Annotated in this window: 52 protein-coding genes, 20 tRNA genes, 1 rRNA gene, 1 riboswitch and 1 other annotated feature (1 of these 75 running past the window's edge); of the genes, 14 read left to right on the top strand and 59 right to left on the bottom strand. The window is 44.1% G+C overall.

Annotation, left to right across the window (positions count from 1 at the left end):
• A protein-coding gene (locus CF394_RS12580; protein WP_094944052.1) for a transglycosylase domain-containing protein crosses the window boundary here: on the top strand, positions 1-728 show its end. It extends 2,209 nt beyond the left edge of the window; only the last 728 of its 2,937 coding nucleotides appear in the window; the start codon falls outside the window, past its left edge; it ends in the stop codon at positions 726-728.
• Positions 729-778: 50 nt separating this feature from the next.
• On the opposite strand, the gene acsA is transcribed toward CF394_RS12580, so the two are convergent.
• On the bottom strand, positions 779-2,497 hold the full coding sequence (acsA, locus tag CF394_RS12575) for an acetate--CoA ligase (protein ID WP_094944050.1): 1,719 nt from the start codon (positions 2,495-2,497) through the stop codon (positions 779-781).
• A 145-nt stretch (positions 2,498-2,642) separates the two neighbouring features.
• Here acsA and CF394_RS12570 point away from each other — a divergent pair, with 145 nt between their 5' ends.
• Genes CF394_RS12570 through CF394_RS12560 form a run of 3 tightly spaced genes read left to right on the top strand, consistent with a single transcriptional unit; the run spans position 2,643 to position 5,093 of the window.
• Positions 2,643-3,275, top strand: coding sequence for a GNAT family N-acetyltransferase (locus tag CF394_RS12570; protein ID WP_094944049.1), 633 nt, complete (start codon positions 2,643-2,645; stop codon positions 3,273-3,275).
• A 10-nt stretch (positions 3,276-3,285) separates the two neighbouring features.
• Positions 3,286-3,927, top strand: a complete 642-nt coding sequence (locus CF394_RS12565; protein ID WP_094944047.1) for an acetoin utilization AcuB family protein — start codon at positions 3,286-3,288, stop codon at positions 3,925-3,927.
• Positions 3,903-5,093 carry an acetoin utilization protein AcuC gene (locus CF394_RS12560; protein ID WP_094944046.1) on the top strand — a complete coding sequence of 397 codons (1,191 nt, stop codon included), beginning with the start codon at positions 3,903-3,905 and terminating at the stop codon, positions 5,091-5,093. The genes CF394_RS12565 and CF394_RS12560 overlap by 25 nt, the downstream gene beginning before the upstream one ends.
• Before the next feature lie 225 nt (positions 5,094-5,318).
• Here CF394_RS12560 and ccpA read toward each other — a convergent pair whose 3' ends face one another.
• The 12 genes from ccpA to CF394_RS12500 form a co-directional block, all read right to left on the bottom strand.
• A complete protein-coding gene (ccpA, locus tag CF394_RS12555; RefSeq protein WP_094944044.1) occupies positions 5,319-6,323 on the bottom strand; it encodes a catabolite control protein A in 1,005 nt (334 codons plus the stop codon).
• 930 nt (positions 6,324-7,253) lie between these two features.
• A complete protein-coding gene (locus CF394_RS12550; RefSeq protein WP_094944043.1) occupies positions 7,254-8,339 on the bottom strand; it encodes a bifunctional 3-deoxy-7-phosphoheptulonate synthase/chorismate mutase in 1,086 nt (361 codons plus the stop codon).
• Between the two features lie 172 nt (positions 8,340-8,511).
• Positions 8,512-9,072 (bottom strand): YtxH domain-containing protein, encoded by a 561-nt coding sequence (locus CF394_RS12545; RefSeq protein WP_094944041.1) that lies wholly within the window; start codon positions 9,070-9,072, stop codon positions 8,512-8,514.
• Positions 9,073-9,084: 12 nt separating this feature from the next.
• Complete coding sequence (locus tag CF394_RS12540; RefSeq protein ID WP_094944040.1) at positions 9,085-9,573, bottom strand: DUF948 domain-containing protein; 489 nt, start codon at positions 9,571-9,573, stop codon at positions 9,085-9,087.
• A gap of 170 nt (positions 9,574-9,743) precedes the next feature.
• Positions 9,744-11,039 carry a UDP-N-acetylmuramate--L-alanine ligase gene (gene murC / locus CF394_RS12535; protein WP_094944038.1) on the bottom strand — a complete coding sequence of 432 codons (1,296 nt, stop codon included), beginning with the start codon at positions 11,037-11,039 and terminating at the stop codon, positions 9,744-9,746.
• A gap of 13 nt (positions 11,040-11,052) precedes the next feature.
• Positions 11,053-13,287, bottom strand: coding sequence for a DNA translocase FtsK (locus CF394_RS12530; RefSeq protein ID WP_243370855.1), 2,235 nt, complete (start codon positions 13,285-13,287; stop codon positions 11,053-11,055).
• Positions 13,288-13,417: 130 nt separating this feature from the next.
• Positions 13,418-14,035 (bottom strand): YtpR family tRNA-binding protein, encoded by a 618-nt coding sequence (ytpR, locus tag CF394_RS12525; protein ID WP_094944035.1) that lies wholly within the window; start codon positions 14,033-14,035, stop codon positions 13,418-13,420.
• On the bottom strand, positions 14,036-14,845 hold the full coding sequence (locus CF394_RS12520; protein ID WP_094944033.1) for a DUF1444 domain-containing protein: 810 nt from the start codon (positions 14,843-14,845) through the stop codon (positions 14,036-14,038).
• Between the two features lie 37 nt (positions 14,846-14,882).
• The gene (locus CF394_RS12515) at positions 14,883-15,197 is read right to left on the bottom strand and encodes a thioredoxin family protein (RefSeq protein ID WP_094944031.1); all 315 of its coding nucleotides are present in this window, start codon (positions 15,195-15,197) and stop codon (positions 14,883-14,885) included.
• Positions 15,194-15,718, bottom strand: coding sequence for a hypothetical protein (locus CF394_RS12510; protein ID WP_094944029.1), 525 nt, complete (start codon positions 15,716-15,718; stop codon positions 15,194-15,196). The genes CF394_RS12515 and CF394_RS12510 overlap by 4 nt, the downstream gene beginning before the upstream one ends.
• A 60-nt stretch (positions 15,719-15,778) precedes the next feature.
• Positions 15,779-16,300 carry a DUF84 family protein gene (locus CF394_RS12505; protein WP_094944028.1) on the bottom strand — a complete coding sequence of 174 codons (522 nt, stop codon included), beginning with the start codon at positions 16,298-16,300 and terminating at the stop codon, positions 15,779-15,781.
• A 37-nt stretch (positions 16,301-16,337) separates the two neighbouring features.
• Positions 16,338-17,411, bottom strand: a complete 1,074-nt coding sequence (locus CF394_RS12500; RefSeq protein ID WP_094944026.1) for a M42 family metallopeptidase — start codon at positions 17,409-17,411, stop codon at positions 16,338-16,340.
• A gap of 171 nt (positions 17,412-17,582) precedes the next feature.
• Between CF394_RS12500 and CF394_RS12495 the strand changes: the two genes are divergently transcribed.
• Positions 17,583-17,903: a PepSY domain-containing protein gene (locus CF394_RS12495; RefSeq protein WP_094944024.1), complete on the top strand. Its 321-nt coding sequence runs from the start codon at positions 17,583-17,585 to the stop codon at positions 17,901-17,903.
• Positions 17,904-18,147: 244 nt separating this feature from the next.
• Here CF394_RS12495 and CF394_RS12490 read toward each other — a convergent pair whose 3' ends face one another.
• The 6 genes from CF394_RS12490 to pepV are packed head-to-tail and all read right to left on the bottom strand — an operon-like array spanning position 18,148 to position 23,364.
• Complete coding sequence (locus tag CF394_RS12490; protein ID WP_094944022.1) at positions 18,148-18,999, bottom strand: YtnP family quorum-quenching lactonase; 852 nt, start codon at positions 18,997-18,999, stop codon at positions 18,148-18,150.
• A 10-nt stretch (positions 19,000-19,009) separates the two neighbouring features.
• On the bottom strand, positions 19,010-19,651 hold the full coding sequence (trmB, locus tag CF394_RS12485) for a tRNA (guanosine(46)-N7)-methyltransferase TrmB (RefSeq protein WP_094944020.1): 642 nt from the start codon (positions 19,649-19,651) through the stop codon (positions 19,010-19,012).
• A gap of 14 nt (positions 19,652-19,665) precedes the next feature.
• Positions 19,666-20,580, bottom strand: coding sequence for a diacylglycerol/lipid kinase family protein (locus CF394_RS12480; RefSeq protein ID WP_094944019.1), 915 nt, complete (start codon positions 20,578-20,580; stop codon positions 19,666-19,668).
• Positions 20,577-21,122, bottom strand: coding sequence for an RNA 2',3'-cyclic phosphodiesterase (thpR, locus tag CF394_RS12475; protein WP_165767558.1), 546 nt, complete (start codon positions 21,120-21,122; stop codon positions 20,577-20,579). Before thpR ends, CF394_RS12480 begins: the two co-directional genes overlap by 4 nt.
• Positions 21,115-21,966, bottom strand: a complete 852-nt coding sequence (dat, locus tag CF394_RS12470; RefSeq protein ID WP_094944015.1) for a D-amino-acid transaminase — start codon at positions 21,964-21,966, stop codon at positions 21,115-21,117. The genes thpR and dat overlap by 8 nt, the downstream gene beginning before the upstream one ends.
• A gap of 3 nt (positions 21,967-21,969) precedes the next feature.
• On the bottom strand, positions 21,970-23,364 hold the full coding sequence (pepV, locus tag CF394_RS12465) for a dipeptidase PepV (RefSeq protein WP_094944014.1): 1,395 nt from the start codon (positions 23,362-23,364) through the stop codon (positions 21,970-21,972).
• Positions 23,365-23,593: 229 nt separating this feature from the next.
• On the opposite strand from pepV, the gene CF394_RS12460 reads away from it, so the two are divergent.
• Positions 23,594-23,815, top strand: a complete 222-nt coding sequence (locus CF394_RS12460; RefSeq protein ID WP_094944012.1) for a DeoR family transcriptional regulator — start codon at positions 23,594-23,596, stop codon at positions 23,813-23,815.
• Between the two features lie 50 nt (positions 23,816-23,865).
• Here the strand turns inward: CF394_RS12460 and CF394_RS12455 are convergent, their stop codons facing one another.
• Complete coding sequence (locus tag CF394_RS12455) at positions 23,866-24,576, bottom strand: pseudouridine synthase (RefSeq protein ID WP_094944010.1); 711 nt, start codon at positions 24,574-24,576, stop codon at positions 23,866-23,868.
• Positions 24,576-26,210, bottom strand: a complete 1,635-nt coding sequence (locus tag CF394_RS12450) for a putative polysaccharide biosynthesis protein (RefSeq protein ID WP_094944180.1) — start codon at positions 26,208-26,210, stop codon at positions 24,576-24,578. The genes CF394_RS12455 and CF394_RS12450 overlap by 1 nt, the downstream gene beginning before the upstream one ends.
• Before the next feature lie 101 nt (positions 26,211-26,311).
• Between CF394_RS12450 and CF394_RS12445 the strand changes: the two genes are divergently transcribed.
• The gene (locus tag CF394_RS12445) at positions 26,312-27,571 is read left to right on the top strand and encodes a BaiN/RdsA family NAD(P)/FAD-dependent oxidoreductase (RefSeq protein WP_094944009.1); all 1,260 of its coding nucleotides are present in this window, start codon (positions 26,312-26,314) and stop codon (positions 27,569-27,571) included.
• 451 nt (positions 27,572-28,022) lie between these two features.
• On the opposite strand, the gene leuS is transcribed toward CF394_RS12445, so the two are convergent.
• From leuS to CF394_RS12410, 7 genes are all read right to left on the bottom strand, one after another.
• A complete protein-coding gene (gene leuS, locus CF394_RS12440) occupies positions 28,023-30,437 on the bottom strand; it encodes a leucine--tRNA ligase (protein ID WP_094944008.1) in 2,415 nt (804 codons plus the stop codon).
• Positions 30,438-30,494: 57 nt separating this feature from the next.
• Positions 30,495-30,703, bottom strand: a binding site (T-box leader).
• Between the two features lie 53 nt (positions 30,704-30,756).
• Positions 30,757-31,524, bottom strand: a complete 768-nt coding sequence (locus CF394_RS12435) for a 3-hydroxybutyrate dehydrogenase (RefSeq protein WP_094944007.1) — start codon at positions 31,522-31,524, stop codon at positions 30,757-30,759.
• A gap of 53 nt (positions 31,525-31,577) precedes the next feature.
• On the bottom strand, positions 31,578-32,903 hold the full coding sequence (locus CF394_RS12430) for a GntP family permease (protein ID WP_207761728.1): 1,326 nt from the start codon (positions 32,901-32,903) through the stop codon (positions 31,578-31,580).
• A gap of 40 nt (positions 32,904-32,943) precedes the next feature.
• The gene (locus CF394_RS12425) at positions 32,944-33,603 is read right to left on the bottom strand and encodes a 3-oxoacid CoA-transferase subunit B (protein WP_094944004.1); all 660 of its coding nucleotides are present in this window, start codon (positions 33,601-33,603) and stop codon (positions 32,944-32,946) included.
• A gap of 17 nt (positions 33,604-33,620) precedes the next feature.
• Positions 33,621-34,310, bottom strand: coding sequence for a CoA transferase subunit A (locus CF394_RS12420; protein WP_094944003.1), 690 nt, complete (start codon positions 34,308-34,310; stop codon positions 33,621-33,623).
• Between the two features lie 225 nt (positions 34,311-34,535).
• Entirely contained in the window at positions 34,536-35,843 is a 1,308-nt protein-coding gene (locus CF394_RS12415) for a sigma-54 interaction domain-containing protein (RefSeq protein ID WP_094944002.1), read from the bottom strand.
• Entirely contained in the window at positions 35,840-37,012 is a 1,173-nt protein-coding gene (locus CF394_RS12410; RefSeq protein WP_094944000.1) for an MDR family MFS transporter, read from the bottom strand. Before CF394_RS12410 ends, CF394_RS12415 begins: the two co-directional genes overlap by 4 nt.
• A gap of 88 nt (positions 37,013-37,100) precedes the next feature.
• On the opposite strand from CF394_RS12410, the gene mnmM reads away from it, so the two are divergent.
• Positions 37,101-37,664: a tRNA 5-(aminomethyl)-2-thiouridylate-methyltransferase MnmM gene (mnmM, locus tag CF394_RS12405; RefSeq protein WP_094943998.1), complete on the top strand. Its 564-nt coding sequence runs from the start codon at positions 37,101-37,103 to the stop codon at positions 37,662-37,664.
• Positions 37,665-37,690: 26 nt separating this feature from the next.
• On the opposite strand, the gene CF394_RS12400 is transcribed toward mnmM, so the two are convergent.
• Together CF394_RS12400 and CF394_RS12395 are read right to left on the bottom strand one after the other, a co-directional pair.
• Positions 37,691-39,010, bottom strand: a complete 1,320-nt coding sequence (locus CF394_RS12400; RefSeq protein WP_094943996.1) for an NAD-dependent malic enzyme — start codon at positions 39,008-39,010, stop codon at positions 37,691-37,693.
• Positions 39,011-39,065: 55 nt separating this feature from the next.
• Positions 39,066-39,854: an alpha/beta fold hydrolase gene (locus tag CF394_RS12395; protein WP_165767557.1), complete on the bottom strand. Its 789-nt coding sequence runs from the start codon at positions 39,852-39,854 to the stop codon at positions 39,066-39,068.
• Positions 39,855-39,926: 72 nt separating this feature from the next.
• On the opposite strand from CF394_RS12395, the gene CF394_RS12390 reads away from it, so the two are divergent.
• Positions 39,927-40,448 carry a gamma carbonic anhydrase gene (locus tag CF394_RS12390; RefSeq protein WP_094943992.1) on the top strand — a complete coding sequence of 174 codons (522 nt, stop codon included), beginning with the start codon at positions 39,927-39,929 and terminating at the stop codon, positions 40,446-40,448.
• Positions 40,449-40,748: 300 nt separating this feature from the next.
• Here the strand turns inward: CF394_RS12390 and metK are convergent, their stop codons facing one another.
• Positions 40,749-41,945: a methionine adenosyltransferase gene (metK, locus tag CF394_RS12385; protein ID WP_094943990.1), complete on the bottom strand. Its 1,197-nt coding sequence runs from the start codon at positions 41,943-41,945 to the stop codon at positions 40,749-40,751.
• A 181-nt stretch (positions 41,946-42,126) separates the two neighbouring features.
• Positions 42,127-42,251: riboswitch (SAM riboswitch) on the bottom strand.
• Between the two features lie 190 nt (positions 42,252-42,441).
• Here metK and pckA point away from each other — a divergent pair.
• Complete coding sequence (pckA, locus tag CF394_RS12380; RefSeq protein ID WP_094943988.1) at positions 42,442-44,028, top strand: phosphoenolpyruvate carboxykinase (ATP); 1,587 nt, start codon at positions 42,442-42,444, stop codon at positions 44,026-44,028.
• Positions 44,029-44,197: 169 nt separating this feature from the next.
• Here pckA and CF394_RS12375 read toward each other — a convergent pair whose 3' ends face one another.
• On the bottom strand, positions 44,198-45,412 hold the full coding sequence (locus tag CF394_RS12375; RefSeq protein ID WP_094943986.1) for an NUDIX domain-containing protein: 1,215 nt from the start codon (positions 45,410-45,412) through the stop codon (positions 44,198-44,200).
• 72 nt (positions 45,413-45,484) lie between these two features.
• Positions 45,485-45,934, bottom strand: coding sequence for a Dps family protein (locus tag CF394_RS12370; protein WP_094943984.1), 450 nt, complete (start codon positions 45,932-45,934; stop codon positions 45,485-45,487).
• 78 nt (positions 45,935-46,012) lie between these two features.
• Here CF394_RS12370 and yidD point away from each other — a divergent pair, with 78 nt between their 5' ends.
• Together yidD and CF394_RS12360 are read left to right on the top strand one after the other, a co-directional pair.
• On the top strand, positions 46,013-46,243 hold the full coding sequence (yidD, locus tag CF394_RS12365) for a membrane protein insertion efficiency factor YidD (RefSeq protein ID WP_094943982.1): 231 nt from the start codon (positions 46,013-46,015) through the stop codon (positions 46,241-46,243).
• A gap of 92 nt (positions 46,244-46,335) precedes the next feature.
• Positions 46,336-47,331 (top strand): metal ABC transporter solute-binding protein, Zn/Mn family, encoded by a 996-nt coding sequence (locus tag CF394_RS12360; RefSeq protein WP_094943980.1) that lies wholly within the window; start codon positions 46,336-46,338, stop codon positions 47,329-47,331.
• A gap of 34 nt (positions 47,332-47,365) precedes the next feature.
• Here CF394_RS12360 and menE read toward each other — a convergent pair whose 3' ends face one another.
• The 5 genes from menE to CF394_RS12335 form a co-directional block, all read right to left on the bottom strand.
• Positions 47,366-48,772, bottom strand: coding sequence for an o-succinylbenzoate--CoA ligase (menE, locus tag CF394_RS12355; protein WP_094943978.1), 1,407 nt, complete (start codon positions 48,770-48,772; stop codon positions 47,366-47,368).
• Positions 48,773-48,834: 62 nt separating this feature from the next.
• Positions 48,835-49,653, bottom strand: a complete 819-nt coding sequence (gene menB / locus CF394_RS12350; RefSeq protein WP_094943976.1) for a 1,4-dihydroxy-2-naphthoyl-CoA synthase — start codon at positions 49,651-49,653, stop codon at positions 48,835-48,837.
• A gap of 1 nt (position 49,654) precedes the next feature.
• On the bottom strand, positions 49,655-50,446 hold the full coding sequence (gene menH / locus CF394_RS12345) for a 2-succinyl-6-hydroxy-2,4-cyclohexadiene-1-carboxylate synthase (RefSeq protein WP_165767556.1): 792 nt from the start codon (positions 50,444-50,446) through the stop codon (positions 49,655-49,657).
• Positions 50,436-52,148, bottom strand: coding sequence for a 2-succinyl-5-enolpyruvyl-6-hydroxy-3-cyclohexene-1-carboxylic-acid synthase (menD, locus tag CF394_RS12340; RefSeq protein ID WP_094943972.1), 1,713 nt, complete (start codon positions 52,146-52,148; stop codon positions 50,436-50,438). Before menD ends, menH begins: the two co-directional genes overlap by 11 nt.
• On the bottom strand, positions 52,138-53,499 hold the full coding sequence (locus CF394_RS12335; RefSeq protein WP_094943970.1) for an isochorismate synthase: 1,362 nt from the start codon (positions 53,497-53,499) through the stop codon (positions 52,138-52,140). Before CF394_RS12335 ends, menD begins: the two co-directional genes overlap by 11 nt.
• 197 nt (positions 53,500-53,696) lie before the next feature.
• Between CF394_RS12335 and CF394_RS12330 the strand changes: the two genes are divergently transcribed.
• Positions 53,697-54,038, top strand: a complete 342-nt coding sequence (locus tag CF394_RS12330) for a P-II family nitrogen regulator (protein WP_094943969.1) — start codon at positions 53,697-53,699, stop codon at positions 54,036-54,038.
• A 12-nt stretch (positions 54,039-54,050) separates the two neighbouring features.
• Entirely contained in the window at positions 54,051-55,325 is a 1,275-nt protein-coding gene (locus CF394_RS12325; protein WP_094943967.1) for an ammonium transporter, read from the top strand.
• A gap of 107 nt (positions 55,326-55,432) precedes the next feature.
• On the opposite strand, the gene CF394_RS12320 is transcribed toward CF394_RS12325, so the two are convergent.
• From CF394_RS12320 to rrf, 21 genes are all read right to left on the bottom strand, one after another.
• Positions 55,433-55,504, bottom strand: a tRNA-Glu gene (locus tag CF394_RS12320).
• 9 nt (positions 55,505-55,513) lie between these two features.
• Positions 55,514-55,604, bottom strand: a tRNA-Ser gene (locus CF394_RS12315).
• A gap of 5 nt (positions 55,605-55,609) precedes the next feature.
• Positions 55,610-55,685 (bottom strand) — tRNA-Asn (locus CF394_RS12310).
• Positions 55,686-55,692: 7 nt separating this feature from the next.
• A tRNA-Ile gene (locus CF394_RS12305) sits at positions 55,693-55,769 on the bottom strand.
• A gap of 3 nt (positions 55,770-55,772) precedes the next feature.
• Positions 55,773-55,846 (bottom strand) — tRNA-Gly (locus tag CF394_RS12300).
• Positions 55,847-55,849: 3 nt separating this feature from the next.
• Positions 55,850-55,925 (bottom strand) — tRNA-Phe (locus tag CF394_RS12295).
• A gap of 27 nt (positions 55,926-55,952) precedes the next feature.
• Positions 55,953-56,028, bottom strand: a tRNA-Asp gene (locus CF394_RS12290).
• A 2-nt stretch (positions 56,029-56,030) separates the two neighbouring features.
• A tRNA-Met gene (locus CF394_RS12285) sits at positions 56,031-56,107 on the bottom strand.
• A 29-nt stretch (positions 56,108-56,136) separates the two neighbouring features.
• Positions 56,137-56,229, bottom strand: a tRNA-Ser gene (locus tag CF394_RS12280).
• Between the two features lie 15 nt (positions 56,230-56,244).
• A tRNA-Ile gene (locus tag CF394_RS12275) sits at positions 56,245-56,321 on the bottom strand.
• Positions 56,322-56,327: 6 nt separating this feature from the next.
• Positions 56,328-56,401, bottom strand: a tRNA-Met gene (locus tag CF394_RS12270).
• 21 nt (positions 56,402-56,422) lie between these two features.
• Positions 56,423-56,498, bottom strand: a tRNA-Ala gene (locus CF394_RS12265).
• Positions 56,499-56,508: 10 nt separating this feature from the next.
• A tRNA-Pro gene (locus tag CF394_RS12260) sits at positions 56,509-56,585 on the bottom strand.
• A gap of 5 nt (positions 56,586-56,590) precedes the next feature.
• Positions 56,591-56,667 (bottom strand) — tRNA-Arg (locus CF394_RS12255).
• A 17-nt stretch (positions 56,668-56,684) separates the two neighbouring features.
• Positions 56,685-56,773 (bottom strand) — tRNA-Leu (locus tag CF394_RS12250).
• Positions 56,774-56,791: 18 nt separating this feature from the next.
• A tRNA-Gly gene (locus tag CF394_RS12245) sits at positions 56,792-56,866 on the bottom strand.
• 23 nt (positions 56,867-56,889) lie between these two features.
• Positions 56,890-56,974, bottom strand: a tRNA-Leu gene (locus CF394_RS12240).
• Positions 56,975-56,987: 13 nt separating this feature from the next.
• A tRNA-Lys gene (locus CF394_RS12235) sits at positions 56,988-57,063 on the bottom strand.
• 7 nt (positions 57,064-57,070) lie between these two features.
• Positions 57,071-57,146, bottom strand: a tRNA-Thr gene (locus CF394_RS12230).
• A gap of 19 nt (positions 57,147-57,165) precedes the next feature.
• Positions 57,166-57,241: transfer RNA gene (locus CF394_RS12225), tRNA-Val, on the bottom strand.
• 3 nt (positions 57,242-57,244) lie between these two features.
• Positions 57,245-57,360, bottom strand: a 5S ribosomal RNA gene (rrf, locus tag CF394_RS12220).
• Between the last annotated feature and the right edge of the window lie 311 nt (positions 57,361-57,671).

Below are 57,671 nucleotides of genomic sequence, written 5' to 3'. Positions count from 1 at the left end.
CACCGTCTACTGCTTGTTCGAATGCAGGTCTCGTAAAATCTGACTTGTTTAATGCAGCAACATTCTTGCCTACGAAACCAGATGATAGTTTAGTAAGCTCGTCTTATGTAACCATTAATGGCAATCGCTACCGCGCACTTGACTCAACACCTGCTGAATTTGTTGTTAAGGGTGGATTCGGAGTAAGTGAGTCGTTCATTGATCGCATGCTAGGTAACTTTGGCGGAAATGCAAGCAAACTGTTCCCAGAGAACTCCGGCTTTGCATCAAATGTAGTATCTGAAGATGTATTTAATGCAGATGGAGTGGCTCCTTCTGGAGTTTCTGCTGCAGTAGCAAACAGTGTTATGACGTGGACCAATTCAGGCTCAGCTGATGTCGTAGGGTATTATATTTACCAAGGTGATACACGAATTGCAGCCATCCCACAAGCTAGTGAAAATCGTTATGTACTAGGTGGTTATGGAAATTATTCTGTGCGTGCAGTAGACATTACTGGTAAGATATCTGCACCATCTAATGTGATCACACGAGAACGTCCTGAGCCGAAACCAGAACCAAAACCACCTGCTTCTGGCGGTGGCAATTCTGGAGGAAATAATTCTGGTGGTGGAGATGGCGGAGGAAATTCTGGCGGTGGTGACAACGGTGGCGGAGATGAAGAGCCAACGGATCCAGTTGAACCGACAGATCCTACAGATCCAGGCACCGATGACGGTGAAGAATAACCTATATAAAAAAACAGTACGCTGAGAAAATTCAGCGTACTGTTTTTTTATTAGTCTTCCATTGTTGATAAATCACCTGTCGGCAAGTTGAGTTCCCAAGCCTTCAGCACGCGACGCATGATCTTTCCGCTACGCGTCTTCGGAAGTTTTTCCTTAAATTCAATTTCTCGTGGAGCTGCATGAGCAGCCAGTCCTTTTTTCACAAATTGTTGAATTTCTGCAATCAATTCATCGGACTCCTCATAGCCATCATTTAAAGCAATGAACGCCTTAATAATTTCGCCCCGAACAGGGTCTGGCTTTCCAATGACTCCAGCTTCCATAACTGCTGGATGTTCAATCAGTTTGCTTTCTACTTCAAATGGTCCTACACGCTCTCCTGACGTCATGATGACGTCATCGACACGACCTTGGAACCAGAAATACCCGTCTTCATCCATGTAGGCTGAATCTCCTGAGAAATACCATTCGTCATTCATGAAGTATGACTCATACTTTTCTTTATTGTTCCATACCTCACGCATCATCGAAGGCCAGCCTTTTTTGATGGCCAAGTTGCCCATTGTGAGTGGTGGTACTTCTTTTCCTTCGTTATCGATGATAGCGGCATACACACCCGGAATCGGTTTCCCCATGGATCCTGGTTTGATTGCCATCGTCGGATAGTTACAGATCATCTGTCCACCTGTTTCTGTCATCCACCAAGTATCATGAATTCGCAGTCCAAAGACTTGCATTCCCCACTTCACGACTTCTGGATTCAATGGTTCCCCTACTGACAATAAATGACGAAGCGTCGATAAATTGTAGTCTTTGACCAGGTTGTCTCCAGCGCCCATCAACATTCGGAACGCTGTAGGAGCACTATACCAAACTGTCACTCCATAGTCTTCAATCGCCTTGTACCAAGCATCTGGTGAAAAACGGCCTCCTAAGATGAGTGAGGTAGTTCCTGTCAACCAAGGTCCGAACACACCATAAACTGTTCCCGTCACCCAGCCTGGATCCGCTGTACACCAATAGATGTCAGTATCTCGAATATCCATTACCCATTTCATCGTATGGTAATGTTGCACCATCGCACCATGGACATGAAGAATTCCTTTCGGTTTTCCAGTTGATCCTGAAGTGTAATGTAGGACCAGTCCGTCTTCCTTGTCTACCCAAACGGTTTCAAATGAGTCGCTAGCTTCTTTTAAGCCGGCCTCAAAATCCACGTATTTGTCGTCGTAATTGTCATATTCTCCAACCAAGAAAATAGTTTCAAGTTTTGGTAACTTGTCTACTGGAACTCGTGACAGCAATTCAGGAGTTGTCACAAGTACTTTTGCATCGCTGTCATCTAAACGATCATAGACTGCACCTTCCATGAAAGCTTCGAAAAGTGGCCCTACTATGACCCCCATCTTCAATGCCCCAAGTAGTGCAAAATAAAGTTCTGGAGAACGTGGCATGAAAATAAACATGCGGTCTCCTTTTTCAAGAGATGAATTTTTGGATAATGTATTTGCAGCACGATTGACGTTGCGCATCATCTCATAAAATGTATAGCTTTCTTTACGGGTCCCATCCTGATAGTAAAGAGCCACTTTGTTTTTGTTTTGGGAACGAGCGTGTCGATCGATTGCTTCGTGCACAATATTTAGTTTTCCTGTCTTGTGCCAATCGAAGACTTCCGATGCCTGATCCCACGCAAAGTCTTTTGAGAATCCCTCGTAATCGGAGAGATTGTAGTCTCCTTGGACTGCTGGTAGTGTTTCAAGTTTCATATCGTCACCCCTTCTATGTAAGTACCCCCTTATTTTACCTAAAGTTATTTCGTTTGTACAACTATTCTGAATGTTTCTTGAAAGCGCACACATTGTAAATACTTTACGGTATAATGAAAAAGAGTATAACAAAGGTGGTGTGCATGTGATTCACAAGAAGACTTACAATGCCATTGAAGTCAAAACTAAACACGGGACAGTCATTGTAGAAGGACCTGTACCTAGTGAAGAAATCGCCGCTCTTCAGTTTCATGAAGATTTAACCGCATTTCGAGTGCCTGAGCAGCAGCACAAAGCCATTATCGATATTGCCAAGTTACCTGAAGGGCGCTTAATTATTGCTCGCGAACAAACTACTATTGTAGGTTATGCGACATTCTTACATCCGGATCCTTTAGAGCGATGGTCTAAAGGCAATATGGAAAACTTGATTGAGTTAGGTGCTATTGAAGTCATTCCAAAGTACCGCGGTAGTGGTGTTGGAAAGAGCTTATTGAAAGTTTCGATGATGGATGATGCTATGAACGACTACATTGTCATAACGACCGAGTATTACTGGCACTGGGACTTAAAAGGAACCGGACTCAATGTATGGGAGTACCGCAAAGTGATGGAAAAAATGATGAATGCCGGCGGTCTCGAATATTTTGCGACAGACGACCCAGAAATTAGTTCCCATCCTGCCAATTGTTTAATGGCTCGTATCGGGACACGGGTCGATTCGGAATCCATTCAACAGTTTGATCAACTACGTTTCATGAACCGCTTTATGTATTAGGAGGGACCTCATGTTAATTGAAGAAATTATGAATCCAGACGTTGCCACCTTGTACCCTACCCAGACGTTACGGGAAGCAGCTGCTACACTTAGAGAAAAGAAGATTCGTCATATCGCCGTGATTAACGAACAGCGAAAAGTAGTTGGTGTCATCACCGATCGAGATATTAAACAAGCAACTCCGTCCAATTTACTTGAATCTGATGACTACAGCGTACTTGACACTCCTATCGAGCGAATCATGACAAAAAATCCGATTACGGGCCATCCCCTAGATTTCGTAGAAGAAACAGCTACTATCTTTTATGACAACCGAATCGGATGTTTACCCATTGTAAGCAAAGGAAAGCTGGTAGGGATGATCACAGAGTCGGACATGCTGTATAAATTCATTGAACTGACGGGAGTTACGCAACCTGGCTCACAGATTGAAATCCGGGTTCCTAATAAATCCGGTGTCTTGTACGAAGTCTCCAAAGTATTTTATCAACACAAAGTGAACGTCCTTTCTGTCCTCGTCTATCCAGACAAAAAAGACGAGACTTACAAAGTGTTGGTCATCCGTGTGAAAACGATTAATCCCCTAAAACTCGTTTCCGCACTTGAAAAAGAAGGGTTTGACGTCTTATGGCCAAGTCAGCCGACACTGTAACATGTGACTCTGTTTTTGTTTATTCTGAAGACCAATTGGGGTACCGGTTTTCCGAGACGCATCCATTTAACCAAAAACGACTTACGTTGACAGTCGACCTGCTCGAAAAAATGAATGCGCTTTCAAAAGAATGTGTGGTCTCGCCTCGCATAGCAACAGATGAAGAGCTCGAGCTTGCTCATGATCGGCGGTACATAGAAGCTGTTAAGAGAGCCTCTCTCCCCGACTGCAATCCGGATGACTTTGAAGCTTACGGAATCGGAACAGAAGACACTCCCCTATTCGCTGGCATGCACGAAGCTAGTGCGCGTTTAGTGGGCAGTACACTCGCTGCTGTGGATTATGTAATGGAAGGCAAGGCAAAACACGCGTTGAATCTTGGCGGTGGCTTGCATCACGGATTCAGAGGAAAAGCTTCGGGTTTTTGTGTTTACAATGATAGCTCTGTAGCTATTCGGTACATGCAGGAGAAATACAATGCTCGGGTCTTATATATCGATACAGACGCCCACCATGGCGATGGGGTACAGTGGTGTTTTTATGATGATCCAAATGTATGCACGATCTCAATCCACGAAACCGGTCGCTACCTCTTCCCTGGTACCGGTAATATAACCGAACGAGGTTCTGGTGAAGGATACGGGACATCATTTAACTTTCCTATCGATGCATTTACGGAAGATGAGTCGTTTTTAGAAATTTACCGAACGGCTTTTCGAGAAATCGTCGAGCATTTCAAGCCGGATGTCATTTTGACTCAAAACGGCGCAGATGCCCACTATTTTGATCCTCTTACACATTTGTATGGTTCTATGGAGATCTATAAAGAGATTCCAAAACTGGCTCACGAGCTCGCTCATGAGTACTGCGAAGGACGCTGGATTGCCGTTGGTGGCGGAGGGTATGACATTTGGCGAGTGGTGCCAAGAGCTTGGTCGTTAATTTGGCTCGAGATGACCAATCAACCACTCCCTCACGGCTCACTTCCTCAGGACTGGCTAGACCGGTGGAAAGAAGAAAGTCCCGTTCCACTCATTCCTACTTGGGAAGACCCACAACCGCTTTACGAAGCGATTCCTAGAAAAGCGGAGATCACAGATAAGAATCAACAGATGCTAGAAAAAGCGTTGTACATCATCCGAAACGAGCGAAAGCTTTCGACATAGAAAGAGGCTGGGACATAACTTATTTAATTATAAAAATGAAGTTAAAGGTTACAAAATTAAAAGTGTGTAGGGGTGACTCCAGCGGGATTACAAGCGGAAGCTGAGACCTTGGCTCAGCCCGCGCCCGCGGAACGCTTCCCCTACACACAATAGAACATACAAAAGGGAGTTTCTCATATAACGAGAAACTCCCTTTACTGGGATTTGTCCCAGCCTCTTTTTGTATTACTGCTGCTTAACAGATTGTCTTTCTTCTAAACGGTAAGGCAGGATAACGCTATTCTCTTCTACTTTTTCATTATTCATGAACTTCGTAAGTAGACGCATAGAGACCGCACCGATATCATAAAGTGGCATCGCAATACTCGTCAGCTGTGGACGCACCATACGTGTGAGCTTCGAATCTTCAAAACTGATGATTTCGATATCGCCTGGTACATCAAGGTTTGCATCTTTCGCTCCCTGCAAGATACCGATTGCAATCTCATCGTTTCCAGCAAAATAAGCTGTTGGTGGATTTTTCAGTCCTTGTAACTGGTTAAATGCTCGAATTCCTTCCTCGTATGTATTGTCGACTTCTACAATGAGGTCGGAGTCAACTTCTAAATTAGCAGCATCCAGCGCTTTCTCGTAACCTGTAAGTTTGTGCAGGCGATTAATTGAAGATTTGAGTGAGCCCGTCACATAAGCGATACGTTCATGTCCATTTTGGATCAAGCGCTCGACAGCTTGTATAGCGGCTTGATGGTACTCAATATTTACTGAAGGTGTGTCTGTAGCTTGATCTAGCGTTCCTGCAAGCACAATTGGAATGGAAGAGCGTTTCATTTCGTCTCGCAATCCATCAGACAATTGGTCACTCATCAATACAACCCCGTCTACTTGCTTGCTGAGAAGCGTGGAGAGTAACTGAGCTTCTTTTTGAGGTTGTTGATCAGAATTTGTGAGAATAATATTATAGCGGTACATCGTTGCGATATCTTCAATACCCCGAACTAATTCTGCGTAGAACACGTTAGAGATATCTGGAATAATAACTCCTACGGTTTTTGTCTTTTTACTAGCTAATCCTCTTGCTACAGCATTTGGTCGGTAATCAAGTCGTTCAATGACAGCCAGTACTTTCTGCCGTGTAGCTGGCTTTACATTTTGATTGCCGTTCACGACACGTGACACCGTTGCCATCGAGACATTGGCTTCTCTGGCTACATCATAAATGGTTACAGTCATGTGGATTCTCCCCTTCAACTCGTACTATTTTACTTAGTATACAATACTTTTGAACGGAAAACGTTAAAAATCATGTCATTTTATGAAAGGAAATCATTGTAACTTTTAGATGTGGAGAACGCCGCTTAAGAAATCTTGTGAAAATTGGGCGTGTCCGTAGAGGCGCATTTTGCCTCTATGGATGCGAACAATTTTTACGGGGATTTCTGGCGTTCGCAACTCGATTACGTTAGATGTCTAGAAAGCCGCTTTAATGCTAAAATCGTGCCTGACTTGGGGCTGTTTCCAAAAGGGCCGCGCCGAATCTTCCCAATCGCATCACGGGTGAAGCGACACGAGTGATATCCGGCATCGACCTGATCCTTCAGGAAACAGCCCCAAGATCTATGGCACGCTTATACGCTTCTTGCAATTCGAAACCTGTTATGTGATCTGATGCTAGATATTTTTGAACCTGAGATGCCACTTTCCCAGGGTATCAAGAGGTTCTCGGAGACCCCGCAGGAGTAAAGCGAAGCTTTGTTCACGACGAGGAGGCTTCGAGGTTCTCCCCTTGGAAAGGGGCTTCTCAGGTGAAACTAGCTACACTAAGATAGGATTCTGATGGCCGCTCCCACAGATAAGCGTCTCTTTTCAAAGCACTCTCAGCAAAAAGGCTTCTCAGATGAAGTTCGCAACTCGATTACGTTTAGATGTGAAACGCGTTCGCTCAGAAATGCTTTAGTCGGGTGATTATTACATTAAATGCTCTCATTATGACATTAGTTGCTTCCACTCCAACATTAATTCACTCCACTATGACATTAGCGGTTCCCATTATTACATTCCTCGTTTTATGGAAACCAATACTCGCTTCTTCAAGGAGCCCACCAGTTGCCAACTACCTTTCTAGAAAAATCTACTAAAAAAACACCCCGAAGGGTGCTGTGATTAAGCATGGATTTCGTGAGATTTCATAAACGTTTGAATCGAATCGTAGAACTCGTCGAATTGCTTTAAGTTCATTTGTTGTGCTTGGTCAGAAAGTGCCACAGCTGGATCCGGGTGGACCTCTGCCATAACTCCGTCAGCGCCAATTGCTAACGCTGCTTTAGCTGCAGGTAACAAGATGTCACGACGTCCTGTGGAATGCGTTACATCGACGAATACAGGTAAATGTGTCTCTTGTTTCAAGATTGGTACAGCTGAAATATCTAAAGTATTACGAGTTGCTCTTTCGTAAGTACGGATTCCACGCTCACAAAGAATGATTTGATTATTACCTTGTGACATGATGTACTCGGCTGCATGAATAAATTCATCAAGAGTCGCAGCAATACCGCGTTTTAATAATACCGGCTTGTCTACTGAACCGACAGCTTTTAATAATTCGAAGTTTTGCATATTGCGAGCACCGACTTGAATTACATCGATGTGGTCAAGTGCTTCATCTAAGTGACCCGGAGTCACGATTTCGGATACAACTCCTAAACCAAACTCATCAGAGATTTGCTTTAAGATTTTCAAACCATCTAACCCAAGACCTTGGAAGTCGTATGGCGATGTACGCGGTTTATAAGCGCCACCTCGAATGAGTTTCAAACCTTTAGCTTGAATCGCAGCTGCGACTTCTGCAACTTGTGTGTAGGACTCAACAGCACAAGGACCAAATACGAAAGAAGGTTTCCCTTGTCCGATAGGTTCTCCATTTACTGTTACAATAGTATTTTCAGGTTTCTTCTTACGAGAAACAAGAAGTGCTTTCTTCTGGTCATCCACTTGAAGTTCAAGTGCTGTTTTAAAGATTTCTTTAAAAATATGTTCAACCGTTGATTGTGGGAGAGGACCTTGGTTTGATTCTTTTAATAAATCTAACATGGTGCGCTCCCGTAATGGATCATAACGGTTCACACCTGATTTTTCTTTAACTCGGCCGATTTCTTGAACGACTGTAGCACGTTCATTGATCAACTTTAGAATTTCAATGTTTAAGTCATCTACGCGGCTGCGTAATGTTTCTAGCTCTGATTGACTCATGGTATTACTCCTCTCCTGGTGTTCGTTGAATTTCTGAAAATTGTACTTCATTTTCGAGATACTGTCTATTATAAGGAAGTAGAGATGAAAAGTCACGAAAAATGATTTAACGCTTCAACTCGCTAAAGTTTTACAAAATAAAAGACGCCCTCTAGGGCGCCTGTATTAACAATTAGTTTTTAGTTGTAGAATCTGTTGATTCATCGTTATCTTTCAAAGCTTCCGTGAAAGCTTCACCAACAGCAGTATCAGAAGATGTATCTTCTACAGAGTTTGATACTGTCTCTAGCACGTCCATCTCTTCTTCTCCCTCAGATGAAACAGTTCCGTCATCCATTGGAGGTGTTTGGTTCTTCTTCACTTTGCTAAGCAGCTGATTAGAAGAATCCGAAACCTTTTTCGAGATTACATTTGTTTTATCTTTTGCTGTTTGAGAAAGCTCCGCAGATTTTTCTTTTAATGTTGTAGCTTGCTCAGATAATGTACCACGTAGTTCTGTTCCGCTCTTAGGAGCTAATAAAAGAGCAGTAGCAGCCCCAATGATTCCACCTACTAAAGCACCTAACAAGAAATCTTTGCTCGCTGAATCTTCACGGTAGATATCTTCATGCGCCATGTAATTTTGTGGAGCATAGAATGTTTCTCCTTGAGTTGCATATGAAGCTTCGTGATCATAGTATTCAGAGTTTTTACGGCTTTCTCCGTAACTTGGTTTGTTTGAGTAGTTTGTCATTATAAGTTCCTCCTATAAATTTGATTGGTAGGTTGGATCTTCTTTTTTCGTTTGTTTGGCCTTGTACGTGTAGTAGCCAGCTTCTTCGAGAGATTTACGCTCTTTCCACTGGTCCCGGATGCCAAGTACCACGTTACTCCATTGAACAACTTGAGCAATCTTGTCTTCGTTCTTTTCTACTTCGTTTGTAACCGAACTTGTAATACGTTGCATGGAGGAATTAAATTGATTGACCGTATCTCCAAAACCTTTCACTGAAGTTACTAAGCCATTCAATTGGGAAGATTTGTACTGAATATCCTCCGTTAAAGCGTTTGTTTTGTGTAATAGCAATGCCGTCTCTTTCGTCATGTCTTGCAGATTGGCATCTAAATGTTCTACAGTTACAGCTACGTTTGCCAATGTTTTTTTCACAGAGAAAAATGTGATGGCTAAGCTGACACATAGAACTAGAAAACCGACTGCTGCAATGATGGCAGCTATGTACAATAAGTTTTCCATCTACTCTTCCTCCTTCACTTAATTCAAGCAGTGCTAGTTCATTATACCCCAAACTAGGGACGCTAAACTCGTCTGCTCCTTTTTTACCATGTTCTTATTATCGCTTTAATGGAATCTCCTTTTCAAGTAAAAATAAACCAGCCGAGCAGTTTCGGCTGGTTTCATAAGGATTAAACTAATTTTTCAAATGCAGCTTGGAACTTCTGAACGTCCCCTGCTCCCATGAATAAGAATACTGCGTCCTCATGTTTAAGTAGAGGTGATACGTCATTCTCTGAAATAACTTGACTAGAAGGAATTAATTTTTGTAAATCATTAATAGTGAGTTCACCAGATGCTTCACGAGCAGAAGCGAAGATTTCACATAGATAGACCGTGTCCGCTTGTGAAAGTGATGCAGCGAACTCATCTAAAAATTTCTCTGTTCTTGAGAATGTATGTGGTTGGAAAACCGCAACGACTTCTTTGTTTGGATATTTTTGACGAGCTGATTGAATCGTTGCCTTAATTTCCGTTGGATGATGCGCATAATCGTCAATTAACACACGCGAGTCCTTAACTGTTTCAGTGAAGCGACGTTTCACTCCAGAGAACGTAGAAAGACCCTCTGCAACTGCTTCTGCAGGAATCCCTTCAAAGTGACATAGCGCAATAACCGCTAATGCATTTTGAATCGTGTGATCGCCGTACATTGGAATATAGAAGCGGTGATAAAATTCATCTCGAATCATCACATCAAACGAAGTTCCTTTAGCCGATTTTTCAATAGCCGTTGCTTGGAAGTCGTTTCCGCTCTCGAGTCCATAGTAGATTACGGGTACAGATGCCGTGATTTTCAATAGATCTTCATCGTCTCCACAGGCAAAGATAGCTTTTTTGACTTGACTTGCCATCTCTTGGAACGCAGAGAACACATCTTCTTTACTTTTAAAATAATCAGGATGATCAAAATCGATGTTTGTCATCACCGCATAGTCTGGATGATAAGCCAAGAAATGACGACGATATTCGCATGCTTCAAAGACAAAGTTTTCAGCACTTGCTTGTCCATTTCCTGTACCGTCTCCAATTAAATAAGAAGTTGGAGAGTAGACATTCAATACATGAGAAAGTAGACCTGTTGTAGAGGTCTTTCCGTGAGCACCTGTCACCGCTACAGACGTAAAGTGACTCATATAGTCCCCTAGGAATGTATGATAGCGAATAATCTCTGCTCCCGCCGCGCGTGCCTGTTCAAGCTCTGGGTGGCTGTCTGGATACGCATTCCCTGCAATAACGATCATATCTTTTGTAAGTTCTGCTTGACCAAATTCATAAACGGAAATTCCTCGCTCATGAAGAGGTTTCTCAGTAAAGAAAAACTCTGCTTTATCTGAACCTTGTACTGTATGTCCAACATCGTGAAGAATCTGAGCTAACGAACTCATGCCCGACCCTTTAATCCCTGTAAAATGATAGGTTGTCACCTTAAGTTCCTCCTCACAAAATCTCCTGTAAAAACTCTTCTGATACGAGTACTTCACGTGGTTTGCTGCCATTTTGGCCTGAAATGATGCCTGCTGTTTCCATCGAATCCATCAGGCGTGCTGCTCGATTATAGCCCAAATGGAACTTTCTCTGCAACAAAGAGGTCGATGCAGCGCCATGTTCAATGACAAAGCGACAGGCTTCTTCGAACATTTCATCTTGCTCTTCCACTTCAACTGCGCGGACAATCAAGTCTTCTTGCTTGAAGATATAATCAGGCTCTCCTTGAGAGCGTGCATGCTCAATGATTCGGTCGATTTCATCATCGGACACAAATGTTCCTTGAATTCGAACAGGGCTCGCCATGCCGCTTCCAAGATACAGCATGTCCCCTTTTCCGAGTAGCCGTTCTGCACCTTGCTGATCCAAAATCGTGCGCGAATCAATCTGAGAGGAAACGGAAAACGCAATGCGAGTCGGCACATTGGATTTAATTAGTCCAGTGATGACATCCACACTTGGGCGTTGTGTGGCAAGCACTAAATGGATTCCACATGCGCGTGCTTTTTGTGCAATACGGCAAATAGAATCCTCCACATCTTGTGGAGCTGCCATCATCATATCTGCCAGCTCATCGATAACAATAACGATGTATGGAAGTTTTTTTGAAAACTCTCTAGCTTGAACCGCTTGTTGATTAAATCTTCCAATGTCTCGAACGGCAGCATGTGCAAATAGTTGATAACGGCGTTCCATTTCTTCTACAGCCCATTTTAGAGCAGCCGCTGCTGCCTTGACGTCCGTGATGACAGGACTGATGAGATGAGGAATATGATTGAATGGTGCTAGTTCGACCACTTTTGGATCAATCAATAAAAGCTTTACATCTTGTGGCGAAGCTTTATATAACAAACTAATTAAAAGTGAGTTAATAAATACTGATTTCCCCGATCCCGTCGCTCCCGCAATCAACCCGTGAGGCATCTTTCGGAGATCCATTGTCACCGGTTGTCCATGAAGGTCAAGTCCCATGGCTACTTCAAGTGGTGATTCCGCTTGCTTAAAGGCAGGAGCTTCAATCACTTCCGACAACTGCACTGCACGCGATGTGCGGTTAGGAATCTCAATACCAATTGATCGACGACCAGGAATTGGTGCTTGAATGCGAATATCTTTTGCAGCTAGCGCCAGTTTCAAGTCATCCGTCAAGTTGCGAATTTTACTAACTTTCGTCCCTTGTCCTACAGTTAACTCAAACTGAGTCACAGCTGGGCCTTGTACAATTGACAGGACTTCAGATTGAATTTGGAAATGGGCAAGTGCTTCAACAAGATGCTCTGCTTGCTGGTCCATCCATTCTTGATCATCCGATTTATGTACGGGGGCGTGAAGGAAATTGGCATTAGGCATCGCATAGTGCGCTACAGGCTGTTCCGTCTTAAGTGGTTCTACTTTTGGTGGTTCTACTTTTGTTACTTCCGTCTTCATTTGTTGCGGCGCTTCTTTTTGCTGCAGTTTTCGTTTATCAGAAGTCAGCATCAAGACATTGAAAGGTTTGATCTTTTCTTTCGGTTGTTCAACAACCTCTTCAACTGGAGACTCGCTATCTATGATAGACTGTGATGGAGTTAAATCGCTTGTTTCCTCTTCAGCAGGATGTTCGATGTCCTCTTCAAATTTCTCATCTGGTATAAGGACTTCCTCTGTAACATTGAGTTCTTCTGTAACCGCTACTTCAGAAGCGACATGCAATTCCTCTACTACGCTTACTTCTTCTAGAACCTTCACTTCTTCGGGTGTTTCACTAATTGCTTCGTTTTCTTCAACTACTGCTGTTGACCAGTCGTAATGGGAAGTTCTCATGGTACGCGATATGCTTCCTATAGATTCCTGCTCTGTCTTCAATCCGAACACAGGCGACGGTACTACAGAAGGAACATAGCGCTTGGAGGAGCGGACGATTGGTCGTGACTCTTCCTTTTTTGGTACTGCTTTGGTTGGTTGAGTAGCAGGTTTTTGTTTCGTTGATTCCCGTCTTGGTTGTTGACGTATATAAGATGGCTCTTCATAGCTATAGTCTTCATAAGAAGGGCTCGTCTGTTTATTTAGTAGGAGATTCTTTTCTTCATCCGAAATAAGAGGAAACCGAAACGGTGGTTGTTTCGTTTCTACAACTTCTTCAAAGGATGATTCCTCGATGTCCTCTATCTCTTGTTCTTGGCGAAAGAATCGCTTTATCCAATCCATACGGTAGTTCATCCTTTCTATCTCTTCATTTTAGCAAGAAAAACGCTATACGTCTGTAGGAATTTCGTATACGAAACGCTTCGATTTTCCTAGATAGGCAAAGAAAAAAAGCATACCCGGAGGCATGCTCTTACAATTCGACTTGTGAAGCTTCAAAAGGTGCTCCTGGTTCTGATGAAGAATCCAAGACCAAAATGCCTTTTTCTTGTGGTGCATTAGGAAGGTCTAGCTCTTTTGCTGAGCAAATCATCCCTGATGACGGAACTCCACGAAGGACTGCGTCTTTGATTTCGAGACCAGATGGCATCGTTGCTCCCACTTTCGCTACGACTACATGTTGGCCTTGTTCAATATTTGGAGCGCCACAAACGATTTGAAGCTCTTCGTCTCCAACATTTACTGTAGCTACGCGCAGTTTGTCCGCGTCAGGGTGTGGCTGTAGTTCTTTAACAAAACCTACTACAAATTTTGGTGAAAAGTCTGCATGCAATTCAAGTGGCACGTCATTCTGATCTAAAATCTGTTGAAGTTTTTCGATTAGTTCTGGTGTCAGTTCAACAACACCATTTTCTTGAATCTTTTCATAGTTCGAGAAGCAAAAAATATTGCATGCCATCGCTTCATTTGTTTCCGCATCCGTAACGAGCTTTACATCTCCGAAACGTTCTGAGTTGACTTCGTTTGTAGTTGTGCCTAATTCGATAAGAAGGACGTCGCCAATCCCGTTGGTATTATAATACACGCGCATTTAGTTCTTCTCCTTTTGGTTTGCATGTTTTCCAAGGATGAAAATCGGTTCTAGCTCACCGTCTTCATATAAAAAGGACAGGGATGTCACTGGGACAATGCCGACAGTAAAGAAGTGCATTGTCATTTGTGCCAAAATGTCGTATCCTGCATCATTTCGAATATCTCCGATAATCAGTACATCTTGATGAGGAACCGCCACTGTCATTTCACCTTGGATTTTGTCTTGCATCTCTTTCAATAGCTTATCGTTTAAGATACGACTCGCATCATAACCATCCTTGGCATTGAAAAAGTAAAATTGATTTCCTGCAACCTCATCTATTTTATAGTGAGTTGGAAGCTTTCGCAATTGGAAAAGTGCGGACTCCATTACTTCTTGCTCCGTCATGTTTAATTTCTTTAACAACTCTTCGTCAACTAGACGGTATGTTGTACCCAAATCTAGAGCATAAAAAATCCGCGTCTCAGCCGTGTGAGGCTTCGTGATAAACGGAATGCCACTTTTAGACTTTCTAGGAAACGAGGTAGCTCGGATCACTGGATAGATGACTGGATTTACATAATCTTCTGTCTGTTGCTCTCTTTCCATCGCATCAAATGTTTCGCGAATCATATACACGACTTCATCAATAGCGGCCTGTTGTTTTTGACCATATTTTGCGATGACCGGACCAAGAGCTACTTCGATGGCTCTTCCGACACGTTGGTGTGTTAATTTTAAAATATTGGTTTCCCGATTATACGAATAGACATAATCCGTCTCAGGAAGTTGTTCTTTCAGTTGTGCAATCAGCTGCAAGGGCTTCATAGCAAGCACTCCTTTCTCAGCATCAAAATGAAACGGCTCACGCTAGTGAACCGTCTAAAAATTCTTCAATTTGTTGTTGCGTCTTGCGGTCTTTGCTTACAAATCGCTTTGTTTCTCTTCCTTGCTCGAAAACGATGAAGCTTGGAATACCGAATACGTCCATCTCTTGACAGATTTCAATAAATTGATCGCGATCTACTGAGACGAATGTATAGTGGTCAAATTTTTGTTCCACTTCTGGCATAAATGGATCGATAAAATGACAATCTGGACACCATCCAGCTGTAAACAAGAAAACCGTATTTCCTTGTTTCAATTCTTCAAACTGTTCTTTTGATTGCAACTTGATCATTTGGAGCCCTCCTCAGATTTGAATGAATGAACGATTTGCATCATCTCATTTAACTTTTTATCAATCGAGCCGTCGTCCGTCACTGTAGTTAGCTTGATGCCACCTCTAGAGACGATCAACTCAAACTGTTCGTCAGAATGTTCAACAACTGCGGCAAAACCGAATTGGTCGCTGAGTTCATTTGTTTCTTCTTCCACGATTTCTTTAGATGGATCTGACACAAGTAAATCGTAGTACAAACGACTTGTTGCTGGTTCATTTTCATTTATAAATAACACGTATGTGTCGTTATCCTTTTTAAGTAAAATATTCGGAGCTTCCGACCCCGCTTCTACTGTATAACCACCTGGTAGAAAAACAGAGTAGTCTCCAATTTTTTCATTTGGCTTCTCTGGAGATTCTTCAAGTTGCGCAGCAGCTTGTCGAACGCCTTCAACAGCTTGCTCTTCAGGTGATGCACACCCAACAAGAACGAGCATAAGAGCCAGTGGGATCAGTAAAAATCGCCATGTTTGTTTCATTTAAAAATGGCCTCCCTTCTTTAACCCTGCCCTCTATTGTACCTTCCTATGGCAAAACAATCAATTAACTGACTTATGTAAGATATATTGGCCGACAAGTTGCAAAACGATGTGTTCAAACATGGATTGTCTTGTAATGAGATTATTAGTGAAGACGCCAATGGCTCCTTCCGCATGGCGAATGCCTGTACGTGATGTGAACTGATCCATCAGCGGTCCAAGCTCACTACCCGCTTCAATTCCTTTTGCAATGTCATCAGGCAATGGCAGACCTGCTCCCATCGCCGTAAAAACAGTGCCATCTGATGTAACAAGGGCTCCCCAATTACACAGATACAGTGTCCCTTCTATCCATTTGACGCCCCCTTCAAGACCGATTCCTGCGTCTGCATGGTCTTTCCGCTGGGCATGGCGCGCACGATTGACAGCCCCTAGTCTCGTCTCTTCATCCGAAATCGGTTGTGCAGCCACCTCTGAAGGGACATCATACGAAGTAAAAAGAGCTTCTAGTTGAGTCAGTTCAAATGCTTTTTTAACCGCCTGAATCTTTACGGGGTTTTTAGTTCCAATTGCTATGTTCATCCAATCGCTCCTTTAAAAAAAGTGCCCCGAAGGACACTTAGACGTTTTGTTTTATTGTTTGTAATGTAGTTGCGTCAGCCGATTTGACGAGTTTAGTCAATAATTCTTTTGCTGCTGCATAATCATCTGTGTGAATAATTGAAGCTGCAGTATGAATGTAACGAGAGCAAATTCCAATAACAGCACTTGGAACGCCTTCATTTGCTGTATGAACGCGTCCAGCATCTGTTCCCCCTTGAGAGATGAAGTATTGATACGGAATCTTGTGAGTTTCTGCCGTATCTAGAATAAATTCTCGCATACCGCGGTGCGTTACCATAGAACGGTCTAAAATACGTAGCAGTGTGCCTTTGCCAAGCTGGCCAAATTCGTTTTTGTCACCCGAAGCATCGTTAGCAGGACTTGCGTCTAATGCGAAGAAGAGGTCCGGTCGAATCATCGTTGCAGAAGCTTGAGCCCCTCGCAAGCCGACTTCTTCCATGACGTTGGCGCCTGAGAACAACTGGTTCGGAAGCGTTTCTTCTTTTAACTCTTTTAACAATTCGATTGCAAGACCGACACCATAGCGGTTGTCCCATGCTTTCGCCATGATTTTCTTCGGGTTGGCCATAGGAGTGAACGGACAAACAGGCACAATCTGGTCGCCTGGACGAATCCCCATTGCCTTCACGTCTTCTTTATCATCTGCCCCGACATCAATTAACATGTTCTTAATGTCCATCGGCTTGTTGCGAACTTCATCGCTGAGTAGGTGTGGAGGAATAGATCCAATAACTCCAGGAACCGTCTTCTCACGAGTCACGATGTCCACGCGCTGCGCAAGCATCACCTGGTTCCACCAGCCACCTAATGGTTGGAAGCGGATCATTCCGTTATCTGTAATGCTTGAGACCATGAACCCAACTTCATCCATGTGACCTGCCACTAAGATTTTAGGACTGTTTTCAGGACCTTTTTTTACTCCAAAGATGCCACCAAGATTGTCTTGGATTACATCATCTGCGTATTTTTCCAGTTCTTGTCGAACGAATTTTCTCACCTGATGTTCGTTACCAGGAGTTCCTGGTAGTTCCGTCAGTGTTTTAAACAGTTCCAATGTTTCGTTGTTCACAATCGTTCCCCTCCTATAAAGCACTCTATAGTTCATTGTAGTAGAACAAAATAGAAAATTCCATCTTTTCTTTCGCCATTCGAAATGTTACGACTAGGCTATCATTTCTTATTCCATGAAAAAACGTATATACTGAAAACAGAATCGTTAACTTTTGAGGAGGAATCGACTATGAGATTACGTGATTATATGATGGGTCTAGGAACTGGTGTCGTGATTGGAGTGGTGGCATCTCAAGCTGCTACACGCTACATTCCTAGTGTTACGGCTGATCAAGTGCTAGAACAAGTAAAAGCAGCGTTTAAAAAAGAAGGTCCGATTGACGGCTCTTGGGTCTATATGAAAACAGAACCATTCCATGTAGGTGTTATTGAAACAGACGTCTACCGTGGTGGAATCACTCGTATGAAAAACGGCGTAACCGAAAACTTTGAGTTTGCGGCGGACGCTAAAACTGGGTCTATTTTAGAAATAAAGCAATTAGCAGTTTAGATGTGTAGAACGCCACTCTAGAAATCTTGCGAAAATTGGGCGGAGCTATAGAGGCGCTTTTTGCCTCTATGGATGCGAACGATTTTCGCGGTGATTTCTGGCGTTCGCAACTCGATTGCTTTAGAGGTGAAAGGCGTACTAACGCCTGCAACTCGATTACTCTATTCCTACAAGACGTCATAAAGACAAAAGCATTTTCTCCTGAAATCTTGGAGAAAATGCTTTTTCATTTTACCACTACTAGTTAAACATCGTTGCGTTTAACTGAATCCACGATTTCTTTTCCATCCGCAGACCATTTCAGCAAACGATAGAACGAATCGTGATAAAAACTCACCCAATATCCGTTCTCCAAAACTTCTTTTACTAGCTTTTCTTTAGTGAAGACCGATGTCATCGGATAATCATCATACGCAAGCACCCATAATGGATTTTGATGGGCATGAGTTGGCATCAAATCTGCAAAGTGAATGATCGTCTCTTCCCCTTGCTGCATCTTGATGATACTGTGGCCGTCACTGTGACCACCTGTATGAATCATCGTAATACCCGGAATGACTTCATGAGAGTCCTTGAACGTCTTCACTTGATGTTCAATAGGCTCCCAGTTCTCTTTCCAATACGTATTGCGAGAACGAACATTAGGATGTCTCATTTCATTCCACTCGACTTCTGAAGTGTAAATCGTCGCATTCGGGAATGTTGAGCTGTAAGTGCCATCTTGTTCCAATGAAGTAAGCCCAGACGCATGGTCAAAATGCATATGAGTCATCATAATAATTGTTACGTCTTGCGGAGATAAACCGAGTTCTTTAAGCTGTTCTTCCACTTTGGATTCATCCGTAATCCCGTAATTTCGTTTTTTCTTATCGTCAAACTTTCCTGCATTCAAACCTGATTCGAGCAAGATGACCTCGCTCCCTGTTTGAATTAATAACGGATCACATGGCAGTTCAATCTGATTTTGTTCATTTACTGGATAGCGCTTGGACCAAAGCGGTTTTGGAACAACTCCAAACATGGCACCCCCATCCATATTTGTTGTACCGCCTTTTAACCATGAAAACTTTAATTCCCCAAATGTATACGTGTCCATTTCGTCACCCCTATTTAAATTTTGCTTCTAATCGATAAATCGGCTGCCCCTTTGCAGCAAATTTTTCTTCATATTCTGTACGAACATTGTCCTCTGGTTCGTTCGCATGTAAATCAAGTGATACAAATTGAAGCTTCATGCCAAAATCCGTCATACTCATTAAGGAGTATTCGAATAGGCCACGGTTGTCCGTTTTGAAATGGACTTCTCCGCCTTCTGGCATCAGTTCTTTATACAGTGTTAGGAAGTTCGCATGAGTCAATCGGCGTTTAGCATGACGTGTCTTCGGCCATGGATCGGAGAAGTTCAGATACACTTGACTGATGTCTCCCTTCTCAAAGTACTCGGTCAAATCTTTCCCGTTTACATTGAGCAAGCGCAGATTTGGTAGAGATTCTTGTTCTAACACTTTTTCAAGCGCTACAACAATTACAGAATCATATAATTCGATTCCAATATAGTTGATATGTGGGTTTTGCCGAGCCATTCCTATGACGAATTGGCCTTTCCCTGTTCCTACTTCTACATGGACAGGATTGTGGTTACCAAATTCTTCGTACCACTTTCCTTTACGTGACTCGGGATTCGCGATGACCACTTCTGGGTGAGCATGGATGTAATCCTGAGCCCACGGTTTATTTCGTAAACGCATGTTTCTTCACCTTTCTATTTCACGGGCATTGCCCAAGTTTGTGACAGGAGGTGTGCAGATGCTACTTGACTTGCTTCTAACCGGCCACAATACTCTCCATCTGTATGTCCTATCATAGGACGACTTACTGCAAACTGGCATCTCTGTCCTGAAAACTGCTTCATAGCTTGTAACTTTGTATGCCAGCCTATAAAGACCGTACCAAATAACAACAACAATTTCCACCTCGAGATGTCCGACACGACCGTCACCTCTAGGATGTCATCAGCAGGATTTGAGTTTGGTGAGATCTTCATCCCTCCCCCAAAGTAAGGCTGATTGCACACAACTAAGAACCAAGCTTTAGGAATCACATGTGCCTGTCCATCAACTGTCAATTCAATTGTAGCCGTCTCAAATGTCAGCAGTTCTTTGACCACGACACCGTAATACGCTAGCTTACCTAGACCAAAACGATTTAGCCGTTTCTTCCAAAGCGAGCGATTCGTTTGGTAGACCACCTCTGCATCGAACCCAAATCCTGCATTGTTAACGAAGATATAGGAACTGCTTGCAGTTTGCAGGTTGCCTAGTTTCATGGGATTGTCTTCGCTTGATTGACGAAGTGTCTCAATCTCATCTTTTGTAGCTACAGAAGTATATGTCCTCCCAAAATCATTGCCGCTCCCTGCAGACAGGGCTGCAATGGCAAAACGAGGTCGCTCGAGAGACCCTTCGATCACTTCGTGTACCGTTCCGTCACCACCAATTGCGATGAGAAGAGTCTTGATAGCTGGGTCTAGCGCTTGTACTAATTCCACTGCATGGCGTGGGAACTTCGTAAAATAGAACTGATAGTCCCCCGTCAATTCTTTTTGCAGGGCTTCCCACTTTTTTAACGCGCGCCCATTTCCAGCGGAAGGATTAATGATAAATACGAGTCGTCTCATTCTTCACCCTCGCTACGCAAAGAAAAAGTAGCAATCACTTCATAGCTAGGTGATTGACCTTTATGCACTTGGAACAAATGAAACGAGGATACTTGAAAACTCGCTTCCGCTGCTCCCGTAAATGTTATGGAGTCTTGAACTTTCGCACGTTTCGCAAGAGTAATATGTGGAACGTATGGTGATTTGCGGTCTGCGCCTAGCTGCTCCGTGATCGTCCAGACAACTTGTTCTAAGTTGTCTAAACTTTCCACATCTTCTACTTCTGCATAGACCACACGAGGTACTTTCCCTGATCCGAATCCTTTAATAGAAGTCGTTTTCATTGTGAATCCAGGAAGTTGTATCTGTGACAGTTCGTCCCTTAACCACTGGAGTTGATCCTCTCGAACCTCGCTAATGAACGACAACGTGCAATGCAAGTCCGCAGGATGCGTCACTCGCCGGTAGTAATCGTGAAGTTCCAACTCTTGCTGAAGGTTCTCATAGAACGCGTGCTTTTCAATCGGCACTTGAATGCCAACAAAATAATGTGGATTAGACATGAAGCTGTTGTGGCAGCTTCGCCTCAAATGCAGTTTGCAACTTGCGTGTCCATTGTCCAGGCGTGCCATCTCCAATTTGCGTCTCTTCAATCTTTACTACCGGCATGACTTCAATTCCTGTTGACGAAACAATGAATTCATCCATTTCGAGCGCTTGAGCTACAGTGAACGACTCTTCAACAACAGGTAGACCGATTTCAGCGCAGCAATCCAAGATCACTTGACGAGTGATTCCGTTCAAAATCAGATTGTTAACAGGATGCGTGTATAAAACACCGTCTTTAATGCCATATGCATTTGATGACGAACCTTCTGTAACGATATCACCACGGTGTTGGACCGCTTCGAAACACCCTTTTTCTACAGCTTGCTGCTTCGCCATGACGTTCCCTAAAAGATTTAAAGATTTGATGTCACAACGCAACCAGCGTACATCTTCAACTAAACAAACGGATACGCCTGTCTCGAGATCTTGGACTGGTCGTGCTGACTCACGCGTATACCCTGTGACAACCGCTTCTACTGAAGGGTTTGGGAACGCATGGTTACGTGGAGAATGCCCACGCGTCACTTGTAGATAGACAATTCCAGTTCCTAGCTCATTCGCTTCAATCAATTGATGGATCAAATGATGCAAAACATCTTTCGTGTATGGAATCGCCATTCTAATTTTGTCAGCACTCGCGTATAAGCGATCAATATGTTCCGTAGCTGTGAACACATCACCGTTATAAACTTTTACTACCTCATAGATTCCGTCTCCGAACTGATACCCGCGGTCCTCGATACTGATATGTACAGCGTCACGCGTTACGAGTTGATCATTCCATAAAACTTTTTCCATGTGCTATTCCTTCTTTCCTGCAAGTTCAGCAATTGCGTCTGCGTAGATTGCTGTTGCTTTAAGTAAATTTTCAATGTCTACGAATTCATCTGCTTGGTGTGCCACGTCAGGTTCTCCTGGGAACAACATTCCGAATGCGACACCTTTCTTTAAGACGCGGGCGTAAGTACCACCACCTATTGCGAGAAGCTTTGCCTTGTCCCCTGTCTGGCGCTCGTAGACTTTAGACAATGTTTGAATGAGCTCATCTGATTCTTCTACATAGTGAGGCGTCGAATTGGATTTTACTTTCACCTGAACTTGGTGCTGTTCAAAGTGCTGTTGCATAGATTCCACCAGCTGATCAAATGGACAGCTCACAGAATACCGCATGCTGATTTCAATCTCGAACCCATTTTCTTTCGTGAAGTGTAAAATCCCTGCATTGTAAGTCGTATCTCCAGACATGTCGTCATGGAATGCACCACCGAAGGTCTTTCCTCTAGAGTCTTTCCCGAAGGAATCGACTACAAGCTGAACAAATGCTGCCCCTTGTCCACCGAGGTTTTGTGTCGTTAAAAACGTTGCCAGTTTGATTGCTGCGTTTACACCGAGGTCTGGCTCCATCGCATGGGCTGACTTGCCATGTACAGTCAGCGAAGTTTTCCCATTCACCTCTTGTGCTCGGCCCTTCAGTTGATGCTGTTTCAAAAATGCTAAGAATGCAGGTTCGATTTCGGATAGAGGTCGCTGAATGTAGGCATTCGCTTCATCTGGCACCATGTTTGTTCTAGCACCTGACTGGAACCAAATGAGATCTGTTGGTTCAGCAGAAGCTGATTGGGACACTAGAAGGCCAGCAATTCCCTTCTCCGCAAAGATAATCGGAAAATCAGCATCCGGTGCAAACCCTAGTGTCGGCATCTCTTCCGTTTCAAAATAACGCTTCACACAACGGAAACCACTTTCTTCATCCGTTCCTATAATAAGTCGAACGCGTCTAGAAAGTTCGATACCGGAATCTTTTACTAGCTTCATAGCCATCCATGCAGCCATAGTAGGTCCTTTATCATCAATCGCACCTCGACCGATTAACTTGTTCCCCACTACACGCCCTTCAAATGGAGGAACAGACCACCCATCACCGGCTGGTACAACATCCACATGTCCAAGAATTCCTATCAGCTCTTCTCCTTGGCCCATCTCGATATGGCCAGCCACATGATCCACATTTTTGACCTTCATGCCTTGCTGTTGTCCTTTTTCTAATAAGAAGTGTAATGCTTCCGCTGGCTTTGGTCCGAACGGATAGGCATCCGTTGCAGCAGACTCATCTAAAACACTTTCAATAGAAATCAGGTGTTGCAGTTCTTGAATCAATTCGTCTTTCCGCTCTACAGCGCGTTGGTACCAATCCATAATGCGCCTCCTCTTGATGAATAATGCTTCTATTTTACACCGAAAATGCGTTAAGGTTTTGTAAAATCAGCAAATTTTCTAGAAAATTGTTGCGTTAGGGCTTATAATGAAATTGTCAGATAGTTTTAGAATAGATAATAAAGGGGATGTCTAAAGTAACTAGTTAACCGTTTTTTACAAATCGTCCGCTAGTCGAGTCAAGGGATACGATAAGAAGGAGTGGTTACGAATGAAACCAACTACTGATCGGATGCTCAATCGAATTAAAGATATGTATATGTTCATCCGTGAGAACGGAACAGTGACAACGCAAGATTTAGTCGATGAATTTGGCATCACTCCTCGCACGATTCAACGTGATTTGAACGTGCTTGCATTTAATGACCTGGTCATCAGCCCTGTTAGAGGGAAATGGACAACGACGAACAAACGAGTTAAAATTCCATCTTAGACAACCTACACCACGGAAAAAGAGAGGGCTCTCAGCGAGCACCTCTCTTTTTAATTTAGCTTCAATTGATTCAATTCGTCTTCAGTCAGTTCCCGGTAATCCCCTTCAGCAAGAGATTCATCTAGCTTTAGACTTCCCATCTCTAGACGCTTTAAGTAGACGACTTCTTTGCCTACTGCTTCAAACATCCGCTTCACTTGATGAAACTTCCCTTCTGTAATGATCAATTCGATTTTGGAAAGCGAAGCACTCTCTAAAATATGAAGTTCCCCTGGCTTTGTAATATAGCCTTCCCCAATCTCGACTCCATTCGCAAAAGCCTTCACGTCTTCTTCAGTTACAACGCCATCGATATGAGCGTAATATTTTTTCGGTACTTTTTTCTTCGGTGATAGCAATTGATGCGTTAAGTCCCCATCGTTCGTTAGAAGTAAAAGGCCTACTGTGTCCTTATCAAGACGGCCAACCGGGTGCAAATCGTAGTGACGTACATCCTCATCGAGCAGATCTACTACCGTTTTATCGCGGTGATCTTCAGTCGCTGAGATGACGCCAGGTGGCTTGTTCATCATAAGATAGATAGTTGGCTTGTACGCTATCTGTTCTTCATAGACCCGAACGTCCGCCACGTCCGGATCAATCTGTTGGCCGCTGTCTTTAACAAATTTTCCATCGACAGTCACGGCTTTCGCTTTAATCAGCTGTTTCACTTCTTTACGAGTCCCGATTCCCATATTGGCAAGAAATTTATCAATTCGCATTAAGACATCCCCAACTTTCTTGTTAGACGTGTCAGGCGGTCTCCAAACAATCGTTGCGCAAGACCTAGCTTCAAGCTAACAAAGCCGTAGAACGCTGCTCCGATTCCTGCAGAAATCAGAATGATCACAAGTGCTTGAAGTTTAGAGTCTGGGTTCAAGACGAGCTCTAACAGTTCTTTTGAAATAAACGCTAGTATTAGCATGACCGCCGTAAGACCTGCAATCAATAAGATTCGGCGGAACAACATTCTCGTCTCGTATGCAAGGAAGTAGCGAATCACAAGGAAATTTAAAACGATTGCCGTGATATAGCCGATTGAAGTGGCCAGAATCGCACCGTTTGTTTCAAACACCTTGATAAGTGGAGTGTTCAATAGCATCTTGACCAAAATACCAATCATCAAGTTCAAGATGATCAACTTTTGCTGGTCGATACCTTGTAAAATCGCAGTCGTGACAGGATATAAAGCGAATAGTATGGCGACTGGTGCGTATGCCGCTAACACTCCCGCTCCTGTAGCACTGGCTTCATAGAACACCGTGTAAAATTCATACGCAAGTACGGAAATTCCAAGCGCTGCAGGGAGTGTTAGGAATAACAACACCTGGAATGTCTGGTTCAGTGACTTCGTCAGTCCCCCAACATCGTCTTTTGCATAGTAAGTCGTGATTAAAGGAATCAGCGTCATTGAGAATCCCATTGCGAGCATCACCGGAATCATAACCAATTTATGTGTCGAGAAGTTAAGCATTCCTAGAAGCGTCTGGGACGTCGTCTGGTCGTATCCGATTGCAACCATCGCATTGTTGAACGTGATCATGTCAATAAATTGGAACAATGGATTGATCACACCCACAAGGGCAAATGGCACCGTGTAGATAAGCATTTCTTTATAAATCGACTTGAGAGATCTCGGAGACTGGGGCTCCCCAGTTCCAGTCATCAAGTCATCAAACTCCGGTTTGAGTTTTTTCCAATACCAGTACAGCACAGCCATACTAGCAAGCGCTCCAATGAAAGCAGCAAATACCGCAAATGATACAGCGGTTTTTTCAGTTCCACCAATCAGTTTTACTACGATAAATGAACCGACTAGTAGCACAGCAATCCGAATAATTTGTTCAATCAACTGTGAAATGGCAGTTGGCGTCATATGCTGATAGCCTTGGAAAAAGCCTCGTACAAGACTCATCGCAGGAACCACTAGAACCGCAAAGCTGACATATTTGATCACGGTCGCGACATCATTCACTGTGAACGGTACAGGTTGTGTTGGGTCCGCGTTCTCTTTCATGACTACATGAGCAAGAGGTTCTGCTAGTAAAAATAAAATTAAGAATCCAATAAATCCAGTCACTAGCATCAAAATTCCGCTTGATTTGACAAGCTTTCGTCCTGTAGCATAGTCCCCCATCGCATTGTATTTCGACACGAACTTCGAAACGGCGACAGGAACTCCGGAGACTGCAATAGCAAGCATAATCGTATATGGGACATAGGCGTATTGATACAACACGACATATTCTTCCCCAATCAATTGATAAAACGGAATTACATATAAAACCCCGAGAATTCGTGAGAGCACGAGCCCGAGAGTCAGAATCATTGTGCCTTTAAGCAAATTTCCAGCCATCATCATCTTCCCATCTGCAAAATGTCTATCTTTCAGTTTACAACTCCTCATGAAAAAGCTCAATGCTGTATACTAAAAGAAAAAAGGATTGTGACGCATTCATGATAGATGTAATCGTAATCGGCGGTGGCCCGTCTGGTCTCATGGCGGCTTGTGCTGCCGGCGCCGAAGGTAAAAGCGTGCTATTGATCGAAAAAGGATCAAAGCTCGGAAAAAAATTAGCGATTTCTGGCGGAGGGCGCTGCAACGTCACGAACCGCTTACCCCAGGAAGAAATCGTCAAGCATATTCCAGGAAACGGCCGCTTTTTATATAGTCCTTTTTCTGTTTTTAATAACGAAGACATCATCGCCTTTTTCGAATCGCTTGGTGTCCCATTAAAAGAAGAAGACCACGGGCGCATGTTCCCTGTTTCGAATAAAGCAATGGACGTCGTAAACGCCTTGATCGACGAAATGAAACGATGGCATGTAGACGTCCGCTTGCACACGAAAGTTGCCAAGCTGTTGATGACTGATGACAAAATTCTCGGCATTCGCTTAGAAGATGGAACGGAAATCTTGTCGAAGTCGGTCATCGTTGCGGTTGGCGGTAAAGCAGTTCCTCAGACAGGCTCAACTGGTGATGGCTACCCGTGGGCTGAAAAAGCAGGTCATACAGTTACCGAGTTGTTTCCAACGGAAGTTCCTGTATTATCTTCAGAACCATTCATTCGCTCGAAAGAATTACAAGGACTTGCTCTTCGAGATGTAGCCGTCTCTGTTCACAACGCAAAAGGCAAAACACTTGTTACACATCAAATGGACATGCTGTTTACGCACTTTGGAGTGAGCGGACCAGCAATTCTTCGCTGCAGCCAGTTCGTCGTCAAAGAGCGCAAGAAAAATGGCGGCAAGCCTGTAGAGCTTCGCATTGATTCTATTCCTGCTATGAATGGTGAAGAAGCCTTCCAACACATTCACCGGATGCTGAAGGAAGACGGCAAAAAAGCAGTGAAAAATGCGTTAAAAGGTTTAGTACCAGAACGTTGGTTACTGTTTTTGTTGAAGAGAGCAGGAATCGAAGAAGATGCACGTGGCGAGACGCTATCTGCTGAAAAAGTGCGAGCATTCTCCACTCTTGTGAAGTCATTCTCAATGCTTGTCGATGGCACACAACCGTTAGAGAAAGCCTATGTAACGGGTGGTGGCGTGTCGATCAAAGAAATCGAGCCGAAGACGATGGCTTCTAAGAAAAAAGTGGGCTTGTACTTCTGTGGTGAAGTCCTGGACATTCACGGCTATACTGGTGGCTACAACATCACAGCGGCTCTAGTAACGGGTCGTGTGGCGGGTATGAGCGCTGCTCATTTAGATGTGTAGAACGCCGCTCTAGGAATCTTGTAAAAACCGGGCGTGTCCGTAGAGGCGCTATTTGCCTCTATGGATGCGACCGGTTTTTGCGGGGATTTCTGGCGTTCGGAACTCGATTATTTTTAGATGTGTAACAGGCTTGCCCAGAAGCTGCTAGGGGATCAGTCATGCCCTGTGAGGCGTTTTGTGCCTCATAGGGTGTGACTGATTTTTGAGTGAGCTTCTAGCCTGTGCAACTCGATTAGTCTTAGATGTGTAGAACGCCACTCTGGAGGTGAGCGGTCGTTCTTCGACATCAAGCTTGATTTCTACAGCATCAAACTTGATTTCTACAACATAAAGTTTTATTTCTTATACATGACAGCTCAATTATTATGCATGACCTTCTTGAAGCATCAGATTGAATTCCAAAACACCAAAAAGTCCCTTGCGCCAAAATTGGCACAAGGGACTTTCTAAATTACCCAACTACAATATTGACCATCTTGCCAGGAATCGCAATAACTTTGCGGACTTCCTTGCCGTCTGTCCATTCTTTCACCGTGTCATTTGATAGAGCTAACTGCTCCATCTCTTCGCGGGAAGCATCTTTAGCGATGACGACTTTTGCACGGAGCTTGCCGTTGACTTGAACCGGAATCTCGATTTCGTTGTCGACTAGCTTGCTTTCGTCATAAGTTGGCCATGCTTGATACGTGATCGACTCGTTGTGACCAAGTTTCTCCCAAAGCTCTTCTGCAACGTGTGGTGCAATTGGAGACAGCATCGTTACGAAGCCTTCTACGAAGTGTTTTGGCACGACGTCAGCTTTGTAGCATTCGTTGATAAAGACCATTAGTTGAGAAATCGCCGTATTGAAACGAATACCTTCGTAGTCTTCTGTCACTTTCTTCACGGTCTGGTGGTACACTTTTTCAAGCGTCGTGTCTGAAGACTCTTGGATTTTCGAAGCGATCTTGCCTTCTTCTGTGACAAGGAGACGCCAGATGCGGTCAAGGAAACGTCGAGAACCATCAAGACCATTTGTTGACCAAGTCACTGCAGCCTCCAGTGGTCCCATGAACATTTCGTACATGCGAAGTGTGTCAGCACCGTGCGAGCGCACGATGTCGTCTGGATTGACGACGTTGCCTTTTGACTTCGACATTTTTTCATTACCTTCGCCCAAGATCATCCCTTGGTTGAAGAGCTTTTGGAACGGCTCTTTTGTATGAACCACACCGATGTCGAACAATACTTTATGCCAGAAACGCGCGTACAACAAGTGAAGGACTGCATGTTCCACTCCACCAATATAAATATCTACCGGCAACCAGCGTTTTAGTAACTCTGGGTCTGCAATAGCGTCATTATTGTCTGGGTCGATATAACGGATGTAGTACCAGCAGCTACCTGCCCACTGAGGCATCGTATTTGTCTCACGGCGTCCTTTCATTCCTGTTTCAGGATGCACGACGTTGACCCACTCTTCGATGTTCGCAAGCGGAGACTCACCTGTTCCGCTTGGCTTAATGTCTTTAGTTTTCGGAAGTTCTAGTGGAAGCTCTTCTTCCGGAACTGTAGTCATCGTGCCGTCTTCCCAGTGGATGACTGGAATCGGCTCACCCCAGTAACGTTGACGACTGAACAACCAGTCGCGCAGACGGTATGTGATTTTCTTCTCGCCGACACCTTTGTCTGCTAGCCAGTCAATCATCTTCGCGATTGCTTCTTCTTTACCAAGACCATTCAAGAAGTCCGAATTAACGTGTTCACCATCTCCAACATACGCTTCTTTCGAGATGTCGCCACCTGCTACAACTTCTTTAATCGGCAAGTTGAATTCTGTAGCGAATTCGTAATCGCGTTCGTCATGAGCAGGAACGGCCATGATGGCTCCCGTTCCGTAAGTAGCTAATACATAGTCTGCAATCCAGATTGGCATCTTGTCACCAGAGACAGGGTTCACTGCATAGGCACCTGTGAAGACGCCTGTTTTTTCTTTTGCAAGATCCGTGCGCTCTAGGTCACTTTTCAACTTCACTTTGTCGAGATACGCTTCGACGGCTTCTTTTTGCTCGTCTGTCGTAATGGACGATACTAATGCATGCTCAGGAGCAAGTACTGCATACGTCGCACCGAACAGTGTATCCGGACGAGTCGTGAAAGCTCGGAAGCTGTGCTCTGTACCGTCGACTGCGAACGTTATTTCAGCTCCTTCAGATTTCCCGATCCAGTTGCGCTGCATATCTTTGATGCTCTCTGGCCAGTCCAGTTCTTCTAAATCATCAAGAAGACGTTCTGCGTATTCTGTGATGCGTAGAACCCATTGACGCATTGGGCGACGCTCTACAGGGTGACCACCGCGTTCAGAAACACCATCAACGATTTCTTCGTTCGCAAGAACTGTACCGAGTGCTGGACACCAGTTTACAGCCACTTCATCGACATAAGCAAGGCCCTTTTTGTAAAGCTGAATGAAGATCCACTGTGTCCATTTGTAGTAGTTCGGATCAGTTGTATTGACTTCACGGTCCCAGTCATAAGAGAAGCCCAGTTCTTTCATTTGACGTTTAAACGTAGCTACGTTCTGTGCTGTAAATTCTGCAGGATCGTTTCCTGTATCAAGAGCGTATTGCTCAGCAGGTAGACCAAATGCATCCCAGCCCATTGGGTGAAGCACATTGTAGCCTTGCATACGCTTCATACGACTTAAGATATCCGTTGCCGTGTAACCTTCTGGGTGACCAACGTGCAGTCCAGCTCCTGAAGGATACGGGAACATATCTAACGCATAAAATTTTTGTTTCGAATTGTCGTTCTCGGTGCGGAATGTTTTGTTTTCATCCCAGTACTGCTGCCATTTCTTCTCGATTTCCTGATGCGGAAAACTCATAATTCTTCCTCCTTGTTGGTGGCGCATTTTGGGCAAATAAAAAAACTCGCCCCTTGTAAAAGGGACGAGAGTATATGCCTCACGCGGTACCACCCAAATTAGCAGTTGCCTGCTCAACTTGATTCCTTAACGCGGAATACGAAACAGACTACATATCGCCTGTTTGACTCAAAGGTGAGTTCAGAATCCGTCTCCACTGGTTTGCACCACCCACCAGCTCTCTTTAGAAACACGGGTTTCTTACTAGTCCTTATCTCAGTCCTGTTATTGATTGTAATTGTACCGGAACTTGCGAGACAGTTCAAGTGCTATCGACAGATTACTGAACTGTATAACCGCCGTCTAATACAACAGCTTGCCCCGTCATCCCTTTTGCTTGCTCGCTTGAGATAAACATGGCAAGATCTGCAATTTCTTTTACATCGAGTAGACGCTTTTGCGGAACGAGTGGATAGATAACTTCTTCAATTACAGATTCAAGTGGAACATTTCGAGTTGTCGCTAAGTCTTGCATTTGATTGCGAACTAGTGGCGTGTCCACGTAACCTGGGCAGATGGCATTCACTGTGATACCGTCAGCAGCAGTCTCTAAAGCAGCTACTTTTGTAAGACCAATTACGCCGTGCTTTGCAGAGTTGTAAGCTGCTTTACCAGCAAATCCAACTAATCCATTGATTGAAGCCATATTGATGATACGGCCGAAGCCTTGCTTGCGCATGTGAGGAAGAACATGTTTAATAGCTACAAATGGTGCCGTCAACATGATCTTTACCAATAGCTCAAAACGTTCTGTAGGGAAATCTTCAAGCATCGCGACATGCTGCATCCCTGCATTGTTGATCAAGATATCGATGCGACCGAATGTGTCAACCGTTTGATCAACAGCAGCTTTTAATTCCTCTTCGCTAGTGACATCACACTTGATTCCAAGGCTGTCGCCTCCAAGTGAGGCAGCAGACTCTTGAACTTTCGCTTCGTTAATATCTGTTAGGACCACTTTCGCTCCGTTTTTGAAAAACTCTTCTGCAATTTCAAAGCCAATTCCTTGAGCGGCTCCTGTGATAAAGACAACTTTGTTTTCTACCATGGTTGTTCCTCCTCGTGATGATTAGAAAAAGCCGCACGCGGCGGCTTTTTTAATTATTGAATTCCTAGACCAAATGAGAATAAGACAATAGCCAAGATAACACCGATAACCGGAATGGCTACAGTAGTTGCGGCCATGGACCAATAAGCCGCACTGTGTTTCTCTCCACAGATCGACTGAATCGTTGTAACTACGTAGCCGTTATGAGGTAGAGAATCTAATGCACCAGATGAAATTGCAACGACACGGTGTAGTGCTTCCGCATTAACACCTGCATCTAAATATCCTGGAGCGATTAGAGGCAACGCGATTTGCTGTCCACCTGAGGCAGAACCAGTCATACCTGCGATTACAGATACAGCAACTGCTGCACCAATCAATGGTGAGCCAGGAATATTCGTCATAGCTTCAACTGCTACGTTGAAAGCAGGAGTTGCTTTTGCGACACCACCAAAACCTACAACTGCAGCCGTGTTACCGATAGCAATGATAGCTCCAAGTGTCCCTTGAGAAACCGCTTCCCATGGACTCTTGAAGTATTTCCAGCTCACAATGAATGTTGCCAAAATCCCAGCTAATAACGCAATGATTAATGCCGATTGTTTCAATGAATCGTGGAAGATGAATGAAATAATTAATACCACAATTAAAGGAACGAATGATAAGAATGGATTCGGGAGTGCACGAGTCGTATCAAATGTTGGATCGTTTTCACGAGCATCAAATACTTCGCCATTTTTAACTGCCTTAGTAATGATTTTCTTCAACCACATATATCCTGCAATCGCCATGAAGATAGCCACGATGATACTGACTTCCCACCCTGCATAAGGAGTAGTCCCTAAGAACGGAATTGGAATCCAGTTCTGAATCTCAGGAGATCCTGCAGATGTCATTGTGAATGTTACAGAACCTAGACCTAATGTTGCTGGGATAAAACGACGTGGTAAGTTTGCTTGTTTGAATAGAGAGATAGCCATTGGATAAACTGCGAATGCAACAACGAATAGAGAAACTCCACCGTAAGTTAAGATTGCACAGGCGATTACAATTGCAAGAACCGCATATTTAAGGCCCAAACGGTCCGTTACAAATTTAGCAACGGAATCGGCTGCACCACTGTCTTCCATTACTTTACCGAAAATGGCACCTAGTAAGAACATCAAATACCAAGCCATGATAAATCCAGTGAAGCCTGTCATGTAGTTCGTTACAAAGTTTGGTACACCTTCTTCAACTAGTTGTGGGAATAAAGGCATTCCAGATAATAATGCTACAAATAGTGCTGAGATTGGTCCTACGATGATGATATTGACACCCTTCATCGTCAAAAAGATTAATAAGAAAAGTCCGCCAAGCAGACCAATCATACTTAAAATGTTTTCCATTAGTTTTCCCCCATCTGTTCTTGGGGTCGTTTTAGAACGAAACGTTCTCCTTCACGTTCTCCACATTCAGGTCCGCTTCAGTTGCTTCGACGACGCCCTGAATTGTATGTCCTTCAAAGACTTCTTTTAACACAAGTCCTTGCTCTGTCACTTCAATCACTGCACGGTCTGTGATGATCATATTGACCACACCTTTACCTGTCAGTGGAAGTGTACATTCTTTTTTAATTTTTGGAGATCCGTCCTTTGCCACGTGATCCATGATGACAATAATCTTTTTTGCTCCGTGGACAAGGTCCATAGCGCCGCCCATCCCTTTGATCATCTTGCCCGGAATCATCCAGTTGGCGAGGTCGCCTGTTTCAGATACTTCCATACCCCCTAGGATAGCAACATCAATATGGCCTCCACGGATCATGGCAAAAGACTCTGCGCTAGTAAAGAATGCAGAACCCGGAATTGTTGTTACTGTTTCTTTACCTGCATTGATCAAATCAGGATCGACTTGATCTTTTGTAGGATAAGGTCCAATTCCAAGCAGACCGTTTTCCGATTGTAAAACTACCGTCTTGTTTGGTGAGATAAAGTTGGCTACTAGTGTTGGGATACCGATACCTAAGTTGACATAGTTCCCGTCTTCAATTTCCATCTCTGCACGTTTTGCAATAAATTCACGCGTTGATAATGTCATGAAAATCCCTCCTCAAATTAGTCTCTCGTTGTTAAACGTTCAATACGCTTTTCTTGCTGCGCTTGGAACAAGCCTTGTACATAAACGCTTGGTGTATGAATCATGGCAGGATCAAGATCTCCTGTTTCCACAATCTCTTCCACTTCCGCAATTGTGACTTTTCCAGCGGCAGCCATCATAGGATTGAAGTTCTGAGCTGTCTTGTTGTAAATGAGATTTCCAAACTTATCTGCTTTTGCAGCACGTACGAGCGCGAAATCGGCAACAAGAGCTTCTTCAAGAACGTATTCTTTGCCGTCAAACTCACGTACTTCTTTGCCTTCAGCGACAACAGTACCTACTCCTGCTGGTGTAAAGAATGCTGGGATTCCAGCGCCACCTGCACGGCATTTTTCAGCGAGTGTACCTTGAGGCGTCAACTCCACTTCGATTTCGCCTGAAAGAACTTGGCGTTCAAATTCCTTGTTCTCTCCAACATATGACCCGATCATCTTTTTAATTTGTTTATTTTTAAGTAACAAACCAAGACCCCAATCATCCACACCACAGTTGTTTGAGATGACTGTTAAATCTTTAACACCTTTGTTGACCAGAGCGATGATCAGTTGCTCTGGAATACCGACAAGACCAAACCCGCCTACCATTAGCGTAGCTCCATCTTGAATTTGACTGACTGCTTCTTCTGCAGAAGAATAGATTGGCTTCATAGGAAACTTCCTCCTCGAATTGTGTATAAAAAAGCGCTTTCATAAGTATTAAAACAGAACCCTCTTCTCACCGCAATAGACTGTGACAAATCTGTGACAACAGAAGTAGTTTCTTCAGTCCAGAATTCCGGACATATTTATTAAATTAACAAGGTTAAAAGCGAATTATAGACAATTAAAAAATCCGGAAAATTGGACGCTGTGTCTAAATTTCCGGAAAGTAGGTCATAAGTTATATTTTTTTAATTTTTCATACAATGTCGATCTACTGACTCCTAAGACTTTGGCAGCTTCGGTTTTGTCTGGATAAACTGCTAACGTGTTTTCAAGAACTTGCAACTCGGTCTGCGACAAGATATCGTCCAAGCGACCCGTTTGATTAGAGAATGCTTTGACGTTTTGAAAGATATGCATCGGAATAGTTGCTGTAGTAAGTCTAGTTCCTTCCGTCATAAAGACCATAGCTCTAAGTGTATTAAAAAGTTCCCGCACATTACCTGGCCACTTATACTGCACTAAATGTCGCACGGTTTTTGGATCGAGTTTCAAGCCTCTCCGCCCTTCGCCCTGTTCAATCAGATGAAGAAAATGCCGTGTGAGAAGAGAGAAATCCTCCATTCGGTCCCGAAGAGCTGGGACCTTCAAGTATACCGATTGAATTCTGTAATACAAATCTTCCCTGAAAAGCCCGTCATCTACGAGCTTAGAAAGATTTCGATTCGATGAAAACACGAACCTGACATCTCCTGCTGTCGCAAAAACGCCTTGTTCAATTTCAGTGATGGTTCTTAGTAGTTTTGCTTGAAGAGGAATGGGAAGTGCATGAACTTCTTCTATATAAAGAGTGCCACCTGAAGCTTGCGCTAATTTGCTGTCGGTGCCTTCAAACAATTCTTGTTCCGCAAGCTCTGCTGGTAAGACTGCACAGTTCACCTTGACAAATGATGCGTCTGACCGCTCTGAAAGACGGTGGATGCTCTCAGCAAACATCTCTTTACCTGTACCAGTTTCTCCTTCAATCACTACAGGCAGTTTAGTAGGTCCAATCATTCGCACGGTTTCTTTTAATTTTCGGATTGAAGCTGACTCACCGATGATGTCTTCTAGTCGAGACAAAGTGTGCGACGTGGGGCTAAACTTTTCCTCTATGCGTTCCATGGTGGTCTTCACATGGGCACTTAAACGTTTCCAGTCCGTCATATCTCGAAAAATCACACTGCCAAAAGCTCCGACAATCTCTCCGTCAACTACAAGCGGAACTCGATTAGCGAGCATATAAGAACCTTTAATATAATGAGGCGCGGCAATATCTGCTTCGCCCTTCTCCATTACAATATGCATCTCTGTGTTTTCAATGATATCGGCTACATGCTGACCTATTGCATCCTCTCGCTTCACCTCTAAAAAGTGGCAATAGTCTTCGTTGATATAGAGGATTTTTGACTCTCGGTCTACAACAACGAACCATTGAAAGGCATTTTCAAGAATCTGATCGATTACTTCTGTCGATAAATGTTGGATCCAATCTTTCAACTTTGTTGCTCCTTTCTTAAAGGACGGTCATATAGAAGTGCGGGTACAATCGCAGCTGCCATGAACACTGTTATAAATAACAACATCATACTCATCCCCTGCAAATCGGCAATTACACCTCCAATGACAGGTCCAATCATTCGACCGATTGTTGCAGTACTATTGACGATTCCTTGATAGAAGCCAATCTTACCTTCTGGTGCAAGTTGATTTGCGATCGTCGGCACAGCCGGCCACACAAACATTTCCCCTAAAGTCAAAATGACCATGGAGACCACAAACATCGTGAACTGCTCAGCAAACGCTACGACTATAAACGAAATGAGCATGATGAGGAGCCCGACGACCATCTGCAATTTGATTCGATGTTCCAATCGTTTCACTACAGGCGAGATGAGTGGTTGGGCTAGAACGATCAAGGCTCCGTTTATCGTCCATAGTAAGCTGTACTGTTTGAGCGTGATCCCAATTTCTTGTGTATAAGTAGAAATCGTAGATTGCCACTGTACATAACCGACCCATGCAAGTAGATAAGCTCCTGAAATCAATAACAAAGCATAGAATGGTGCTTTGCGGTCGATGCGACTGCGCTCTTGCATCACATTCGTATTGACCGCTGCTTTTTTATCGTATTCTCGGTAAGCTACCGCGGCTAAGATAAAGTATAGGACGTACATCCACATGTTGGCGGTAAACAAATAATCGAATGAGTAACTTGCAATGACCCCAGCTGCAGCTGGTCCTAGTGCTACTCCAACATTCGCAGCTAAATAAATCGCATTGAATCCACGCCGGCCTCCCTCAGGCCAAGCTGTACCAACAAGCGCATACATACTCGGAAAGACAATTCCTCCTCCAAGACCTATTGCAATCATGAAGTACACATAATGCGGCCAGCCGTGCCAGAAATTTAGCCCAATGAGAGCTACGAGTGTAATAGCAATACCTAGCATAATAGCTTTGTAACCACCTAGTTTATCAAACATCCAACCACCAAGTAGGTTGCCTACAATTCCAGCTGCTGCATTCGCCATCAAGACAAGCCCAGCAACAGACAACGATTTATCCAAGTATTCGTTCATATATATAGTATTGAGTGGCCATAGCAAGGAATTCCCTGTTACATTGATCAGCATTCCAATGACTAGTAGCCAGACGCGTTTTGGCATAATTGACATCTCCATTCACTTCACTCAGTTTAGACCTTTTTTTCACTTCCGACAAGATGATAAACTAAGAGGAGAAAGGATGTGCCTTATGATTCAAAATGCTCTACATCAATCTAAGCAGTACTTAAAAGAGATTGTGCGCCCCGGAGATCGTGTAATCGATGCAACTGCGGGAAACGGGCATGATACTCTCTTTCTCGCGAAACTTGTCGGAGAAACGGGCCAGGTACTTGCCTTTGATATACAAGAACAAGCGATTGCTAGTACAAAAAAACGCCTTCAAGAAGCTGATGTAAGTAGTTGGTGTCAAGTCACCTTAGACAGCCATGCAAATTTAGAAAAATATATCGAGTCCCCTATTCGTGCAGTCGTTTTTAACTTGGGTTACCTTCCTGGAGCGGAACATGAGGTAACAACAGAGAGTACATCTACTTGGCAAGCGATCGAGACAGCCCTTAAATGGCTCGAACCTGGAGGTCGTATTGTCATCGTGATTTATCATGGTCATGTAAGTGGAAAGCTCGAACGGCAGGCGTTACTAAAACAAGTCTCTACCCTTCCTCAAGAAGAGGTTCAAGTGTTCCACAGTACGTTCTTAAATCAAAAAAATTCGCCACCTGAATTATTGGTAATCGAAAAAAAATCCCGCTGAACCTAGTTCAACGGGATTTCCCATGATTATTGTGATTGCTTTTCTTTTGCTGCAGCTTCTTCTACAGCTCGCGCTACCACTAAGTGAAGTGCTGGATCGAGTGGCGTTGGAATTAACTCTCCACGACGTGTATGGCTAACGATAGCCTCAGCAGCTGCAATCAACATCGGATACGTGATCTGTTTGGCTTCTGCATCGAGTGCTCCGCGGAAGATTCCTGGGAACCCTACCACGTTATTGACCGATCGCCCATCAGCTGCAAACGCCGCTCCTGCTTTGATAGCTTCTGCAGGCTGGATTTCAGGATTCGGATTAGAGAGTGCCAAAATAATTTGTCCTTTACGCACCATCTCCGGCTTAATCAATCCTTCAACTCCAGTCGTGGCGATGACGATATCACAATCGTTCATTAATTCGTCTAAAGTCTCTTTCGACTTACCGCCGTAATTGTGCAAGCGTTCAATTGCAGCCGGTTGACGGTCAATTCCATACACATCTTTTACGCCATATGCTAAAAGCATGCGGACAATAGCAAGTCCTGCTGCACCTAGGCCGATTTGACCGACAGTCGCTTTTGTAGGATCGACTCCAGTTGCTCGGCATGCATTTAGTACAGCCGCTAAAGTAACAACAGCCGTGCCGTGTTGATCGTCGTGCATGACTGGAATCGGTAGCTCTGCTTTCAAGCGCTCTTCGATTTCAAAACAATGTGGAGAACCAATGTCTTCTAATAAAATGGCTCCAAATCCTTGATGGATATGTTTGACTGTTTCCACCACTTGGTCCGGATCACTTGTATCTAATAGGATTGGAACACCACTAAGTCCCACGAATTGGTCAAGAAGAACAGATTTCCCTTCCATAACAGGCATACCTGCTACCGAACCGATATTGCCAAGTCCTAGAATAGCCGTCCCATCTGTTACGATAGCGACTGACTTACCAATAGATGTGAAGTATTTCGCTTGTTCTGGATGTTTTTCAATCTCCAAGCATACACTTGCCACACCTGGCGTGTAGACGCGTTGCAAGTCGCCTAAAGAACGCACGTCGATTGTACTCTTCATGGCAATCTTTCCGCCTTCATGCGCTTTTAATACATCATCTGTAACGGCATGAATCTCGACACCGTTTCCAATGGCTTCAATATTTGCAATGACCGTTTCTAAATGAACTTCATCTCGACAAGTGACGGAGATGTCTCGCACTGTCGTCAAAGGGCCACTCTTGATCAATTTGATATCTCCAATGTCTCCTTCAGCTGCTCCTATGGCAGATGTCACTAGTCCTAGATTTCCAACTTTTGATGGACTTTCTACTATAATATTGCGAATTAGATGCTGCATCGTTTCTCTCCTTCTGTTTTATGCCGTTAGAGTATAACATATTTAAGGTCAGACGTCATATCACATAGCCAAGTCGTAACACGGTGAGATGAATAAAATCGATGGCGCTCTTTGCAATAAATTCGCGGTCCGCATGTTGATGCATATCATGTTGAATATGTGACCACTCCGAATAGTGAATCGTTTGCATCTTCTGATGACTCATCCAGTTCCGAACTGCGGCTACATTGATGATGCGGTCATCACTTGCCACTTGGAGCCAAAGAGGAATTGTCCATTCATTTTTCGTTTGAGACACGCTTTTCATCCGCTCTACAAGAGCTTCGTACCAATCTGTTGTAACAGTCGTGTGAATGAGTGGATCTTCTTCATATTCCTTTTGAAGTTGTGGGTCTTCTACATAGAGTTGTGGATCTATCGGAAATTTCAATCGTTGATTGATCGTCAATTTAGCTATGCGGCTAGCCCATTTAGATGGACTTTCAAATAACTCAATCCATGGACTGGTGAGGAGTACTCCTGCAATGGACTCTCTCTCTTTTCTCATATAATGAAGAATGAGTGTTGCACCAAACCCATGACCATATAAGAAGATGGGTAAGTTAAACTGACTTGCGTAGGTGATGGCTCGTTCAAGATAATGGTCATACTCTCTGATTGATTCATTATGCAACCCTTTTTTCTCTGCGGATTCTCCGTGACTCGGGAGGTCTCCCATCACCACATGGAGATCATTTTGTCTCAAATACTCGATAACCCACGCATAGCGGCGATGATGTTCAAAGACATTGTGGACGATGACCACGACTGCTTTTGGTTGGTTTTCTGCTTCCCATATCCACATGGCTACCTTCCCCTTTCTGATTCTGCTACACTTACTGTATAGTATAGCAAGTGTAGAGAAAGGAAGTCTGTTATGATCTATCCATTTGGTGAAAAAACTCCGAAAATCCATCCCTCTGTCTTTGTGGCAGACTTTGTAACGATTACAGGTGATGTTGAAATTGATGAAGGCTCTTCTGTTTTCTTCAATACGATTATCCGGGGAGACGTCAACGCCACACGAATCGGTAAGAAAGTAAATATTCAAGACTTATGCTGTTTGCACCAAAGCCCTCAGTTTCCATTAGTCATTGAAGATGAAGTGACGGTTGGTCATCAAGTGACTTTACATAGCTGCACTATTCGAAAAGGTGCGTTGATTGGAATGGGGTCCATCATTTTAGACGGAGCGGAAATTGGTGAAGGTGCCTTTATTGGGGCTGGTAGCCTGGTTCCTCAAGGAAAAGTTATTCCTCCTGGTATGATGGCTTACGGAAGACCTGCTAAAGTCGTGCGAGCAGTAAACGACGAAGATCGAAAAGATATGGAGCGCATCGTACGCGAATACCATGAAAAAGGCCAATATTATAAACAGCAACAAAAAGATCACGTGTGAAGCACTATGAACAAAAGATTGTGTAGGGGTGACTCCAGCGGGATTATAAGCGGAAGCTGAGACCTTGGTCAAGATGTGTAGAACGCCACTCTAGAAATTTCATCAAAACCAGGCGCACCAATTGAGGCGCTCTTTGCCTCGGTTGGGGTGAATGGTTTTGATGTGGATTTCTGGCGTTCGCAACTCGATTTCACTCAGCCCGCGGAACGCTTCCCCTACACACCATATACCACATAAAAAGGGAGTTTCTCATGTCGAGAAACTCCCTTTACTGGGTTTAGGCCCAATTTATTTTGCTTATTATAGACCCGCTTTAGCTTTCAAATCAGCAGCTTTGTCTGTTTTTTCCCATGGTACATCAATATCTGTACGACCAAAGTGTCCATAAGCAGCTGTCTGCTTGTAGATCGGACGACGAAGATCAAGCATCTTGATGATTCCTGCTGGGCGAAGGTCAAACAATTCACGGATCCATGTCACCATGTCCGCCTCAGTAGCTTTACCTGTACCAAATGTGTCAACAGCAATAGAAACTGGCTGTGCAACACCAATTGCATAAGCAAGTTGTACTTCTACTTTGTCAGCAAGACCTGCAGCGACAATGTTCTTCGCTACATAACGAGCTGCATACGCTGCAGAACGGTCTACTTTCGTAGCGTCCTTACCAGAGAATGCGCCGCCACCGTGACGAGCGTAACCGCCGTATGTGTCAACGATGATCTTACGTCCTGTTAGACCTGCATCCCCTTGAGGTCCACCGATTACGAAGCGGCCTGTTGGGTTAATGAAGTATTTCGTATTTTCGTCAATCCACTCAGCTGGAACTACAGCGTTGATCACATGTTCTTTCAAATCTGATTGGATTTGCTCTAGAGTTACTTCTGGAGCATGTTGTGTTGAAATAACGATTGTGTCTACACGAACTGGTTTCCCGTTCTCGTCATATTCAACTGTTACTTGAGTTTTTCCGTCTGGACGAAGGTACTCAAGAGTTTCGTTTTTACGCACTTCTGATAAGCGGCGTGACAATTTATGTGCCAAGCTGATTGGAAGTGGCATTAATTCTTCTGTTTCATTACAAGCGAATCCAAACATCAGACCCTGGTCACCTGCACCGATTGCTTCGATGTCCGCGTCCGTCATAGAACCTTCGCGAGCTTCAAGCGCTTGGTCAACACCTAAAGCGATATCAGCCGATTGCTCATCGATTGCTGTTAAGACTGCAGATGTATCTGCATCAAAACCAAATTTTGCACGCGTGTAGCCGATTTCTCGAACTGTTTCACGCACCGTTTTTTGGATATCTACGTAAGCAGATGTAGTAATTTCTCCTGCAACAAGAACTAGTCCAGTAGTTACAGTAGTTTCGCACGCAACACGTGCATTCGGGTCTTCAGTTAAGATTGCGTCAAGGATCGCATCTGAGATTTGGTCACAAATCTTATCCGGATGGCCTTCTGTTACTGATTCCGAAGTGAATAATCGACGTTGTGTCATAATATTTCCTCCTTCTTGATCCTGCGAGATTGCTCTCGTGAATTGAACCGGTACTCATTCCCCATGGCAAGCCTAGAATACTTGAAGCTGTTTTGGATTTGGCGCATGGTTGAAGGCGTTCATAAATAATAAAATCCTTTCACTCACTAATGAGGAAAGGATGATTTCTTTGCACCTTTCACTCTTATCAATCAGGGAAAATCCCTGTCTCAGGTTGGGCACCTTTTCAATAAGTGTTACATCTCTATCTTATTGAGGTTGCCGGGTTTCATAGGGCCTGACCCCTCCACCAGCTCGGGATAAGAGTATCCGTTCAATTTTTCATCATACGCACTCCCTATAGGAAAGTCAACAAAAAACTGTGTGAATCCCTACACAAAAAAATCACTATTCAGGTGACGTATTAGTGTAGACTATTTGATTTAATGTGTTATACTAATTCACATATTAGCATTCCGTTAGTACGGAAAATCTATTTAAGGATGGTATTCAACCTATGCAATCGATCGATACAAAAAGCGCAATTCAGTCTTTATTATCGGGAGACCAAGTCCATACACAGCTTTCAGTAGCTCAGCTTGTTGAACAAGCCATAGCTCGTGGAGAAGGCACTTTGACTTCAACTGGCGCACTTCGCGCAGAAACTGGAAAGTATACGGGGCGTTCCCCAGAAGATAAATATATGGTCGATGAAGACATTTCTCGCGACAAGGTTGATTGGGGTTCTGTAAACCGTCCAATCTCTAAAGAAATCTTCCAAAACCTTTATGCAAAAGTAATTGATTACCTACAAACAAAAGATGCTCTTTTCCTATTTAAAGGATTTGCAGGAGCAGACAAAGATTCTCGCTTACCAATCCAAGTAATCAATGAGTATGCATGGCACAACCTATTCGCTCACCAGTTGTTCATCCGTCCAACTGCTGAAGAGCTTGCCTCTCACAATGCAGAATTCACGATTGTAAGTGCACCTACTTTCAAAGCAGATCCAGCTGTTGATGGCACAAACTCTGAGACGTTCATCATGGTATCTATGGAAGAGCGAATCGTTTTGATTGGCGGTACAGAATACGCTGGTGAAATGAAAAAATCGATCTTCGGTATCATGAACTACTTACTTCCTGAACAAGGAATTCTTCCAATGCACTGTTCTGCAAACGTTGGTGAAGAAGGCGATGTTGCTTTGTTCTTCGGTCTATCTGGAACAGGAAAAACAACATTGTCTGCCGACAAAGGCCGTAAGCTAATCGGTGATGACGAGCACGGTTGGTCAGATACGGGCGTCTTCAATATGGAAGGCGGTTGCTATGCAAAATGTATCAACTTGACGGAAGAAAACGAACCAGAGATCTTCAATGCGATCAAATTCGGTACAGTTCTTGAAAACGTAGTGATTGATGAAGAGACTCGTGAAGCAGATTATGATGACAATTCATTAACTGAAAACACACGTGCTGCTTACCCAATCGACTTTATAGAGAATATCATGGTACCATCTGTAGCAGGTCACCCTAAAACGATTGTGTTCTTGACTGCAGATGCATTCGGCGTATTGCCTCCAATCTCTAAATTAACGAAAGAACAAGCTATGTACCACTTCTTAAGTGGTTTCACTTCAAAACTTGCAGGTACAGAGCGTGGGATTACAAGCCCACAACCAGTATTCTCAACTTGCTTCGGTTCTCCATTCCTTCCACTTCCAGCGTCTGTGTATGCTGAAATGCTAGGACAAAAAATCGACGAGCACGGAGTGAATGTTTACTTAGTCAACACAGGTTGGACTGGCGGAGAGTACGGCGTTGGTACGCGTATGAAACTGTCTTACACACGTGCTATGGTTCGTGCTGCAATCGACGGTAAACTTGATAATGTAGAAACAGAGCAAGGTTCTGTATTCGGTGTAGCGATTCCGAAAGAAGTTCCAGGTGTTCCAAGTGATGTTCTGAACCCACGCAATGCATGGGCAGATAAAGACGCTTATGACAAAAAAGCAAAAGAGCTTGCTGACAGCTTCCGCGAAAACTTCAAAAAATTCGCAGGCGTATCTGAAGAGATTATCTCTAAAGGCGGCCCTATCATCTAATAGTAAACAACAAACAAGGCCTACTCGCCATGAGTGGGCCTTGTTTTTATTTTCCAGTTCCTTGCAGATGAAATCATGATTCAAGTTGAAGAAATTCTACTCTATGCAGAAGAAACACAGCTTGATGTTGAAGAAAACCCTCTCCCCACCGATGAACGCCCGCTCATTCCTACTGCTCGCGCATCCACTCAAGTGCTTCACGTAAAATCTTGCGGTTTAGAGGGTCCGGAACAAAGTGATGATGGTCCTTCAAATAGCGCGTCTCTACTTGTTTCCCTTTTTCTTTCAACCCATCCTCTAACAGAGTGGCATGCTCAAATCCCACATTTTCATCTTGCTCACCGTGAATGATCAAAACAGGACACTGAATGTCATTAAGATGCTGTAACGCATCACGAGAATCGAATGCCTCTGCCGCTGTATTCGGAGAACCTCCATAGATTCGCTTCATCATGCGCCTCATATCAACCCGTTCTTTATATGTGAGATAAATCGATGAAACTCCACCCCATGTCACTATGGATGTCACATTTGGACGTTTACTACCCGCCCAGAGCGCCATGATGCCTCCCCTACTAAAAGCGAACAAATGAATCCGGTCATAGCCTATTGAACTCAATATATCCACTGCTCCGTATGCGTCTTGTCGATCGTCACCAACGAATTCATCTTTGCCTTCGCCTCCAAAAGAGCCTCTATAATGCGGAGCAAAAACGGCGAATCCTTGACTAGCAATCTGTGCTATACGAGCCTGCCGAACTTTTCCGATTTGGTTAATGCCGCCGCGTAGATAAACGATTGCTTCTTTTGCCTCACCTTTAGGTAGCGCTAGCCAGCCTTTCACATAATAGTCATCAGAATGATACGTTACTTCTTGAATCGTGACACCACTATGCGGACTTGGAATCTTGTGACTCGCGACAATGGGGAAACGTCGCTTTAATTCCGTCACTAGTGTAGTCATCCCTTCGTCTCGCATATAGAAACTTTTGTCTGGATGACGTTCAATGTCGCGCAGTCGCAACCATTGTCTCCCTGCAGTTTCAAATTCTGATTGGAACGGTTCTTCAGAAGCAAATCGTGCTAGAAAGACAGTTTTTACAAACGATGCTTCTCCTTCGACTTGATAAGCTGCAAACGGCTGTACATCTTGAATACGTACGCCCGTCTCTTCGAACACTTCACGATGGGCTGCTTCTTCAAGCGTCTCTCCTCGTTCAACTTTGCCACCGGGAAATTCAATTCCTCTCTTTGGATGTTTTGTGACAAGGTAATCGGCTCCTCTTTTTACGATGACCAATACATGCTTGGAGGGAATACTAAAGTCCTTTAAATCAAGTGAGAGGGTCACTGGGGTTCCCGTGGTATCTTCAAATGTAATCATAAAATCACGCCTTTCATTACGTTCAGTATAGCAAAAAGCGTGTGCGAAAATTTCGCACACGCTCTGGATTCATTATTCGTTTGTATCACCTAAGAATGCGTTTAGCATCCATTGATGCTTTTCAATGCTCTGATAGACGGCGTTCAAAAGATCTTCTGTCATATCGTCTTCATCTTTTGCTGCTTCATCCATCCCTTTTTTCAAGGATTTCATGATAGTATCAAAATCTTTTACAATCGTAGCTACCATCTGATCTGTGGATTCTTTACCTGTCGCTTCTTTAACTACAGACAATTCGAGATGTTCTTTTAGTGTTGCTGTAGGTTTTCCACCTAGAGTCAATAAACGTTCTGCAATTTCATCCATGTGTAAGGTCGCTTCATTATAAAGCTCTTCAAATTTCGCATGTAATGTAAAGAATGCCGGACCTTTAACGTACCAGTGGTAGTTATGTAACTTCGTGTACATCACGGACCAAGTGGCCACCTGTTTGTTTAATTCTTTATTGAGTGCTGCTGACATGTTCATCTCTCCTTTTAAGTCGTTGTACTATTTATCTTCCCATTTTTAGAGTAAACTAAACATCATGAGGTGAACGAAATGAAACAACTGTTTATCGTCTTGATTCGATTTTATCAGAAAGCGATATCTCCTTTGACTCCACCAAGTTGTCGTTTTTATCCCACGTGTTCACACTACGGAGTAGAAGCACTTCAGAAACACGGCGCTATTAAAGGCGGATACCTGACTGTACGACGCATCTTAAAATGTCATCCATTTCACGAGGGCGGAATCGATCCCGTTCCTGACGACTGGCCACCAAAAAAATAATTTGGTGGTTTTTTGTTGCTTTCTTTTTGAAATGCTTGTATGATAAGAAAGTCATTTTATAAAACGTAACGATTACTATTTAGGAGGAAGTTATGAAAAAGATTTTATTCCCTCTCGCTCTTGTCTCAGCTTTAACTTTAGCCGCTTGTAGTTCAGAGGAAGGAACTTCAAATGAATCACAATCTCAAAATGCTAGTTCAGGAGAGCCGCTTTCTATTTATACAACAGTTTATCCACTTGAATATTTTACTGAGCGAATCGGTGGCGATTTAGTAACTGTTCAATCTGTTTATCCTCCTGGAGCCGATGAACATACTTTTGAACCTTCTCAGCAAGATATGATTAAATTTGCTGAAGCGGATAAGTTGTTTGCTATTGGCCTTGGGCTTGAAAGTTTTATTCCAAGTGCAAAAGAGACTTTAGCAAATCAAAATGTAGAAATCGTCGAACTTGCTGACTTCATTTCCGATGACTCTCTTCTTGAAGAAGAACACGCTGAAGAAGGCCATTCTGAAGAAGAACACGCTGAAGAAACAGATTCTCATGCGGGTCATGATCACGGAGCACTAGATCCACATCTTTGGATTTCACCTACATTAAGCGCTGAATTGTCTAAGTCGATTCTTAATGAATTGATTGAAGCATCCCCAGAAAATGAAGAAGAATTTACAGCGAATTTTGAAGCACTAGAAGCGGATCTCGCTGATTTAGATGAATCATTTAAAACAATGGTCAGTGAAGCGGATCGTGATACCTTCTTCGTCTCTCACGCAGCATTTGGTTACTGGGTAAAAGATTACGGATTGCAACAAATAGCAGTAGCTGGTCTTTCGACTCAAGATGAGCCATCTCAAAAAGAGTTGGCTGCTATTGTAGATCAAGCAAAAGAGCAGAACATCTCGTACATTTTGACAGAACAAAATGTCTCATCTAAACTCACTGATATTATTCGTACGGAAGTTGGAGCAGAAACTCTTCCACTTCACAATTTAGGTGTATTGACAGATGAAGATATCGACAATGGAGACGATTATTTAACGCTGATGGAGCGGAATATCGAAACTCTAAAAACAGCATTAAACGACTAAAGGAGAAGTAGGCAAACGCCTACTTCCCCTTTTTTTATAACCACTTCTTCAATTCTCTTCGAATCAATTTATTTGAAGCATTGCGAGGTAACTGCTCGACTACTCGAATTACTTTTGGGTGTTTGTACTTGGCCAAATGTTGCTCAAGGTAGGAATCCAGTTCCGGCAACACTTCTCCGAATCGGAGAACGACAAACGCAACAGGAACTTGTCCCCAACGTTCGTCTGGTTGCCCTATAACCCCTGCTTCTTGAATACTCGGATGCCCCATCAACACTTGTTCAATTTCAGCAGGATAGACATTCTCTCCACCAGAAACAATCAAATCAGATCGGCGATCTAAAATATAGAGATACCCTTCTTCATCGATTCGGCCTATGTCTCCTGTCTTTAACCACCCATCATCCGTTACTGGATCTAAACTAGTGGCTGCTCCAACATACCCTGGAGTCACGTGAGGTCCTCGAACCCACACCTCTCCCTCTGACTCGCCATCAATACGAACCTCTGCAAAGAATAGAGGCTTTCCTGCAGAGCCAATTTTTCGAATCGCATCTTCAGCGAGTAATGTACATGTCTGACTAGAAGTTTCCGTCATCCCATATGTTTGCACGACGGGAAACCCATTCGATTGTGCTTGTTCCAAGTAACTAGCCGGCACGGGTCCACCACCTGCTAATACAGTTCGAAACGTTGAAGGAATCGGAAACGGCTGCTGCTCGTATTGCTCAAGAAGTTGTCCTAGCATCGTCGTCACAACGGAAAGATGGCTGATTCCGTCACACTCGATCGCCTCTAGTATCGCTTTAGGTTCAAAACGAGTGTGTAGCTGTAAAGCAGAACCATAGATGAGAGACCTCATAATCATCGAAAAACCGCTGATGTGATACAAAGGCATGACACATAACCATTTGTCTTCTGGGAGCACACCTGATGAAAGCGCAGAACCGAGAGCACTGGACATATGATTTTCTAGCGTCTGTCGGACCCCTTTTGGTCGTCCGGTAGTTCCGGATGTATACATGATAGAAATCGTTCTGTCAGGACTCCATTGTCCTTGTATAGTAAAAGGCACCGGCTCCTTAGCCTCTACATCATCAAACAACAACACATTGTCTAAGTGTCCTCGTTCAGCGGATTCTGTTAGCGTCACACGAACTTCCGCATCTTGCTGCTGGTACAAGAACTCTTCTTTAGAAAGGCGATCATTGAAAAGAACTAGTTCACACTCTTTTGCCATCGCAGCTAAAAGGAAGAAGTAGAGAGACTCGCTGTTTTTCGTCCAGAAGCCAATTCTTTCGCCTGACCGTACTGGAAGCTTTTCTGAAATAGCTAGAGCTCGCTCAAAGACTTCACTCCAGGTCCAAGTCTTCCCGTTCATTTCAAAAGCAACTCGGCTTGGTGTTAAAGCGACTCGTTTCTGAAGTAAGTTTGGATACATCCACATTCACCCTTTCATTAGAAAAAGAAAAGCTGCCCCATAGGACAGCTAGATGTGTTGAATCAAGGGAAGCGTGGGAATTGACCGAAGTCAGGCTTGCGCTTTTCTTTGAAAGCGTCACGACCTTCTTTTGCCTCATCCGTTGTGTAGTAAAGAAGTGTAGCGTCTCCAGCCATTTGTTGAAGACCCGCAAGACCGTCTGTGTCTGCGTTCATAGCTGCTTTCAAGAAACGTAGAGCTGTCGGAGACATCTCAAGCATCTCTTCACACCATTTTACTGTTTCGTCTTCAAGTTGCTCGTATGGTACCACTGTGTTGACTAGGCCCATATCCAGTGCTTGTTGTGCGTCGTATTGACGGCATAAGTACCAGATTTCACGTGCTTTCTTATGACCAACGATACGAGCCAAGTAACCAGAACCGTATCCAGCGTCAAATGAACCAACGCGAGGACCTGTTTGACCAAAACGAGCATTGTCAGCAGCAATAGTCAGGTCACATACAACATGAAGGACGTGTCCACCACCGATGGCATATCCTGAAACCATGGCTACAACTGGTTTTGGAATAACACGAATCAGACGTTGAAGATCTAATACGTTCAGACGTGGGATTTCGTCGTCTCCAACGTAACCACCGTGGCCACGCACAGACTGGTCTCCACCTGAACAGAAAGCTTTCTCGCCTTCTCCAGTTAAAATGATCACACCGATATCTTTGTTATCACGAGCGCGTGAGAACGCGTCGATCAATTCGTTTACCGTCTTTGGTCGAAATGCATTGCGCACTTCCGGACGGTTGATTGTAATTTTTGCGATTCCGTTGAAGAATTCATACTTGATATCTTCGTATGTACGGAGTGATTTCCATTCTCTTGTCATGTTAGTTCCTCCTTAAAAGTACATCCTCTATTATTGTAGCAAAGATTCTCGGATTTTCCACTTGAATCGCATGGCCCGCATTAGGCACCACTACACGCTCCGAGTGTTTTAGTAATTTATGCATCGCTTCACCAATACCGACGAATTTGGTATCTTGCTCTCCAACGATTAGTGTGACAGGTCCGGAATAAGTTCCTAGCCTCTCCCAGTAACTCGGCATCTTCCCCGTACTAAATTGCTCCAAGCTCTGAGAAAGCGGTAGTGGCTGATGCTGAAGTCGTTCTTTACGAACTCGTCGTTTGACGTCATCCGGCAGAGATTGTTGCGTTGCGAACAAAGGAATCTGCTCCCAGTAGGATACAAACTCTTCTATTCCATTCTCACGAATGCTCTCCGCTAGCTTCCTATCGGCTTCAGCACGCATTTTTCGCTCATCGAGACTTTGAATGCCTGGAGAGGCGCTCACCAAAATCAGCTGCTTTACGGGATAAGTCATGGCATATCCAATCGCCAAGCGCCCCCCCATCGAATAGCCGAGGAGTGCTGCGTCTTCGAGATGGTTTTGAGTGATAAATTCCCGAAGCCATTCAATCTGCGATTCCATAGACAAATCTTCTAAAAGCATAGGCTTTTTGCCATGACCTGGAAGTAACGGCGCAATGACCTCGATCTCAGATGAAAGATACGGAATTACAGACTCAAAAGAACACTCAGACCCTGTGAAACCATGGAGCATAATGACTTGTTCCGTACCACTAGCGTTCCATCGTTGAAAATTCACATCACCTGTCATGCGAGTTCCAACTTTCTGCAACTTGCTTCCAAAGCGCCCGGTGAGCATCCGTATTAGTTGGACGATGAGTCATCACTTCTAAAATCCGAAGCCCTTGTGTAGGTTGTGCGATGAGTTCAGCAAGATGTTCTTTAGAGGTCACCGCACTGTAGGAAAGCCCGTACATTTCCGCAAGCTTGTCAAATTTTAAACCACTTGCCGTACCAAAAAGCGTTTCATAATGATCTGGGATGGTTGCTTGTGGCAGATAGGAGAAGATGCCTCCCCCATCATTGTTCATAACAACAAATGTCCCTTCGACGTGCTGATAGCGGCTGAGTAGAAGAGCATTTGCATCATGTAACATCGCCAAGTCTCCAATCAATAAAACGAGTGGTCGCTGAGTTGCTTTTTGTGCTCCAAGAGCTGTCGATGCTACACCGTCGATACCATTCGTTCCTCTATTGGCAAGTACCTGAACACCACTCGGCTTCGCTTGCAAGAACGTATCGACATCCCGAATTGGCATGCTGCTACTAGCAAAAAGTAAGGTATCCTCAGGTAGGTAATCTAAAAGAGTCGCTACATAAGCCCCTTCATCAGCCTGCTGTTCTTTATATAGAGTAATCAAATCACGAACTTGTTGATTCCAACTGCTCCATTTCGTGATGGTTTGATGCTCGGAAGCTTGAGTCACTTCTATCTCCTGAAGTGCAGCAGCATCCCCTATAACAAGCTCTGTTGTGAGTCCAAGTGAATCGCGAAAGCGCGCTGCAGAATCTATAGAGACGACCGCTCGAGGCGCACTCTCTTTTAAAAAGATTCCTAAGAATTTTGAGACAGGCTGTGCTCCTATTCGAATGACAGCATCGGGTTTTAAAGCCTCATAACATGCCTTGTTCTTCAACATCCCATCGTAATTTTCAATGAGTAGCTGGTGCAATAGATTGTTTTTAGTCGTTCTTAAATTCGAGAGCGGGTCGCAAAGGACCGGCCAACCGAGTCTTGTTAAAAAATCTTCTACTGCGTTTCGGTCTGTTGAAGTAAACTCTCCAACGATAACAATGCCACGGTGAGAGTCATGAAGAAGACTGGTCAACTCTTCTTTGTCTTGTTCAGACAGACGCTGTTCAGGGAAGCGAATTGTCTTTGGATTTCTTTTATCTGGTTTTACCTCTAAATCAATAAGTAATGGCTCGCGGAACGGCATGTTTACGTGGACAGGTCCTTTAGGTGCCTGCATCGATTCTGCGACCACACGAACCGTCTGTTGGTAAACAAATGGTTCTGTAGCTTCATAACTATCCGCTAAAGGATAATCGAACGTCCATTTCACATGGTCCCCATATAATTTCACTTGATCGATAGTTTGAGGTGCTCCTACTTGTCTTAGCTCGTGAGGGCGGTCTGCTGTCACAACAAGTAAAGGGATTCGAGCGTAATAAGCCTCTACAATTGCTGGGAAATAGTTTGCTGCGGCAGAACCGGATGTACACACAAGAACTACCGGCTTTTCTGAAGCTTTAGCAAGTCCCAAAGCGTAAAACCCAGCAGAACGCTCGTCTACTTGAATAGACACTTTAAAATCTGGATCGGATACTACACCATAGGCTAGTGGTGTCGAACGAGATCCAGGACTTATAACGACATGCTCGACTCCGTAGTCTTTCAGACCAGATAAAAATGACCGCACATAGCGAGTCAATGTTTGCTTATAAGTCATTGCGATGTCCCCCTAGCACACGAAGCATCGGACGGAATTTGACATTCGTCTCTTCTAGCTCTGCTAGCGGCTCAGACTCAGATACAATTCCTCCTCCAGCATAAAGCAGCGCTTTTCCTCCTCGAAGAAGCGCTGACCGAATGCCAACAGCAAACTCTCCGTTGTCTTCCGCATCTACAAATCCGATAGGTGCAGCGTAATACCCCCGGTCCATTTGTTCTAGTTCTCGAATCAATTGCACCGCTTCTTTTCTTGGTGTTCCACCTAGTGCAGGAGTGGGGTGAAGAGCATCGACAAACGAGAACAAGTCCATTCCAGGAGCCGCCTGCCCTTGAATCGGAGTAAAGAGATGCTGGATATCACGGACCTTTAAGAGCTTTGGATGATTTGGAATTGTGACATCTTTGCACAATGGTTCAATCACATCACGAATCATAGAAACAACAAACTCATGTTCTTCTAAATTCTTTTCGTCTGTTAGTAGCGCCGTCCCTAAGCGTTGATCTTCACCAACATCTTTACCTCGACGAACTGACCCCGCAACCCCTGCTGAGTACACAGTTCCTTGTTCTTTTCGAATGAGACGTTCAGGTGTCGCACCTAAGAAAGTGGAACTGCCATTCTCCAGAACAAAAATATAGCTTTCCGGCTGCTCTTGAAGAGCATAATAGAGCGCAGCTCCAGAAGAGACCGGTTCTTCAAAGTCGAGTTCGATAGACCTTGAAATTACTACTTTATCTACTTTCCCAGAGGCAATTTCTTTTTTAACGGAACGAACAGCAGCTAAATAGTCAGGGACATTACGTTCCACTTTTTCAATTACGTTTGCTTTTTCAAATAAAGGACGTTCTTGGACTTGTGCCATATGCAGAAGTCGGTCACGCTCTGTTCGTAATTGATCAAAGCGGCTCGACATATCCGACCGCTCTGACAAACAGTTGATGGACAATTTGATAGATTCATTTTTAATTTCAAGTTGGAACTGAGGAACAACAAAAAACGCAGCAGAAAAAGCCGCCCACTCCCCTGTGACTACATGGAGTGGATCAAATGAAAATCCACCAAATAAAATAGGTGCTTGATCCATTTTCTCTTTCACTACGACTTGTTTTAAGCGATTCCATTCAGATTGGATGGTAGCTATTCGATTGTCATCGCTCGACTTCAATACGACAGCATGTCCGAGTCCTACAATCGTATGGGTCTTTTCTCGATTTTGCCAAAATAGGCGTTGCCCTTCGTAAAGCCTTTCCCCAGCTTCAAAAAACGCAATTGGAGAGATGCCCTCTGAATCAATTGTTTCTGTATAGAGATATTCCGTTCTTGTTGTAGAATGCACTTGTTTTGCCATTTGTTAAACCTCCGTGACTTTACACTTCACACTACATTTATTTTACTCCTTTCACGGAAAGCACGCACACTTTAGACTTATAAAATTCTTAGAGGATTCTTAAATGTAAGCTTTTATAACATCAAATAAAAATAATGGTTGATTTTTCTGAAAATACGATTTATGATGTTATATATTCTAACATTGGAGGTGCTACCATGAAAAAAATTGAAGCAATCGTCCGTCCTGATGTCTTTCCTACTATTCGTCAAGCTTTGGCTCTACATGGAATTGATGGATTTAGTGTGAGTGAAGTAGCAGGTATCGGAAAGCAAGAGGGTCGTACTGGACTGTTTCGAGGCAATAAATACGAAATGGAGTTTCATACGAAATTGAAGATTGAAATGGTCGTCGATGATTCTGAGGTGGCAGCTCTTACTGATCTGATTTTGGAGACGGCTTCAACTGGAAAAGTAGGAGACGGTAAAATTTTCATTATACCTGTAGAAGAAGCTATTCGTATTCGAACAAAAGAAACCGGCGCTATCGCTGTACACTAAGGAGGAAACCGAATGACAAACGAACTTTTACTTTCATCTATCAATATGCTCTGGATCATCATTGGTACTATCCTTGTCTTCTTTATGCATGCTGGTTTTGCAATGGTCGAATCAGGCTTCACTCGATCTAAAAACACCGTGAACATTTTAATGAAGAACTTTATCACGGTATCTATTGCTTCTATTCTTTATTTTGTAGTTGGGTATGCGTTGATGTTCGGGGAGTCCTTCCAAGGCATTATTGGAACTTCAGGATTCGCATTGTTCGGCGTAGATGACATCGCATTCTTCGTCTTCCAAGCGGTATTTGCCGCTACATCGGCTACCATCATCTCAGGAGCCGTAGCAGAACGTATGAAGCTCTCTGCGTACTTTATTTTGACCATAGTAGTCGTGACAGTAATTTACCCTGTAGTAGGTCACTGGGTATGGGCTGGAGGCTGGTTGTCGCAGTTAGGCTTTATTGATTTTGCAGGTTCCACTGTAGTCCATTTAACAGGAGCTGTAGGGGCTTTAGTAGCTGCAGCATTACTCGGGCCTCGCATTGGAAAGTACACTGGGAAAAAAGTAAATGTCATCCCAGGTCATAGCATTCCTCTAGGTGCGCTTGGCGTATTCATCCTTTGGTTAGGTTGGTTCGGATTTAACGGAGCCAGTACGTTAGCTGCGGATCCCGAAACCGTTCCTTCGATTATTACAAATACTCTTTTAGCAGCTTCTGCTGGTGTAGTGTCCACTGCCCTTTATACAAAGTTACGGTACCGTCAAATTGATGCTTCTCTAACTTTAAACGGAGCTTTAAGCGGGTTGGTAGGAATCACTGCTGGTGCAGCAAATGTCTCCCTCCCTTCTGCCATTGCTATTGGATTTATTGCAGGTATTGTTATGACTGAAGGAATTCGACTATTGGATGCGAAGCTTCGTGTAGATGACCCAGTTGGTGCGATCACAGTTCACGGAATTATAGGAGTTTGGGGAACGCTTGCTGTAGGACTATTCGATACGTCTGCCGGTCTATTTACGACAGGGAGCATCCAATTACTTGGCATACAAGCCATCGGGATTGTAGCTGTCATTCTGTGGGTGGCTAGCACTTCATTCGCAGTGGTCTATATCACGAAAGTGACTATTGGTATACGAGTATCGGAAGAAGAAGAAATGACAGGACTTGATTATGTAGAGCACGGAACAAGTGCTTATGAGGTCCGCGAGACATACGGTGCTGCTTTCGATCGAACAGAACCATTTGCTCAACGATTAACGGAACTAGGAAAATCGTATACGTAAGACTTAAGGGGTTCGCCATTATAGCGAACCCCCATTTAGTGTCTTAATAGCCTATTTTAATATACAAAAAAACACGTTCTTCGAAGATCGAAGAACGTGTTTTGCGATGACCCCTACGGGATTCGAACCCGTGTTACCGCCGTGAAAGGGCGGTGTCTTAACCGCTTGACCAAGGGGCCAATGCATGATGGCGGAGAAGGAGGGATTTGAACCCTCGCGCCGGTTGCCCGACCTACACCCTTAGCAGGGGCGCCTCTTCAGCCACTTGAGTACTTCCCCATCAATGGCTCCGAAGGCAGGACTCGAACCTGCGACCTGCCGGTTAACAGCCGGATGCTCTACCAACTGAGCTACTTCGGAATACACATGGTGGGCCTAAATGGACTCGAACCATCGACCTCACGCTTATCAGGCGTGCGCTCTAACCAGCTGAGCTATAGGCCCATTTGGAGCGGGTGAAGGGAATCGAACCCTCATCACCAGCTTGGAAGGCTGGGGTTTTACCACTAAACTACACCCGCAAATGGTGGCTCAGGACGGAATCGAACCGCCGACACAAGGATTTTCAGTCCTTTGCTCTACCAACTGAGCTACTGAGCCGATTATGTATTCTTTTTTTAAAAAAAATGGCGGTCCCGACGGGAATCGAACCCGCGATCTCCTGCGTGACAGGCAGGCATGTTAACCGCTACACCACGGGACCATTGGTTGCGGGGGCAGGATTTGAACCTGCGACCTTCGGGTTATGAGCCCGACGAGCTACCGAGCTGCTCCACCCCGCGACAATACTATGAAATTCTTTAAGAAAAAATGGAGGAGGTAGAGGGATTCGAACCCCCGCGCGGTTTGACCCGCCTGTCGGTTTTCAAGACCGATCCCTTCAGCCGGACTTGGGTATACCTCCGCTGTATGACTATACTGGTGGACCTTGCAGGACTCGAACCTGCGACCGGACGGTTATGAGCCGTCTGCTCTAACCAACTGAGCTAAAGGTCCTTAAGATGGCGGCCGAGGGGATCGAACCCCCGACCTCACGGGTATGAACCGTACGCTCTAGCCAGCTGAGCTAGGCCGCCATAATAAGTATAAGATTAAATTGGTGGAGCCTAGCGGGATCGAACCGCTGACCTCCTGCGTGCAAGGCAGGCGCTCTCCCAGCTGAGCTAAGGCCCCAATTTGTAAATGGTCGAGAAGACAGGATTCGAACCTGCGACCCCTTGGTCCCAAACCAAGTGCTCTACCAAGCTGAGCTACTTCTCGTATTATGGCGCGCCCGGCAGGAGTCGAACCCACAACCTTCTGATCCGTAGTCAGACGCTCTATCCAATTGAGCTACGGGCGCATTTTTTTATGTATAAGTGGTGCCGAGGACCGGAATCGAACCGGTACGGTAGTCACCTACCGCAGGATTTTAAGTCCTGTGCGTCTGCCAGTTCCGCCACCCCGGCAGGGGCATTACAAAATAATGGAGCGGAAGACGAGGTTCGAACTCGCGACCCCCACCTTGGCAAGGTGGTGTTCTACCACTGAACTACTTCCGCATGGTATAGATGTTATATGAAAATGGTGCGGGTGAAGGGAGTCGAACCCCCACGCCTTGCGGCGCTAGATCCTAAGTCTAGTGCGTCTGCCAGTTCCGCCACACCCGCATGTTCATATAAATGGTGAGCCATGAAGGACTCGAACCTTCGACCCTCTGATTAAAAGTCAGATGCTCTACCAACTGAGCTAATGGCTCTCTATAGTGGTGCCGGCGAAAGGACTTGAACCCTCAACCTACTGATTACAAGTCAGTTGCTCTACCAGTTGAGCTACACCGGCACTTCAAGAGAAAAATAAATGGTGGAGGATGACGGGATCGAACCGCCGACCCCCTGCTTGTAAGGCAGGTGCTCTCCCAGCTGAGCTAATCCTCCATTGCCTAGCGACGTCCTACTCTCACAGGGGGAGACCCCCAACTACCATCGGCGCTGAAGAGCTTAACTTCCGTGTTCGGTATGGGAACGGGTGTGACCTCTTCGCCATCATCACTAGACTGGCTTATTAAGTTTGAAAGACATGGTTTATTATATCAAACCCACCCGGTATTACAAGTGTTTTTTCAATAATTTTTGTTCTCTCAAAACTGGATAGAACTCCATTGATTTGTGTCGAGTTCCGTGACCTAGAAACACGCTCCCAAATCGGCCATACCCAATAAGACGAAGAACGTCTTCTTGTGCACGTCCGATTCACTCGGAGTTTCTTGCGCAGGTCACTTCACTTTTCGTTTTTGGTTAAGTCCTCGATCGATTAGTATTCGTCAGCTCCACACGTCGCCGTGCTTCCACCCCGAACCTATCTACC

This window comes from Tetzosporium hominis (genome assembly GCF_002265435.1).
Classification (GTDB): domain Bacteria; phylum Bacillota; class Bacilli; order Bacillales_A; family Planococcaceae; genus Chryseomicrobium; species Chryseomicrobium hominis.
This window is presented reverse-complemented; position numbering and strand designations above follow the sequence as displayed.

Bases quoted from the DNA above. Each gene is read 5' to 3' on its own strand.
- CF394_RS12325 (WP_094943967.1), top strand. From the start codon at position 54,051: ATGACAAACGAACTTTTACTTTCATCTATCAATATGCTCTGGATCATC.
- menD (WP_094943972.1), bottom strand. From the start codon at position 52,148: ATGACTTATAAGCAAACATTGACTCGCTATGTGCGGTCATTTTTATCT.
- CF394_RS12425 (WP_094944004.1), bottom strand. From the start codon at position 33,603: ATGACATTATCAACGCGTGAATTTATTGCAAAACGTGCAGAGATGGAA.
- menH (WP_165767556.1), bottom strand. From the start codon at position 50,446: ATGACAGGTGATGTGAATTTTCAACGATGGAACGCTAGTGGTACGGAA.
- CF394_RS12560 (WP_094944046.1), top strand. From the start codon at position 3,903: ATGGCCAAGTCAGCCGACACTGTAACATGTGACTCTGTTTTTGTTTAT.
- CF394_RS12370 (WP_094943984.1), bottom strand. From the start codon at position 45,934: ATGTCAGCAGCACTCAATAAAGAATTAAACAAACAGGTGGCCACTTGG.
- CF394_RS12400 (WP_094943996.1), bottom strand. From the start codon at position 39,010: ATGCAGCATCTAATTCGCAATATTATAGTAGAAAGTCCATCAAAAGTT.
- CF394_RS12550 (WP_094944043.1), bottom strand. From the start codon at position 8,339: ATGAGTCAATCAGAGCTAGAAACATTACGCAGCCGCGTAGATGACTTA.
- pepV (WP_094944014.1), bottom strand. From the start codon at position 23,364: ATGGATTGGTACCAACGCGCTGTAGAGCGGAAAGACGAATTGATTCAA.
- CF394_RS12360 (WP_094943980.1), top strand. From the start codon at position 46,336: ATGAAAAAGATTTTATTCCCTCTCGCTCTTGTCTCAGCTTTAACTTTA.
- menE (WP_094943978.1), bottom strand. From the start codon at position 48,772: ATGTATCCAAACTTACTTCAGAAACGAGTCGCTTTAACACCAAGCCGA.
- CF394_RS12390 (WP_094943992.1), top strand. From the start codon at position 39,927: ATGATCTATCCATTTGGTGAAAAAACTCCGAAAATCCATCCCTCTGTC.
- trmB (WP_094944020.1), bottom strand. From the start codon at position 19,651: ATGCGTTTACGAAATAAACCGTGGGCTCAGGATTACATCCATGCTCAC.
- CF394_RS12515 (WP_094944031.1), bottom strand. From the start codon at position 15,197: ATGATCAAGTTGCAATCAAAAGAACAGTTTGAAGAATTGAAACAAGGA.
- CF394_RS12335 (WP_094943970.1), bottom strand. From the start codon at position 53,499: ATGGCAAAACAAGTGCATTCTACAACAAGAACGGAATATCTCTATACA.
- CF394_RS12530 (WP_243370855.1), bottom strand. From the start codon at position 13,287: ATGGATTGGATAAAGCGATTCTTTCGCCAAGAACAAGAGATAGAGGAC.
- CF394_RS12490 (WP_094944022.1), bottom strand. From the start codon at position 18,999: ATGGACACGTATACATTTGGGGAATTAAAGTTTTCATGGTTAAAAGGC.
- CF394_RS12565 (WP_094944047.1), top strand. From the start codon at position 3,286: ATGTTAATTGAAGAAATTATGAATCCAGACGTTGCCACCTTGTACCCT.
- metK (WP_094943990.1), bottom strand. From the start codon at position 41,945: ATGACACAACGTCGATTATTCACTTCGGAATCAGTAACAGAAGGCCAT.
- CF394_RS12480 (WP_094944019.1), bottom strand. From the start codon at position 20,580: ATGAGACGACTCGTATTTATCATTAATCCTTCCGCTGGAAATGGGCGC.
- CF394_RS12420 (WP_094944003.1), bottom strand. From the start codon at position 34,310: ATGAAGCCAATCTATTCTTCTGCAGAAGAAGCAGTCAGTCAAATTCAA.
- CF394_RS12445 (WP_094944009.1), top strand. From the start codon at position 26,312: ATGATAGATGTAATCGTAATCGGCGGTGGCCCGTCTGGTCTCATGGCG.
- CF394_RS12510 (WP_094944029.1), bottom strand. From the start codon at position 15,718: ATGAAACAAACATGGCGATTTTTACTGATCCCACTGGCTCTTATGCTC.
- CF394_RS12375 (WP_094943986.1), bottom strand. From the start codon at position 45,412: ATGATTACATTTGAAGATACCACGGGAACCCCAGTGACCCTCTCACTT.
- CF394_RS12455 (WP_094944010.1), bottom strand. From the start codon at position 24,576: ATGCGAATTGATAAATTTCTTGCCAATATGGGAATCGGGACTCGTAAA.
- dat (WP_094944015.1), bottom strand. From the start codon at position 21,966: ATGGAAAAAGTTTTATGGAATGATCAACTCGTAACGCGTGACGCTGTA.
- CF394_RS12545 (WP_094944041.1), bottom strand. From the start codon at position 9,072: ATGACAAACTACTCAAACAAACCAAGTTACGGAGAAAGCCGTAAAAAC.
- CF394_RS12460 (WP_094944012.1), top strand. From the start codon at position 23,594: ATGAAACCAACTACTGATCGGATGCTCAATCGAATTAAAGATATGTAT.
- acsA (WP_094944050.1), bottom strand. From the start codon at position 2,497: ATGAAACTTGAAACACTACCAGCAGTCCAAGGAGACTACAATCTCTCC.
- CF394_RS12395 (WP_165767557.1), bottom strand. From the start codon at position 39,854: ATGTGGATATGGGAAGCAGAAAACCAACCAAAAGCAGTCGTGGTCATC.
- CF394_RS12450 (WP_094944180.1), bottom strand. From the start codon at position 26,210: ATGGCTGGAAATTTGCTTAAAGGCACAATGATTCTGACTCTCGGGCTC.
- mnmM (WP_094943998.1), top strand. From the start codon at position 37,101: ATGATTCAAAATGCTCTACATCAATCTAAGCAGTACTTAAAAGAGATT.
- CF394_RS12410 (WP_094944000.1), bottom strand. From the start codon at position 37,012: ATGCCAAAACGCGTCTGGCTACTAGTCATTGGAATGCTGATCAATGTA.
- menB (WP_094943976.1), bottom strand. From the start codon at position 49,653: ATGACAAGAGAATGGAAATCACTCCGTACATACGAAGATATCAAGTAT.
- CF394_RS12540 (WP_094944040.1), bottom strand. From the start codon at position 9,573: ATGGAAAACTTATTGTACATAGCTGCCATCATTGCAGCAGTCGGTTTT.
- yidD (WP_094943982.1), top strand. From the start codon at position 46,013: ATGAAACAACTGTTTATCGTCTTGATTCGATTTTATCAGAAAGCGATA.
- leuS (WP_094944008.1), bottom strand. From the start codon at position 30,437: ATGAGTTTTCCGCATCAGGAAATCGAGAAGAAATGGCAGCAGTACTGG.
- ccpA (WP_094944044.1), bottom strand. From the start codon at position 6,323: ATGACTGTAACCATTTATGATGTAGCCAGAGAAGCCAATGTCTCGATG.
- CF394_RS12520 (WP_094944033.1), bottom strand. From the start codon at position 14,845: ATGAAGCCCTTGCAGCTGATTGCACAACTGAAAGAACAACTTCCTGAG.
- CF394_RS12330 (WP_094943969.1), top strand. From the start codon at position 53,697: ATGAAAAAAATTGAAGCAATCGTCCGTCCTGATGTCTTTCCTACTATT.
- CF394_RS12435 (WP_094944007.1), bottom strand. From the start codon at position 31,524: ATGGTAGAAAACAAAGTTGTCTTTATCACAGGAGCCGCTCAAGGAATT.
- CF394_RS12495 (WP_094944024.1), top strand. From the start codon at position 17,583: ATGAGATTACGTGATTATATGATGGGTCTAGGAACTGGTGTCGTGATT.
- pckA (WP_094943988.1), top strand. From the start codon at position 42,442: ATGCAATCGATCGATACAAAAAGCGCAATTCAGTCTTTATTATCGGGA.
- thpR (WP_165767558.1), bottom strand. From the start codon at position 21,122: ATGTCTAATCCACATTATTTTGTTGGCATTCAAGTGCCGATTGAAAAG.
- CF394_RS12505 (WP_094944028.1), bottom strand. From the start codon at position 16,300: ATGAACATAGCAATTGGAACTAAAAACCCCGTAAAGATTCAGGCGGTT.
- ytpR (WP_094944035.1), bottom strand. From the start codon at position 14,035: ATGCGCGTGTATTATAATACCAACGGGATTGGCGACGTCCTTCTTATC.